The organism is Bacteroides caccae (assembly GCF_002222615.2).
GTDB lineage: Bacteria > Bacteroidota > Bacteroidia > Bacteroidales > Bacteroidaceae > Bacteroides > Bacteroides caccae.
In genome coordinates this window covers 230687-288357 of record NZ_CP022412.2, presented here as the reverse complement: position 1 = coordinate 288357, position 57671 = coordinate 230687, and the positions used below count along the sequence as shown (strand labels likewise).

The window sequence follows — 57671 nt, the reverse complement described above, 5'->3', positions numbered from 1 at the left end:
AACAATCAATGTCAGTCTCAATAACCGTAATGTTCCCGAGCTTCGTATGAGCCGTGACTTCACAGAAATGGTGGAAGAACATACTAAAAATAAGTTCAACCAGACAAAGGAATCAAAAGAAGCCATGATGTTCCTCAAGCAGAAAATGGATGCGGCACAAGGGTTCATTGATGCTATCAAACAGCGTCAGAATACGTTGATGACTACCATGCAGGCAATAATCGACCTGCAACGTCCCTTCTTCCTCGAAGGAGACGAATCTTTGTTGAAACCGATGATTCTGAAAGATGTGGCTGAACGTACCGGACTGGATATATCTACCATTTCCCGTGTGAGCAACAGTAAATATGTGCAGACGAATTTTGGTATCTATCAGCTTAAATTCTTTTTCGTTGACGGATATACAACGGAAGACGGCGAAGAAATGTCTGTCCGTGAGATTCGCAAGATCCTGAAAGAGTGCATCGACAGCGAAGACAAGAAGAAACCGCTGACAGATGACGAACTGGCGGAGATCTTAAAAGAAAAAGGATACCCTATCGCCCGCCGGACGGTAGCCAAGTATCGTCAGCAACTGAACATTCCCGTAGCGAGACTTCGGAAGTGATAGGAAGAAGTAACATGAAAATGAGAGTTGAGATTTTGTAATAAATAACTAGTAATAAAAAGAAGAGTGGATAAAGAAAGAGAGCATATCATAGCGGATAAGACCATGTTGCGGGTAGCGAGAGTTACCTCAATGGTGTTTACTCCATTTTCGATTCCGTTTTTGTCGTTTTTGGTGTTATTCCTTTTTTCTTATCTTCGTATCATGCCGATACAATATAAGTTGATTGTGTTGGGAATTGTTTATTGCTTTACCATACTGACGCCTACCATTACTATCTTCCTGTTTCGTAAGATTAATGGCTTCGCCCGTCAGGAATTGAGCGAACGTAAGAAACGCTATGTACCTATCCTGCTGACTATCATCTCGTATGTATTCTGCCTGCTGATGATGCGCAAGCTGAATATCCCCTGGTATATGACAGGCATTATTCTGGCATCTCTGGTAGTTTCTGTCATTTGTATTGCCGTCAACCTGAAATGGAAACTGAGCGAGCATATGGCAGGAATAGGTGGAGTGATCGGAGGACTGGTCTCTTTCAGTGCGTTGTTCGGTTATAATCCCGTAGCATGGTTGTGCCTGTTTATCCTGATTGCAGGTATACTGGGTTCCGCACGGATTATTCTGGGACATCATACATTGGGTGAGGTACTTTCCGGCTTTACGGTCGGTCTGGTAGCTGCTCTGCTGGTGCTTCATCCGGTGAGTAACCTTTTATTTCGAGTATTTTTATTTTAACAACAGTATAAATCCTAAAAACTAATTATTATGAACTTTCCACAGAATTTGAAGTACACGAACGAACACGAATGGATTCGCGTAGAAGGAGACATTGCTTATGTTGGTATCACAGACTATGCACAAGAACAGTTGGGCGATATTGTATTTGTAGACATCCCTACTGTCGGTGAAACGTTGGAAGCCGGTGAGGTATTCGGTACTATCGAAGTAGTGAAAACAATTTCCGATCTTTTCTTGCCGGTGGCCGGTGAAGTGATCGAACTGAATGAAGCGTTGGAAGAAAATCCGGAACTGGTTAATAAAGACCCGTACGGTGAAGGCTGGCTGATTAAGGTGAAGCCTGAAGATATTAAAGCAGTGGAAGACTTGCTGGATGCGGAAGCATATAAAGCAGTAGTAAACGGATAAAAGTCCCGTCACTGTAAAACTGTAATTTGTAACTGGTAAATAGTAATTAACATGACTCCAATTGTAAGTATCATCATGGGCAGTACGTCCGACCTTCCTGTTATGGAAAAGGCGGCACAACTGCTGAATGATATGCATGTACCGTTCGAAATGAACGCTCTGTCTGCTCACCGCACGCCGGAGGCTGTGGAAGAGTTTGCGAAGAATGCCCGCAACCGTGGCATTAAAGTAATTATCGCTGCTGCCGGAATGGCTGCCGCCCTTCCCGGTGTGATTGCGGCCAACACTACACTTCCGGTGATCGGAGTGCCCGTTAAAGGTTCCGTGCTTGACGGTGTAGATGCCCTCTATTCGATTATTCAGATGCCTCCGGGAATCCCAGTGGCTACTGTGGCTATTAACGGAGCAATGAATGCTGCTATCCTGGCTATCCAGATGCTTGCATTGAGTGATGAAAAGTTGGCGGAAGCTTTTGCTGCTTACAAGGAAGGTTTGAAAAAGAAAATCGTAAAAGCGAACGAAGAACTGAAAGAAGTGAAGTTTGAATATAAAACGAACTAATGGATCTATTCAATTATTTTCGAAGAGAAACCACAGAAGTAAATATTGGGGCTGTACCGTTGGGCGGCCCCAATTCTATTCGTATCCAGTCGATGACCAACACGTCTACGCAGGATACACAGGCTTGTGTGGACCAGGCCAAGCGAATTGTGGATGCGGGTGGCGAGTATGTCCGCCTGACAACGCAAGGCATCAAGGAGGCCGAAAATCTGATGAACATCAATATCGGCCTGCGCAGTCAGGGGTACATGGTGCCGTTGGTTGCCGATGTGCATTTCAATCCCAAGGTAGCTGATGTGGCGGCTCAATATGCCGAGAAGGTGCGGATTAATCCGGGCAACTACGTAGATGCTGCGCGTACTTTTAAGAAACTGGAATATACAGACGAAGAGTATGCGCAGGAAATACAGAAAATCCGTGACCGTTTTGTCCCGTTCCTGAATATCTGCAAAGAGAATCATACTGCTATCCGTATCGGGGTGAACCATGGATCGTTGTCCGACCGTATCATGTCGCGCTACGGCGATACTCCGGAAGGAATGGTAGAATCCTGCATGGAATTTCTTCGTATCTGTGTTGAAGAACATTTCACGGATGTTGTCATTTCGATAAAGGCCTCCAATACGGTCGTAATGGTAAAGACCGTCCGGTTGTTGGTCGCTGTCATGGAAAAGGAAGGCATGGCTTTCCCTCTGCATCTCGGAGTGACGGAAGCCGGAGACGGTGAAGACGGACGTATCAAATCCGCCTTGGGTATCGGCGCACTGCTGTCCGACGGTTTGGGAGATACCATTCGTGTATCTTTGAGCGAGGCTCCCGAAGCCGAAATCCCGGTTGCCCGTAAACTGGTGGATTACATCCTGTTGAGGCAGGAGCATCCGTATATCCCAGGACTGGAGGCACCGGAGTTTGATTATCTGTCTCCCTTGCGTCGTCAGACAAAGGCTGTCCGCAATATAGGAGGCGAACACGTGCCGGTAGTCATTGCCGACCGCATGGATGGAAAAACGGAAGTAAATCCGCAGTTCACACCGGACTATATTTATGCCGGAAGAGCACTGCCCGAACAACGTGAAACGGGTGTGGAATATATCCTCGATGCCGATGTGTGGGTGGGAGAATCCGGAACATGGCCTGCTTACAATCACGCACAACTGCCGTTAATGGGCGGCTGCAATGCAGAACTTAAATTCCTGTTTATGCCCTATATGGCACAGACGGATGAAGTGATTGCCTGCTTGAAACAGCATCCGGAAGTTGTAGTTGTTTCCCAAAGCAATCACCCGAACCGTTTGGGTGAACATCGTGCCCTGGTACATCAACTTATGACGGAAGGATTGCAGAATCCGGTTGTTTTCTTCCAGCATTATGCGGAGGATAATGCCGAAGATTTACAGATAAAGTCTGCTGCCGATATGGGGGCGCTGATTTTCGACGGTCTATGTGACGGAATTTTCTTGTTCAATCAAGGGGGCCTGAGCCATGCTGTCGTTGATGCAACCGCTTTCGGAATCTTGCAGGCCGGCCGTACCCGTACTTCCAAAACGGAATATATTTCTTGTCCCGGCTGTGGACGTACGCTCTACGATTTGGAGAAAACAATCGCTCGCATCAAAGCTGCCACTTCACACTTGAAAGGGTTGAAGATCGGTATAATGGGATGCATTGTGAATGGCCCCGGCGAAATGGCGGATGCCGATTACGGCTATGTCGGTGCGGGACGAGGCAAAATCAGCCTGTATAAAGGTAAGGTTTGCGTGGAAAAGAATATTCCTGAAGAAGAGGCGGTAGACAAACTATTATCTTTGATTCAGACTGATCGGAAAGAATAGGAGCTTTAATTTGACTCATTAATATTCTAAGGACAGAAGTTGCTTTAAATTCGTTTGGAGTAATTTCTGTCTTCTGTTACTAGAAAAGTTTTTTGGTTCTTCTTCAAATTTGGTGGTAATTTAACCAGTCGGTGGTATCTCCATTCCCCTCCTTCGGGGAAGGAGGGGTGGCTGAAAGCCGGGGTGGTAGGCAGATACACAATGCTGATAATAACCGACTTACGCATTCACCTACCACCTCCCCCTACGGGGACTCCTCCTTCCTGAAGGAGGAGAATGTTGAATACTATCGATTATCAAATTATTATTTTCTTAATTAATTTTACCACCAAATTTGAAGAAGAATCAGTTTTTTGTTTTCATTTCTCATATTCTCATAACCTAGTGGCTAAATGTAAGATTATTAGTAAGATACCGCTATGAGAAATGTTTTTTGAATTGGTATTTCTCATGCATTTCTCATAGTTTTCTCTTCAAGTTCCTTCATTTCTCATACTATTTTCTCTTATTTCTCATAGGGTAATAAATCCTTTCGGTAGTATTTAACCAAGCTTATTCTATCTGGAGGATACCTATTGTTTTCATATAAAACATTAAGTAATAACTAATTATTCACTAACTAATGTTATGTTTTTTAAGTGATATCTTATTCGTTCTACTTTAGTGAACAGGCTTGTTTACTGGAGTGGCAGGATTTATCTACTGGAGTGCATAGATCTGTCTACTTGAGTGGAACGATAGAAGATGAGATAAGAACATAAATGGATGAAGACGAGATATGATAAGGATGTAGGTAACGTAATATATAAATATCTATTGCTTTACGCGATGTATGTGTAGTCGCTGTCTTTACTATAAATATGTTTTTCTTTTACTTGGATTTTAATACTTTTATATAGAATGTGGAGCTATATTAATGTTATCTTAAAGATACGTATTTTATGTAGCGAATTTATTCGTCCTACCGGATATATTGAACCTTGTTTTTCTTATATTTGCAGCACATGATTTCTAAACAATAATTAAATTATTCATTCTTATGAAAAAGATTCTGGTATTATTCGTTTTAACAGCGATAGCTATGGTGAGTGTAAATGCGCAGGACAACTTGAAATGGGGTGTTATGGCAGGTATGAATGTGAGTAAATATACTTTTACCGGTTTTGACAACAGGGTAGGTTTTCATGCAGGTGTCAAAGCTGAGCTGGGGTTATCGCAGGAAGCAAGTGGGGCATACATGGATTTTGCTGCGTTACTGACGTTGAAAGGTGCTAAAATTGATGGAGGATCAATTGCAACCGTTAAATTTAATCCGTATTATTTGGAGATACCGGTGCATGTTGGTTATAAATATGCTGTAAATGAAAACTTTGCGCTGTTTGGTAGCGTAGGTCCTTATTTGGCTGTCGGTCTGTTTGGAAAAGCAAAATTGAGCATAGGCAATGCGATTGGTGATTGGGCTGATATAGAAGGTATGGAAAGTGTAGGAGGCCTGGAAGGTAAATCTGTATCTGAAGATATATTTGGCGATGACGGGTTCAAACGATTCGACTTCGGCCTCGGATTGAAAGCCGGTGTTGAGTTCAACAAAAAATATCAGGTTGCTTTGAGTTATGATTTCGGGTTGATTGACGTGCAGAAAGATTTGGGTATGAAAAACAGGAACCTGATGATATCATTGGGTTATATGTTCTAAAACGGACTTTGCAACTTTGTTGCACGAATCATTCGTTACCTTTGCAACAGATAAAAAACGAATGAATATGGGACATTGTTGTTGCGGTGCACATTCATGCACGACAGAAAATAAAAAGAATGCCAGTACTTCGATAGTTCACGAATACTGGAAAGTAGGGCTTTCATTTATACTTCTGATAGGAGGTATTATAATGAATGCCCTGAATTTTGCCTTTTTCCTTGGAGAGTATGTTGCTTTAATATGGTATATCCTGGCTTATCTTCCGGTAGGAATACCAGTGATGAAAGAGGCTTGGGAGGGTATCAGGGAAAAAGACTACTTCAGCGAGTTTACACTGATGATTGTTGCTACGCTGGGAGCCTTTTATATTGGTGAGTATCCGGAAGGAGTCGCTGTAATGCTGTTTTATACGATAGGAGAGTTGTTTCAGAATAAAGCGGTAGACAGGGTGAAACGTAATATCGGTGCTTTGCTGGATGTGAGACCTGAGAAAGCCTTGGTGCTTAGGGAGGATAATCTTGTGGTAGAAAGTCCTCAAAATGTAAAAGTAGGAGAGGTCATTGAAATAAAGGCGGGTGGGAGAGTTCCTTTGGACGGAGTGATGTTGAATGAAATCGCTGCTTTTAATACGGCCGCGTTGACGGGAGAAAGTGTTCCCCGTGACATCAGAAAAGGAGAGGAAGTCCTTGCGGGGATGATTGTGACGGATAAAGTAATCAGGATTAAAGTAGAAAGACCTTTCGATAAAAGTGCGCTTGCACGGATATTGGAACTCGTTCAGAATGCTTCGGAACGGAAAGCACCGGCAGAATTGTTTATCCGTAAGTTTGCCCGTATCTATACTCCTATTGTCATAGCACTGGCGGTATTGATTGTGCTACTCCCGTTCGGCTATTCATTGATAGACCCTCAATTCGTGTTTACATTTAATGATTGGTTATACAGAGCTTTGGTTTTTCTGGTAATTTCGTGTCCATGTGCGCTGGTAGTAAGTATTCCATTAGGTTATTTCGGTGGTATCGGAGCAGCTTCCCGATTGGGGATTCTGTTTAAAGGCGGCAATTATCTGGATGCAGTCACTAAAATCAATACAGTCGTATTCGATAAAACGGGAACGCTGACCAAAGGAACATTTGAGGTGCAGGATTGTAAGTGTGTATCCGGGATTTCGGAGAAGGAACTGGTGAGGATGATTGCTTCAGTAGAAAGTGACAGTACACATCCGATCGCTAAAGCGATTGTGAACTATGCAAAGCTGCAGGATATAGGGCTTGCGGTTGTCACCAATACTAAAGAATTTGCAGGTCTCGGTTTGGAGGCAATAATAGACGGGACTTCGGTGCTCGTTGGAAATAGTCGGTTACTGTCTAAGTTTAGCATAAAATATCCGGCAGAATTGCAGAGTGTTACCGATACGATTGTAGTTTGTGCTATTGGAGGCAGTTATGCGGGTTATCTCTTGTTGGCGGACGCATTGAAGGATGACGCGAAGACGGCGATTGATAACTTAAAAGCATTAAACATTGAAAACATTCAGATATTATCCGGTGATAAACAGAGTATTGTTACTAACTTTGCAGAGAAGCTCGGTATATCAAAGGCTTATGGCGATCTGCTTCCTGACGGTAAAGTGAAACATCTGGAGGAATTGCGGAAGAATGAAGCAAATCAGATTGCCTTTGTCGGTGACGGGATGAACGACGCTCCTGTGCTTGCGTTGAGCCATGTCGGTATTGCTATGGGTGGATTGGGCAGTGATGCGGCGATTGAAACAGCTGATGTCGTGATACAAACAGATCAACCGTCGAAAGTGGCCGAAGCCATTAAAGTAGGAAAGCTGACTCGCCGGATTATCTGGCAGAACGTGTCGCTGGCATTTGGAGTGAAACTGCTGGTACTTATCTTGGGAGCCGGCGGACTGGCTACACTTTGGGAAGCTGTCTTTGCGGATGTCGGCGTTGCATTGCTTGCCATTATGAATGCAGTAAGAATACAGAAGATGATAAAATAAAAAGAATATGGAAGAGAATGTTTATTTGGATAAGCTGGAAAGACGGGATATCAAACCGACAGCAATAAGGCTTCTCATATTGAAAAATATGTTGGAAGTTGGACGGGCCGTATCGTTACTGGATCTGGAAACTCTCCTGGATACGGTAGACAAATCGACCATATCCAGGACAATAGCTCTCTTTCTGTCTCATCACCTGATACATAGCATAGATGATGGAAGCGGTTCGTTGAAGTATGCCGTTTGCGACAACTCCTGTAACTGCGTGGTGCAGGATTTACACTCGCATTTCTATTGTGAGAAATGTCATCGGACTTTTTGTCTGGAAGGTACACATATTCCGGTTATTGATTTGCCTAAAGGATTCACGTTACATAGCATTAATTATGTTCTCAAGGGGATTTGTCCGGAATGTACTTCTCATTCAAAGAATGAATAAATAGAAAAAGCCGGAACTCAGACCAATAGAAATATCGGTAGAGTTCCGGCTTTTTATCAATATGCTTGTTTAATCGATGTTTGGATTCAATGAATGCCAGTCTTTGATGGCAGGTATGATTCCCATTTCAATAACTTCATCACGGAGCTTGCACAAGTGTTCGTAGCTCTTTTCCAGTTCAGCCTGTTCGGCAGGAGTTCCGGCTACTTCCTTATAAGTGACACCGTTTTTGGTGATTGAAGTTTCCATTGCCATCATGATATGATCGAATTTTCCATTGGAGACATACGTTCCGGCAGGCCAGCGGAAAGGTTGTCCGCCCATAGCGGCAGCGATCATCTCGATAGAAAGATAGGCGGGGCTTTGGAAAGAAGAACGGCCGCGCAGATCGATGATGTGCTTTCCACCTTGGATAACACGTACTTTCAGTTCTTCCCATTCGGTTAATGGGAGACGGGTCGTACCAATGAAATCAGTCAACGGTTCTCCTTTCACTTTAGTGGTAGAAGCAAATACGGCCATTTGTTCGCCATGACCGCCGTATGTGCGGCAGTTCTGAATTTCAGAAGCCGGGATATGGAAGTATTTCACCAGTTCGTTTTGCAGACGGGTGCTGTCCAATGCTGCCAGCGTAGAAACCTGAGACGGTTTCAGTCCGGAATACAGTAAGGTAATCAAACCGGTAATGTCGGCCGGATTGAAAATGACAACAATATGTTTTACGTTCGGGCAATATTGGCGGACGTCTTTACCGAATTGAGCGGCGATTTCTGCATTTCCTTTCAGCAAGTCCTCACGGGTCATACCTGCTTTGCGGGCTGCACCACCGGAAGAAACGATGTAAGATGCTCCGGTCAACGCTTCTTTGATATCAGAAGTATAAGTAAGGTTGACACCTTCGAAGCCGCAGTGGTACAATTCTTCTGCCACCCCTTCCAAAGCGGGAGCAAACGGATCATACAGACAAATATTCGGAGTGAGTTTCATCATCATGGCAGTTTGAGCCATATTGGAGCCAATCATTCCGGCTGCTCCTACAATTGTAAGTTTCTCGTTGGTTAAAAATTCCATAAAGCTATCTATTTAAAGGTGAATAATCTGTTATTTCTTTTTGTCGCTACAAAGTTAACACTTTATTGACCTGATTGTTCATTGAAAATAGTTTTATCAGATAACGAAAAGTTATAGCTGGCTGATTGAAGGATCTGTCTAAAATAGATTATCTTTGTATCCTATATTATATAAATGGATAAATATGAGCATCGAATTAGGAAAATTCAATCAGCTTGAAGTTGTAAAGGAAGTCGATTTCGGGGTGTATCTCGACGGAGGAGAGGAGGGGGAGATTTTGTTGCCCACCCGTTATGTGCCCGAAGACTGTAAAATAGGAGACTTTTTGAATGTCTTTCTTTATCTGGATATGGATGAGAGATTGATTGCCACTACGCTGACTCCGTTGGTGCAGGTAGGGCAGTTTGCCTGTCTGGAAGTGGCATGGGTGAATCAGTTTGGAGCTTTCTTGAACTGGGGGTTGATGAAGGACCTGTTTGTGCCGTTCAGTGAGCAGAAGATGAAGATGCAGGTTGGACGGAAGTACGTGATTCATGCACATTTGGATGATGAAAGTTATCGCATTGTGGCTTCGGCAAAGGTGGAACGCTATCTGTCGAAAGACAGGCCGGAGTATGCTTCGGGGGATGAAGTGAATATTCTCATTTGGCAGAAAACGGATTTGGGCTTCAAGGCAATCATAGACAATAAGTATAGCGGTTTGCTTTACGAAAACGAGATATTTTCTACATTGCAGACAGGTATGGAGATGAAGGCTTTTGTGAAACAGGTGCGCGAAGACGGCAAGGTGGATTTGATCCTTCAGAAACCAGGCTTTGAGAAGATAGATGATTTCTCGAAAACCTTGCTGAATTATATCAGGGAGAATGACGGAAGGATCAGACTGAATGATAAAAGTCCTGCGGAAGATATTTATGCTACATTTGGTGTCAGCAAGAAGACCTTTAAGAAAGGAGTGGGTGACTTATATAAGAAACACCTGATAACCTTGCACGAAGATGGCATCACTTTGGCAGACTCCTAATCAGAATAGGGAAATCCCTATGTATGAATAGAGAGAATCACTGGGGTGGGGAGTTTCCTCGCCCTATTTTTGTAGTATCAGATTAAATAAAGAAGTAATAATAAAAACTAGATAAGTTATGCGTAAGATAATAATAAGTTTCTGCATCCTGTTATCCGCTCTCTCTTTACAAGCGCAGTCCGTCAGCGGAATCCGTATTGACGGTGGTAATACCCCTATTCTTGTTTACTTTGGTGGAAACCAGATGTGCTTGCCGACTACCACTTGCTTTGTAGCTAACCTGGATCGGGGATATTACACGGTTGAGGTTTATGCTACCCGTTTCACCCGTCCGGGAGAGCGTGTTTGGAAAGGGGAGAGGTTGTACAACGAACGTATTTACTTCGACGGAAGAGGTGTGAAAGATATTTTTGTAGATGACCGTCATGCCAATGTCCGTCCGGGCAGACCGGGACAAGGAGAACACCGTCCGAATTATGACCGTCACGACAGGGTGATGAACGATCAGCTTTTTAAAACGTTCTATAATAATCTGAAAAAAGAACCGTTTGAGGATGATCGCATGGCATTGCTTAATACTGCATTGGCAAATTCAGATTTTACGTCTGCCCAATGTCTCCAAGTGACAAAGCTCTATACTTTTGATGATGACCGAATGGCAATCATGAAAAAGATGTATCCCCGGATTGTTGACAAGGAGGCTTTCTTTACGGTGATTGCTACACTGACGTTTTCTTCCAATAAGGATGAAATGAATAAGTTTGTGCAGAACTATGGCAGACGCTGATACTAACTATTAAAACTATATGGCTATGAAAAAGATACATATCATCCTACTGTTGGCATTGGGACTGGGAGTCAGCAGCTGTTTTACCAGCTATATTTCTAACAAGCAGGTTATGGGTGTACAGCAAGGGATGACTCAAAGAGATGTTGAAAGTATTTTGGGAAAACCGGATTACCGACGTTTCGACGGTGATATGGAAGAATGGGAATTTCATCGTGATAACGGGACGCCTGTTTTGACTTCGGAGCCCATGACAATCATTGTTCAGTTTGCCAATAAAAAGGTGATCAGTATGGATACATTCAAAGGCTATGGCAGACCTTCGCCGCATCCGGTCGTAGTACCTCCTCCTACTGTCACTACTGTTGAAGTTGTTCCCGGTCACCAGCCGGAAGAAATTCGTCTGATGACGGATACTGAGTTTAATAACTTCATCGAGAAGTTGAAATTCACAATTATGAGTGATGACCAGAAGAGGTTGATCGGACAGATGTTGGACAAGCATGATGTTACTTCAAGCCAATGTGTGAGAATTGTAAAAGAGATTTCTTATACGCCCGATCAGGTTGAGATGATGAAGAAACTTTATCCTTATGTAAGGGATAAGCAGAATTTTAATAAGGTGATTGATAGCTTGTTTTCCACTGTGTATAAAGATGAAATGTACAAGTTTATCAAAGAATATCATCAAACAAATAAATGATAGGAGATTAAATTATGAAGCGAATATTATTTTTACTCTTTGCTATCGGGCTGACTGTCGGTACGACAGCGATGGCTGGAATGAGCACTAGCAAAGTGCGTAAGGAAACACGCTTTCTTACTGATAAAATGGCATACGAATTGAGTTTGAGCACTCAGCAATATAATGATGCGTATGAGATTAATTACGACTTTATTTATTCTGTTCGTAATATCATGGATTATGTGGCCCGTGGCTATGAATGGGCATTAGATGATTATTATGAAGCTTTGGATATTCGTAATGATGACCTCCGGTGGGTATTGAGTGACGCACAGTATCGTCGGTTTCTGGGAACTGATTATTTCTACCGCCCGATTTATATTACCGGCGGAAGATGGAGTTTCCGGGTTTATGTGAATTATCCGAATCGTAGTTTGTTCTACTTCGGTCTGCCTTATCATTATCGGACTTACTGTGGAGCACATTATCGCCCGCACCTTCATCACGTAAGTTTCTATCGGGACAGATATAATTTCAGACATTATCCTACTCCGTATCGGGTAAGAGAGCAGAGATCTTTCCATTCTTATCGTCGTTCGGATTTTGGTTCGGTTCATTTCCGCCCGAATTCTTCCGTCCGTCCGCACAATGCACCGACTCGTCCGGGGGTAACGGGACGTCCAAGTCCATCACAGCGTCCGAGTCATAATTCACGACCGGGAACATCAACTCGTCCCGGAACGGCAACGCGACCCGGAACGACAACGCGGCCTGGCAGTTCTTCACGGCCCTCAACATCAGTTCGTCCTGAATCAGATCGTAGACCGACGGGAGGTAGCAGTACGACAGCAAGCCGTCCTAATCGTGAGAGTAGTAGCTCGAGTACAAGTAGAAGAAATAATAGTCGTCCGTCCGGTAGCGGTAGTAGCTCTTCGTCCGGTAGAAATAATCGTTCCGATAGAAGTAACACTTCCACTAGCCGGGGCAGCAGTTCCGGTCGCAGTAGCAGTACTTCCGGTCCGAGCCGTAGCAGTAGTTCTAACCGGAGCAATGTTTCCGGTGGAAAAACGGAAAGACGTTCCTCTTCCGAAAGTACGAGAAGCAGCAGTCGAAGTTCTTCTTCCCGTTCTTCAGAGCGAGACACCAATTCAAGAAGATAACCTATTCCTTTAATTATTTATATCATTGCTCCTCAGCGGTAGGAGAGCTAGACTCCGGTGTTTTGCCGGCTAGACTATTCAGGGCATCGCCCGTAACTTGGATTTCGGGGCGGATAGTATCCGCCTCGATTTCACTTATCAAACCTTTTTGGGCAAGACGTCCGGCAATGAGTTTATAATATCCTTCCATGCTCTCTTTCAGTTTTCCGTTTTCTGCGAAAGAACTGCGGAAATGTTTGGGCTTCGGGATGATAGAAGCCAGGAAGATACTTTCTTCCGTAGTCAGTTGGGAAGGACGTTTGTTGAAGTAGTAGGCGGAAGCCTCCTGGATGCCGTAGATTAGCGGGCCCCATTCCGCAATATTCAGATATACCTCATACATCCGTTCTTTCGAAGTCAGTCTCTTTGTTTCTATGATCCATACAATCAATGCTTCTTCCAGTTTGCGGGCAAAGTTTTTATTTTTGTTCAGAAATACATTCTTCACTAATTGCATTGTGATAGTGCTTCCGCCACGTGCAAAACGTTTGACTTGCAAATCGTAAATCAACGCTTCGCGGAGTGCATCGGGCAGGAAACCATGATGATAATAAAACGCCCCGTCTTCACTTTGCATCACAGACATTTGCAGGATCGGTGAAATGCTGTCAAGTGGGGTGAAATGTTCCCAGGAAGGGCCGACGGGGAAAGTGCGTACTGGCATTCCATTTTCATATGCTGTGTAGACAAACTCGCCTGACATCTTGGACAGTTGGGTATCGCCATATTCTACAATTTCGAAATTCCTCTCTTTCAACTCTGATTCTAATTTGAGACTATCCAATTGTGCAAAATCAATATCCAACAGGAAATGATAAGCTAACTCACCACTTGTTTTGATACCTTCCAGGTTGTTGAACAGGCCTTTGGGCAGAGAACTGAACAGCTCGTCTGCCGGAAACCATGATTTGTCAACGGCTGCAGTGAAATGCCATAAATCTTTTTTCTTTTCGGCTCGTAGATAAGGATGAACCTGAATTTTATTGAATATAACCGTAGTGGTGCTATCCAATTCAAAAGAATGGTCGCTAATGTTCATTTGATATCCTAAATGTCCGCGGTCGAGATGAATCACTTCGGGAGACAGTACTTTGTGGAATATATCAAGTCCGTTTACTTTCGCTTTTCCGTTGAGATATAGCTGGTTTTTTCCATTACTTTCTTTGGTCATGCTATAAGATAAGGTGTCAAAAGTGACTTTCGCACCAAAACGGCGGGTAATATAAGGTATAGAAACTTTTGTGGAATCGGCAGAGTATAGCTTTGCCATTAATGTATTGGCAGATTGTTTCAGTTCGCCATCAGCTATCCAATGCCGGGTTAGTGTATCTTCGTGTATCTCAATGGTTGACCGGAACTTGTTCTCTTTGATGATAAAAGAAGGGAATACCATAGAAACGAAGTTGCTGTCTTTTCGTTCAGTGATATAAATCTGTTTTAATTGTCCGTTTTCAGGTAGAAAACCGTAGCATAAATTGAGTAGTTTGTTTATTCTTTCCGCATAATTGATTTCCGTTACGGTTTGACCGGATGTTTGTGATGGAACTTTCCGGTCTTTTTTAAAGAGAAAATCATAATTGGCGATGGAGTCTTGCTTTGTAAATGTGAGTCTGATATCTTCTGCTGCTATGTAGCTTACTTCTATTTTCTTGGTGAGTAATTTCCAAAAATTCAGCTTGATGCGGGTTGATGCTAATGTGAATAGTGTATCCCGTTGTTCGGGGATAACCGAAAGGCCTTGGAGATATATTTCATTTAAACCATTCATCTCCAGTTTGTCGTAATGAATGCATAACCCGTGTGTCTGCTCGATACGGGATGTGTGTCGGTTGACTATGCTCCGTAGAAGAACGCTGCGACCTGAGTAGATACAAATGAGGCAGATGAGTATTCCTCCACTGAGAGCTAGCGGAAGAATACGCTTTTGGCTATTTGTTTTCATCATTTACCTTTTAATTATCGGATGCAAAGGTAGGTAAAAAAATGCATTAAACGCGATGGACAGCCTTTGAAGGACAGTCCGCCGTTCTTTTTTTATTTGATAAGCGGTAAGTATTCTCCGTAGCCTTCCTCTTTCATTTTTTCTTTCGGAATAAAACGAAGAGAAGCACTATTGATACAGTAACGTAATCCTCCTTTTTCTTTCGGACCATCCGTAAATACATGTCCTAGGTGGGCGTCTCCGGTTTTACTGCGTACTTCGGTACGTGTCATTCCATAAGAAGTATCTTTCTTCTCTGTAATCAAGTCCTTTTGAATCGGTTGGGAGAAACTAGGCCAGCCACAACCGGAATCGAACTTGTCGGTCGAAACAAATAGGGGTTCTCCGGTGGTGATATCTGCGTAGATACCGGGACGGTACTCGTCCCAGTATTCATTCCGGAAAGCAGGTTCCGTAGCATTTTTCTGGGTGACGGCATATTGCTCTGCCGATAATTGTTGGCGAAGGACTGTGTCATCCGGTTTTTGATAAACTTTGGACTTGGGAGCATTGGCTTTGCGTGCCATTTCAAATAAAGCCGGGTTGATATGGCAATAGCCGTTCGGATTTTTATCCAGATAATCCTGATGATAGTTTTCTGCCGGATAGAAATTTGTCAATGGTTTTACTTCTATGGCAATGGGATTTTTATATTGATCCGCTAATGCCCGGACAGCCTGATTAATAACAGCGATATCCGCTTTATTAGTATAATAAATCCCCGTTCTATATTGCGTACCGCGATCATTTCCTTGCCGGTTGAGGCTGGTAGGATCAATCGTTTTAAAATACAGATCAAGAAGCAGACTTAAATTAACTGTTTCGGGGTCATAGACTACTTTCACCGTTTCAGCTGCATTGGTTTCTCCCGAACATACCTGTTGATAGGTCGGCTGGTTGATAATACTGTTGGCATAGCCTACCTCGGTACTTTCTACTCCTCTGATTTGTTTTAGGAAATGTTCTGTTCCCCAGAAACATCCTCCTGCAAGATAAATTTCTGCTGCGATGATAAAGTGTTTCATATCCGTTGGTTCTTTCTATAGTAACGAATGAACCGGCGGATATGTTTGAAGTATTTCTTGTAAAAAACTCAATGGCGTTTTCTATTCTATGATTTCTCCTTTATAGAAATCCAGAATTTTAGTACGGAACAGATAATCATATTTAGCCTGTAACTTGTCAGAGAGTGCTTTAGTCAGATTCAACTTTGACTCATTATATTCCACGAAAGTTGCTTTACCGTTATTGAATTTCTCGCTCATTAACCGGAAAGATTCTTCATTGGCTTTCACTGCCACTTCACTGGAGTTATATTTACTTTCTGCTGCCAGAGCATTGTACCAGGCTTGTTGGATTTCTTTGTAAAGAATCTTTTTGGTATTATCTAGTTGTAAACTGAGATTTGCTTGTTGTAACCGGGCGGTTCGTACACGGTTTCGTGTAGCGAAACGGTTAAAGATAGGGACACTAAGATTAAATCCGATATATTTGTTGAGGTTATTTTTCATCTGGCTGCTGAAACTTCCCTCTGATTTACCACTCACTGTATAATAGTTGCTTCCGAGTCCGGCACTGAAAGATAATTGCGGATAAAAATTACTTTGAGCGATACGGATGTTCTTCTGACTACCTTGCAAGCGATATTCCGCTGCTTTAATGCTAGGTTTGTAGGCAAGCGCTTGTGTATATATATCATCCGGCGGAGTTAGCGCTTCGAATTCCAGTTCTTCTTTCGGATTTTCGAGAATGAAACCTTCGGGAGTCGGTAACTCAAGCAGTTGGCTGAGGTCTAGCAATGATAATTTATATGTATTGTCCGCTTGTACGGAAGTCATTTCATCTTGTGCCACACGTGCTTGTGCTTCAGCCACTTCCGATGGTGAGGCTTTACCTACTTCGAAGAGTCCTTTGATGCGTTTCAACTGATCTTTGCTCAAGTTCGTCTGATTAAAGGCGACTTTGCTTAACTCCAGGTTAAATAGAACTTGCAGATAAGCAGAGGTAACGTTGATGGCTATATCTTCTTTAGCTTTGTTCAGGTCCTCGATAGCGGCCCTAAGATTCAACTTGGCTAATGAATATTGATTTGATAACTGTAAACCTGTAAAAATCGGTACATTGGTCCCTAAGCTGAGGCTCGTATTCGCGCTATTGATATCACTGTAGGAGTTATCTACCGGCGAGGCACTACGTCCCCAACTCCAATTCTGACTCGCACTTCCGCTTAGATTCGGGAGGCGTGCCCATTTGGCTGTATTTACGTCCACTTTATTTTGTTCTGCTTCATTAGCTGTCTGGCGAATATTGATGTTATGCTCGATAGCATAATCAATACATTGCCGCAACGTCCAGGTTTGCGAAGAACCGTTCTGTGCCTGTGCGGAATCTACTCCTGTTCCGGCGAGTAGAAAGATAGCTATGGTTTTATAGATTGTTTTCATAGAAAATGAATTATTTGTCTTTTTTCTCGGCGCCGCGAATTTTGTCATTGGCAGTCACCCCTTTCTTAATCTCAATTTTGATACCATCACTCATTCCTGTGGTCACTTGTGTACGTTGGAATTTCTGTTCGGGTACGGAATCAGTCATGATATATACAAATGTAGAATCACCTTTAAATTCAACGGTGCTTTCGGGTACTGCCAGTACCTTATTGGCACGCTGCAATACAATTTCCGCATTCGCCGAATAACCGGAACGAACCTGTACGGAGTCCGGAACTGAAATAGCAGCTTTAATTTCAAACTGGTTAGCTCCGTTAGTCTCTACTCCTTTAGGAGATATATATTCCAATATCGCGTTGAATGTCAGATTTTGTAAAGCTCCGATAGTCAACTTAAGCGGCATACCTTCATGGATGCGGCCTACTTCTGTTTCATCAATATTACCACGGAAAATCAAATCATTCATGTTGGCTACCGTAGCAATAGTTGTTCCGTCATTGAAGGTGTTACTCATGATCACCGAGTTTCCGGCTTTTACCGGTACGTCCAGAATCAGTCCGTCGATAGTAGAACGAATCATGGTACTGCTGAATGAAGCACTGTTTTTGGTAATACCTTCTTTTACGATTTCCAGGTTATCTTTGGCAGTCTGCTTTTCTTCGCGTGCCTGTTTGACGGCTACTTCACTTTTCTCATATTCTTCCCGGCTGATTAGTTGGTCCTCATACAGTTTCTTCACGCGGGAAAAATCCGTTTCCGCCTGTGTTGCATTAATCTCCGCCAGACGGACACGGCTTTCTGCCGAGTTTAACTGTCCGAGTTCGGGGATAACCTTTACCTTGGCTATCACCTCACCTTTCCTCACTGCTTGTCCTGCCTCCTTGTATACTTCGTCAATAATACCCGAGATCTGGGGCTTGATTAGAATTTCATCTCTTGGTTCTACTTTTCCGGTAGCTACGGTGGTCTTTTGCAGATCAGTCACTTCCGGCTTGAGGGTTTCGTAGACAACAACCTTCGGGCGCGACTTCTGATAAAGGAATACGAACGTTCCGACGAGGATTATGGCAACAATTACCAATAATACGATTTTCAGATACTTTTTCATCTTGATTATATATGTTTAATTTTTAATTCTTTATTCAACTTTCAACTCTTCCTTCTCAATACTCAACTTCTACTCATCTCTGATTGCTTCAATCGGCTTGATAGCCATTGCCCGATAAGCAGGTGCCAGGCCGGCTAACATCCCCAATGCAGCCAGAAGTGCGCAAGTGCCGACCGCTAATCCGAAGCTGACTTGAAAATGGCTGTCTCCTCCGTTTGAACTGGCTAGCATATCTGCTACTTGCAATATCATTACGGCAAAAGAAATCCCGAACATTCCGGCAATCGTGGTGAGCACCATACTTTCCGATAGAATCTGTTGCAGGATATCTTTCGGACGTGCTCCGATAGCCCGGCGGATACCAATTTCGGTCGTGCGTTCCTTTACGGTCACCATCATGATATTGGATACACCGATAGCACCTGCCAGTAACGTTCCTAATCCTACCATCCAGACCAATATATTAATGCCGTTGAATAAGTTGTCTACCATAGAAAACATCGCTTCGGCATTCAGATACATAACTGCTTGTTTGTCGTTAGGGGCGATATAATGGGCAGCTTTGATAATCTGTTCCATTTTCGGTTGCAGTTCAGACACCTTGACACCTTGTTTGGCTGTGAAGCATACTACATCAATCTGCCCTCCCAGATTATAAGCCTGTTGCATGGTGGTGAAAGGTAGAGTGACGGCTTCCGAAGCTCTTCCTTGTATATTCATATCTCCTTCGGAAGAAGACATCCCGATCACCTGATAATAAATCCCGTCTACTCTCACGTATTTGCCGCACGGGTTCTCTCCCGGTTTGAAAAGGCTTTCATAAATTCGTTTGCCGATCACACAAACTTTTCGCGCTTCGCGTATATCAACTTCATTGATAAACCGTCCATACGCCATTTCCTGTGATTCGATGTGGAGATAATCGGGGTATAGTCCTTTTACACTGCAATCATATTTCTTATCTTCGTATACAGCTTTAGATCCCCAACGTGCAACGGAGGGGGTAATGACTTCCACTTCTTTGACCTGCGAACGAAGGCGTTCGATATCTGTAGATTCCAGATTCCACCACCTTCCTTTGCGAAAACCTTTATACGCTTCTCCTGTCCTTTGTGAAGCTAGGAAACCGGAGTTAGTCGCAAATCCTTCAAAGTTCTTTTTTAGCATATATTCCAGTCCCTGTCCGCCGCCAATAAGGGCTACAAGCATAAAAATTCCCCAGAACACACCGAATGCAGTCAGCAGACTTCTTGTCTTATTTCTTGTGATAGTGATGAGGATTTCCTCACAAGTATCTATGTCTATTCTCATAATCTTAATCTGCTCTAAGTGCTTCGATCGGCCGGATACTGACTGCTTTCCGGGCAGGGAACAATCCGGCTAATGTTCCAGCTATTATTAATGTGAGTGTAGCTTGTATGGCGATTCTGATGTCGACAGTAGGATTCAGAAAAACCGTTTCTGTCCACATTCCGGTATCCATTGTCTGATTGCCGAAAGCGTTGTTCATCCATTCGGTTGCTCCGATACCGGCCACCATGCCTATATATCCGAATATTGTGGTAATAGTGACACTCTCAACGATAATCAGCCAAAGAATAGAAAGCGGTTTGGCGCCGAGTGCTTTGCGGATACCAAATTCGCGGGTACGTTCTTTTACCGTAATCAACATGATATTGGAAACTCCGACAATTCCGCTTAGTAATGTAAAAATACCGATAACCCAAATCGCTATACGGAGCATGGCCGACCCCTGCTGTTGTTGTAGATAATTGGTAAATCGGTTCCATATCCAAATTGCACTATGGTCGGTCGGGTCAAAACGATGATTGGCTCCCAAAACTTTGCGGTAGTAGGTTTCAAACTTCTCATTGGCTTCTATTGTTTCCAAATTTTTGGTAGTCATGATGAGGTTATTCAGTTTGTCACCCTTATTATAAATGGTTTGCAGAGTACTGAAAGGAATGTAGGCGTCGCTGTCTCCGCTGTCTCCCTTGTCGTTATAAAGTCCAACCACTTGATAAACCACATTGCCGGCATTGACAAACTGTCCGATAGGATCGGTATGGGTCTTGTCGAATAAGATTTCAGCAGTCTTCTTATGGAGCACGATCACTTTGCGTCGTTCCCTGATATCAATCTCGTTGATGAAACGTCCTTTGAAGAGTTTTACAACTTCTACTTCCGTATGATTGGGATATACACCGGAAAGACTCAGGCTTACATACTCTTGCCCGAAACTAAGATTTACGCCTCCTTGCCATACCGTTCCACCGGTATTGATGACATGATCCGGGAAATACCGGTTGGTAGCGTCTACGTCTTTATTGTCCAGTTGCACCCGTCTTCCTTCTTTCAATCCATCGTAGGATTTACTTGTCCAACCCGGGAAAATCTTGATAGAGTTCATCGCCCGTTCCGAAGCCGATTGCTCGAATGCATGAATCAGTCCGTTGCCTGCACCCAATAGGACGATAAGCATGAATATTCCCCATGCTACGGCAAATCCCGTAAGGAAGGTCCTCAGCTTATTGCGTTTGATAGTACTATAAATTTCTTGCCAGATGTCAATCATGATATCGTTTGTATAGTAGTATATTTTGATTTATTTCATGATACCGTTTTTGCCGAAAGGAGAAGCGTCGTGATCGATGTTGTCTTCAATTCGTTCAATGATACCGTCTTTGATGTGGATGATTTTATCGGTCTGGTTGGCCACTCCGCTTTCATGGGTGACCACTACAATCGTCATTCCCATTTTATGCAGGTCTTTCAGGATTTGCATCACTTCTACTGAAGTTTTGCTGTCCAATGCTCCCGTCGGTTCGTCAGCCAGGATAATTTGCGGTTGGGTGATGAGTGCTCGGGCGATAGCTACACGTTGTTTCTGACCGCCGCTCATTTCGTTGGGCATATGGTGTGCCCAGTCTTTCAGTCCCAATCGGTCGAGATATTCCAGTGCAAGTGCATTTCGTTTCTTTCGGCTGATCCCTTGATAGAATAAAGGAAGTGCAACGTTTTCTACGGCGTCTTTGAAGGAAATTAAGTTGAATGACTGGAAAATAAAGCCGATCATACGGTTCCGGTATTCGGCGGCTTTGGTTTCGCTCAAGTCTTTGATAAGTACGTTGTTCAGATAATAATCTCCGGTATCGTAGTTATCAAGTATTCCTAATATATTAAGTAAGGTTGATTTCCCGGACCCGGATGCTCCCATGATAGAAACAAATTCACCTCGTCCGATAGTGAGATTAATGCCTTTAAGTACATGGAGGGGTGCTCCGTTGTTGTAGGTCTTGTTGATGTCCGTTAGTTGTATCACAATTTTCTTTATTTAGTTCCTGTTTTCTAATAAATTTCTACTATTAGACGGCTTCAAGATACGAAAAGTTGCAAGGTGGCCGAACTTTTTTCTAAAAACATTTTGTAGACTCAATCTTCTTTACGTAATTTGTGTGCAGTAAACTTAATGATTAACTAACCCTTTTAAATAAAAGTATCATGAATTCAAACATGGAAAAGCCCTACGTAGTAGGTATTGACATAGGCGGAACGAACACCGTCTTTGGAATTGTTGACGCACGCGGAACTATTATTGCCAGCAGCTCAATCAAAACTGCCGGTTATCCTACTGCCGAAGAATATGCTGACGAAGTTTGCAAGAATCTGCTTCCGTTGATTATCGCTAATGGCGGTGTCGATAAGATCAGAGGTATCGGTGTGGGTGCTCCGAATGGTAACTACTATACGGGAACTATTGAATTCGCTCCAAACTTGCCTTGGAGAGGGATCCTTCCGTTAGCTGCTATGTTTGAAGAAAGATTGGGTATTCCTACGGCTTTGACCAATGACGCTAATGCAGCTGCTATCGGTGAAATGACTTATGGTGCTGCCCGTGGTATGAAAGACTTTATCATGATTACCCTGGGTACCGGTGTAGGTAGCGGTATTGTTATCAACGGTCAAATGGTGTATGGCCATGACGGTTTTGCCGGTGAATTGGGGCACGTGATTGCCCGTCGTGACGGTCGTATCTGTGGTTGTGGCCGTAAAGGTTGTTTGGAAACTTACTGCTCGGCTACTGGTGTAGCCCGTACAGCCCGTGAATTTCTAGCTGCTCGTACTGATGCCAGCTTGCTTCGTAACATTCCGGCAGAAAGTATCACTTCAAAAGATGTATATGACGCTGCCGTACAAGGAGATAAACTGGCACAGGAAATATTCGAGTTTACAGGAAATATTCTGGGTGAAGCTTTGGCAGATGCTATTGCATTCTCCAGTCCTGAAGCAATCGTATTGTTCGGAGGTTTGGCTAAATCAGGCGATTATATCATGAAACCGATTATGAAGTCAATCGATGATAATGTACTGAATATTTATAAAGGTAAGACAAAATTGCTCGTTTCTGAACTGAAAGATTCTGATGCTGCTGTATTGGGTGCCAGTGCTTTGGCTTGGGAGCTAAAAGATATCAAGGAATAATATCGATTTTATAATAAAGGTAATGAAAATCCCCGAGAGCTATTGTTTTCGGGGATTTTCTTTTTATATACCGGGAAAATTACAGTTTCTCACTGGGGAACAATTCCTTGACCGTGAGGAAAAAGAGGTGAGGCTAAGAAATAAAAAAGGGAATTTCATGTTGAATGAAGTTCCCTTTTTTATCTCGAATCTTAAAGTTAATCTTAGTTGTTAACTCTTTTTTCTTTGATTCTAGCTTTCTTACCGGTAAGAGCACGCAGGTAATACAATTTAGCGCGACGAACTTTACCTACCTTGTTCACCTCGATGCTGTCGATAGCCGGTGATTCGATGGGGAAAATTCTTTCTACGCCTACAGTTCCTGACATTTTACGTACAGTGAAACGTTTTTTGTCTCCGTGACCAGCGATTTTGATAACAACACCACGGTACAACTGTACACGTTCTTTGTTACCTTCAATAATACGATATGCTACTGTTACAGTGTCTCCTGCTTTGAAGCTCGGGTGCTGTTTTCCGGTAGCGAATGCTTCTTCTGCAATTTTAATTAAATCCATTGTTGTTATTATTAAATTGTTTCATCGTTACAACGCAACATACCAAGTATCTCGTCTCTTGACAGCGATTGCGCGAAAGCGGTGCAAAGTAACAAATTATTTGGCAGATAGCCAAATGTTTTTTGTATATTTGTCGCATATCTAAAAAACAACGAGCATGAAACGAACTTATGTAAAGTTACTGACTGTGGCAGGCTTGACGGGATGCTTCCTGTTTACTTCCTGTCGTTCAGCACAAGAAACTACCGCCCGCTATGAAATATCCAAGGTGGAGGGCAACATGATTACGATTGACTCTACTTGGGATGCTAATCCTGACAAAAAAGCGACCACCGTATTAAAACCCTACAAGGATAAAGTAGACGCGATGATGTACGAAGTCATCGGTACCAGTGAAATGAAAATGGATAAGGGGACCCCTGAAAGCTTGCTCTCTAATTTGGTGGCAAGCGTGCTGCAAGAAGCTGCCGCGCAAGTGTTGGGCAAACCGGCGGATATGGGACTGGTCAATATGGGCGGATTACGTAATATCCTGCCTAAGGGAGACATCACGGTAGGTGCTGTTTTTGAAATTCTTCCTTTTGAAAATTCATTGTGCGTCTTGACGATGAAAGGTACGGACATGAAACGTCTGTTTAAAGCAATTGCTTCTTTACATGGAGAAGGTGTAAGCGGTATCCGTTTGGAAATCAATAAAAAAGGAGAATTGCTGAATGCTACGATCGGTGGAAAACCGGTAGTGGATGACCAGCTTTATACCGTGGCTACTATCGACTATCTGGCAGACGGAAACGGACGCATGGATGCTTTCCTGCAAGCTGAAAAAAGGGAATGCCCGGAAGATGCTACTTTACGCGGATTGTTTTTGGACTATGTACGGAAGCAAACGGCGGAAGGCAAAATCATTACGTCGAAGTTGGACGGACGTATAACCGTAAAATAAGTAAAAAGGAGAATCTAAAAATATAGGATATGAAGAGATTTCAGCTATCATTATGGGTATGCCTTGTAGTGTGTTTCGGCTTTTCAACTTATGCACAGGATACCAAAGAAATTATAATTTTGCAGACAAGCGATGTGCATAGTCGCATCGAACCTATAAATCAAAAAGGCGACCGTAACTATGACGAGGGCGGTTTTGTCCGTCGTGCCACTTTCCTCGACCAGTTCCGCAAGGAGCATAAAAATGTGTTGCTGTTCGACTGCGGGGATATTTCACAAGGTACGCCTTATTATAATATGTTCCGTGGCGAAGTGGAAGTCAAGTTAATGAACGAAATGGGATATGATGCCATGACTATCGGTAATCATGAATTCGATTTTGATCTGGACAATATGGCTTTACTCTTCAAAATGGCTAAATTTCCGGTGGTTTGTTCCAATTACAATCTGGACGCTACGGTGCTGAAAGATTTGGTAAAGCCATACGTTATTCTGAAACGGTTTGGGCTGAAAATCGGTGTCTTTGGACTCGGAGCGAAACCGGAAGGTTTGATTCAGGCAAATAAATGCGTCGGAGTTGTTTATGAAGATCCTATTGAAGTGTCGAACAAGGTAGCTGCCTTGTTGAAAGAGAAGGGATGCGACCTCGTTGTATGCCTGTCTCACCTAGGCATTCAAATGGATAGGGAGTTGGTTGCAAAAACACGGAATATCGATGTAATTTGGGGCGGACACTCGCACACTTTTATGAAAGGACCGGAGAATTATCAGAATGTGGATGGAAAAGAGGTACCCGTTATGCACACAGGAAAAAGTGGAGTTCGGGTAGGTCGTCTCAACTTGACTTTGAAACGTAAATGAGAATATTTCCCTTTATCTTAGTTGTTTTATTTTTTATTTTAGCCGGATCCGTTTCGAGTCCGGCCCAGAATGCTGCTTCTGTTGAACCTTTGCTCTTATATAAAGCACAGCAGGATAAGAATTGCCGGCATTGGGTCGATTCGGTGATGGATAAGTTATCCTTTAAAGAAAAGGTCGGCCAGTTGTTTATCTATACCATTGCTCCGGTAAACACCAAGCGAAATTTGGAGTTATTGCGTGAGGCTATTGATACTTATAAAGTCGGCGGGCTTCTCTTTTCCGGTGGGAAGATGCAGAATCAGGTTGAGTTAACCAACCGGGCACAACGGCAGGCGAAAGTTCCTGTGATGATCACTTTCGACGGGGAATGGGGGTTGGCGATGCGTTTGCGCGGCACACCTGTGTTTCCACGGAATATGGTGTTGGGATGCATTCGTGACAATCGCTTGATTTATGAATACGGGCGTGAAGTAGCCCGACAATGCCGTCAGATAGGTGTGCAGGTGAATTTTGCTCCGGTGGCGGATGTGAATATCAACCCGAAGAACCCGGTAATCAACACCCGTTCTTTCGGAGAAGATCCGATACAAGTTGCCGATAAGGTAATCGCTTATGCTTCCGGTCTGGAAGGAGGAGGAGTATTGTCTGTGTGCAAACACTTCCCCGGACATGGAGATACTGATGTTGATTCGCATAAAGCTCTACCCGTACTTCCCTTCACGCGCGAACGTTTGGACAGTGTCGAACTCTATCCTTTTAAGGAAGCGATTCGTGCCGGAGTAGGTGGTATGATGGTGGGACATCTGCAAGTCCCGGTCATTGAGCCGATCGGCGGGCTCCCGTCTTCTTTGTCTCGCAATGTCGTATACGACTTATTGACGGATGAACTGGCTTTTAAAGGATTGATTTTTACTGATGCGCTTGCCATGAGGGGCGTATCGGGCAATGGGAATGTCAGCTTGCAGGCATTGCAGGCGGGTAATGACATGGTACTGGCTCCACGTAATCTGAAGGCGGAAGTGCCGGCTGTGCTTGCAGCTGTTGAAAAAGGCGAACTGAGCCGGGAAGATATAGAAAGTAAATGCCGCAAGGTACTGACCTACAAATATGCGCTGGGACTTAGCAAAAAGAAGTACGTGCAATTGTCCGGCCTGGAGCAGCGGGTGAACAGCCCGCAGGCGCGCGACTTGGTGCGCCGGCTGAACCTGGCGGCAATTACCGTTCTGAATAATAAAGATCATGTACTGCCGCTACATACGGACAAAGACCAGAAGATAGCTTTGCTCGAAGTAGGCGACCCGGGTGAGACGGAAGCATTAGCAAAGCAAATGACACGTTATGCATCTCTGGTTCGTTTCCGCCTTCGTCCGAAACAGACAGAAGAAGAAAACCGTCGATTATATGATTCATTAGCTATTTATAAACGAGTTGTAGTAGCTGTCAGCGAACAACGCCTAGCTTCTTATCAGCCATTCTTTACGAAGTTTGCTCCCGATGCTCCGGTTGTCTATCTTTTCTTCACCCCCGGCAAGATGATGTTACAGATTCAGCGCGCGGTGAGCCATGCTTCGGCAGTAGTGTTAGCGCATAGCCACAATACGGATATTCAGCGTCAGGTGGCGGACGTCTTATTTGCCAAAGCCACTGCGGATGGAAGATTGTCGGCGAGTTTGGGCGGATTATTCCATACAGGTGCGGGGGTGACAATCACTCCGAAAACTCCTTTGCATTTTGTACCTGAAGAATACGGCCTTTCATCTGTGTCGTTGAAGCGGATTGATTCTGTTGCTTTGGACGGTATCCGGCAAGGAGCCTATCCCGGTTGTCAGGTAGTAGTTATGAAAAATGGTCATGTAATGGTCGATAAAGCTTTCGGCACACATACAGGAAAAGGAAGTGCCCGCGTCGAATCATCGGATATCTATGACCTGGCCTCCCTTACGAAAACGACGGCTACCTTGCTTGCTGTTATGAAACTCTATGATAAGGGGCGCTTTAACCTGACAGATAAGATTTCGGATTATCTGCCGTTTTTGCAGCGCACCAATAAAAAGGACATAACGATTCAGGAGATCCTGTATCATCAGTCCGGTCTGCCGTCTTGGCTACCTTTCTATCAGGAAGTGATTGATAAGGATAGCTATAAAGGCCGTTTGTTCAGTGCGCGTAGAGATGCACAGCATCCGGTGAATATAGGAATAAATACGTGGGCAAATCCGAATTTCAAGTTTAAGGAGGAATATGTATCTCCAACGAAAACCGGGGATTATACCATTCAAATCTGTGATAATCTGTGGTTGAACCGATCGTTCCGCAAGGTGATAGAAGAGAAAATTGTGGAAGCGCCGTTGGGGCAGAAACGTTATGTATATAGTGATATTGGATTTATCCTGTTGGGAATGCTGGTTGAACAGCTTGCGGGAATGCCAATGGAAGTATACTTGCAAAGCGAGTTTTACGAACCGTTGGGACTGGAGCGTACAGGTTACCTGCCTTTGCGTCGTCTGGCAAAGTCGGAAGTCATTCCTTCCAATAACGACCGCTTCTTGCGGAAAGATACCCTGCAAGGATTCGTGCATGATGAGGCTTCCGCTTTCTTCGGCGGATTGGCTGGCAATGCCGGATTATTCTCTACTGCCCGCGAAGTAGCCCGTGTATATCAGATGTTATTGAACGGGGGAGAAATAGACGGCCGGCGTTATTTGAGCAAAGAGACTTGCCAGTTGTTCACTACTTCGGTCTCAAAGATAAGTCGGCGGGGACTGGGATTTGATAAACCGGATAGGGAAGACTCGAAGAAAGGGAACTGCGCTCCCGATGCTCCGGCAGAAGTCTATGGCCATACCGGATTTACAGGTACGTGCGCATGGGTGGACCCGGTTAACGAACTGGTTTATGTCTTTCTTAGCAACCGGATTTATCCGGATGTTACCAATCGCAAGTTAATTAGGCTGCACATACGCGAGCGGATACAGGAAGCGATTTATGATGCGATGAAGAAAAAGTAATCCTTCCGCACTGAACACAGGTATAAAATAAAGTGCCCTTCCGCTTATGATAGCAGAAGGGCACTCCTTATTTATTATTAATGTAATTCTGATTGTTGCCGGGCTTAGAATGACAGACCCAGACGGAAGCCGAAATTGCTCAAACCGTCTACACTGTAATGCAGTACATCAGCCTTATTGGTACCATAGCTGTAATATAAAGCAAAGTGAAGACCCGGTCCGTATACCCAAGGGAATACGTTGATACCGATTTCAGGAGAAGCGTAGAATCCCCAGCTATTGTCTCTTGCTTCGAGCATATTGAAGTTAGAGCGTACTTTAGCATATTCAGCGCCTAATTTAGCACTGACGTAGGGTTGAACGGCTCCGCCACGATTCCATTGGTAGCGTGCGGCAGCACCGAAAGGCAACTGGAATATAGTATGTTGCTGATCGGTAGTGACATCACCACCGGCCATTTTGAATGTTTCGCGACCTACATATTCGTGGTTGCTGTGATAGTTCAGGAAAAGTCCCAAACCGATGTTGGGAGTCACGAAGTAACCACCTTCGAAGTTCATTCCCCAACCACTTGCTTTGTCGGCAAAATGATTGCTTAACGGAGCATTGAACTGCCAGTCTATATTAGCATATCCGTTGTCTGATAGCTGTGCCTTGGCCGGCATGGCGAAGGCGATAGCAATGACCGCCAAGGCCACTACCTTGAAATATATATTTTTTCTTGTTTTCATAACAGTTGTAGTTGTTTATTTGTTAGTAAGATAAGGTGACTGAGCGAATGACTGGTTGACAGCTTCTACTGCAAGAGTACGGTTGATAGCTTTGGATCCAGTGTCAAATCCGGTCAGATAGCTAGTCCATACAATGGGCAGCTTTTTGCTTTCGCCTTGTTCGGCTTTCAAGTTCACCATTTCTGTCAGGAATGAGTTGGTACTATAACTGTAAGTCACAGCGTACGGGTAGTACCAGCCGCCACCCCAGTTTCCGCCCCAGTAGTTCGGCCCCCAGTAACCGGGATAACCCCACCACCATTCAGGCTGTGAATAACTGGTGAAATAATAAGTACTTGCGATGTAGCTCACCTGAATACCCAAGTCAGCGCTTTCTTTGTTGGTTGCTGCTGCATAACCTCTGGCAATCATGTTATCCGTATAAGCTGCCAGAATTTGTTCAGCGCCTTCTCCTTCGAGATATTCCGGTTCTTTACTATCGGAGATCACCAGAATCTTGTCTGCCAGATAGAATGTAGGAACTTTGAAGTCAGCTTTCTCGTCGTGGTTAGTGTATACCAGATAGTTGTCATCCAGCTTACCCATGTCCGGGTCTTTTTCGCAGGAAGCGAGTGCAAAGACCGCCAATAAAATAGGAATTAATTTCTTCATATCTTTTATAATGTTTAGGTTATATAAAATCATCGCCCTGGTACCTTGGGGCTTTTGCTAGAAACAACAAGAAAAAAATAAAAAGGTTCGCGTGAAAAATTATTTTGCCGGAAAATTAACATCTTTCTTTTTCGGGATTCAATAAAAAAGGTAAGCTCTTTGCCGCATCAACAGCTAGTTTGCTTACCATTCATTCTTTACAGATTCTTGCTTGAAATTCCGTTTATTTAAACAGAGGTTTCAGCAGTTCCGGCATTTCCACCTTGTCAACTTCCAGTTCGCTAACCCGTTGTTTGCCTGTTGAAGACAGGTGAAAGTACATTTGCCGGCGGTCCTCGTTGCCGAGTTCCCTGACAATCAATCCTTTTTCTTCCAGTATCCGGAGCATTTTCGATGTATGTGAGGGACTTAAATCTGTACTTTTCGACAGGTTAGTTGCCGTCATTCTCTCGGTGGCGTCTTTGAGGATGCATAATATCATCGCTTCATTCAACGTTATCCGGTATACTTTTTCAAATGCAGTTTCAAAGCTCGACATGGCTCTGAACACTTCGCGCATTGCACATATTGTTTTCATATTTTGTTTGAATATATTTTATTAGTCATATCTTTTAAATAAATAGATTCACGTTCGCGTTATCCGCCCGTTCCATATACGTTGCTACGCCGCCTACCGTTACTTCGTCGAGGAGTTCTTCTTGTTTCACTCCCATGACGTCCATTGACATTTGACAAGCAATAAATTCCACTCCGTTTTCTAAGGCTTGCTGACGCAGGGATTCCAATGAATCTATTCCTTTCTTATTCATGATATACCGCATCATTTTTCCCCCTATTCCGCCCATGCTCATCTTCGAGAGTTTCAGCTTTCCGGAACTGGAAGGCAGCATCATACCGAACATCTTTCCGAAGATATCTTTTTCGGTTTTCGGCTTGTGCAACTTCTTGATAACGTTCAGTCCCCAGAATGTGAAGAAGATTGTCACCTTCTGTCCGGTAGCTGCTGCACCATTTGCGAGTACAAAAGTTGCTAAAGCTTTGTCCAAATCATCACTAAACATGATGAAAGTTTTTCCTTTGCTGTCACAAGAAGTAACAATGTTGCACGATTTTGGTTCTCCCTTTTCAATAACTATCACAGATTTTCCTCCGGAAGACTCTTTCGAAACGAGTTGGTTACCGGTTGAATTGCACCATGCGGCGGCGTCACGAGGGAACCCCGGATCAGTTGCAGTGATTTCAACGCGTTCTCCCGAAGCGAGCATGTCCATTGTCTTCTTCATCTTTAAAATCGGGCCGGGACATTGTAGGCCGCAGGCGTCTACCCGGATAGTCTTGGCTGTTTCGACAGGAGCAACTGGTTTGCTAGCCTGAACCGTTGCTTCTTGCCGTACTGTTGTCTCGTCCGTCTCATTATCATTTTCTTCGTGTATAATGATAGGAGCGGTAGCAGCGCGATATGTTTTTAGTCCGCCCGACAGATTACGGACTTTTTCAAATCCGTGCTGTGTCAGTATCCGGTAAGCAAGATACCCTCTCAATCCTACGGCGCAGAATGTATAAATCATCTTGTCTTTCGGCAGTTCGGCTATCCTGTCCCTCAGTTCGTCCAAAGGAATATTCACAGCTCCCGGCAGCGTGCCCAATGAAAATTCATCCTGTGTGCGGACATCCAGCAGGAATTTGTTTTCCATTTCGATGTCTCTCAATTCCCGCCAGTAGGCAGGTCGTGTTCTTCCGGAAATAATATCCTCCGCCACGTATCCTGCAAGAGCTACCGGATCTTTGGCAGACGAGAACGGAGGAGCATACGCCTGTTCCACTTTCATCAGGTCGTAGATTGTACCTTTATATTTTATCACAAGCGCTATTTCGTCAATCCGCTTGTCTACTCCGTCATAACCGACAATCTGTCCTCCGTACAACCTTCCCGTTTTTTTATCGAATGTGATTTTGATACTCATCGGCATGGCATTCGGATAATAACCGGCGTGCGAAGCAGGATGAATAGTAGAAGACATATAGTCGATCTCTGCCTGTCGCAACCGTTTGCCGGGTAAACCGGTAGAAGCGACCGTCAGATCGAATACTTTTGCGATTGAAGTACCGATCGATCCCTCATAAGGAATTTTGGCGCCTAGGATATTGTCGGCTACGATACGTCCCTGTCGATTGGCAGGTCCGGCCAGATAGTTGAGCCACGGTTTGCCCGTAATCGGGTGGCGGAATTCGATAGCGTCGCCGATCGCATAAATCGATTCATCGGAAGTTTGTAGATAGTCATTCACAGCGATGCCTCCGGTTTCACCGATTGTCAGTTCGGCAGCCCGTGCCAGATTCGTTTCCGGACGCACGCCGATAGATAGGATGACAATATCGGCAGGAACGGACTGTCCGTTCTTGAAAATAACTTTCAGTCCTTTCCCTTCTCTTTCGAAAGAGGCTACGGCTTGTTCCAGATACAGATTTACTCCTTTTTCCATTAAATGTTGGTGAACAAGCGAAGCCATGGAGAAATCAATGGGGGCCATTACCTGATTTCCCATTTCTACAATTGAAACTTTTGCTCCTTGTGCGTGCAGGTTTTCTGCCATTTCGAGTCCGATAAATCCGGCTCCGATGACAACGGCTCTTCGGGGAGCATGGGTATTGATATATTCTTTAATCCGGTCCGTGTCCGCTACATTTCTTAATGTGAAGATTCCGTTCAGGTCGATTCCCGGCAGGGGAGGACGTACGGGGGAGGCACCGGTGGAAATAAGTAGTTTGTCGTAACTTTCCTGATAAGTGTCCTCGCTGCTGCGGCGGACAGTAACGGTTTTTCTTTTCCGGTCGATGAAGATCACTTCATTTTCCGTACGCACGTCAACACGAAATCGTGTGGAGAATGCTTCGGGAGTCTGCACGAATAATTTCTCTCGTTCCTCAATCACTCCTCCTATATAATAAGGCAGCCCGCAATTAGCATAAGATATATACTTTCCTTTTTCCAGAAGGATAATTTCTGCGGCTTCGTCTACTCGTCTGATTCGGGCGGCAGTGGTAGCTCCTCCTGCAACACCTCCGATGATAATAACTTTCATATATTCTGTTTTTGGTGTAAATAGTTTCCTGTGGAAATAACAACAGTATGAAAGAAATGTTCATGGATTCACGGAAAAAACTTATATTTGCGCACCCTGTTTTCATTCTTCTATTTTTAATATAGGTAAATTATGAGTAAAATTCTTGTTATTGACGATGAAGTTCAGATTCGTAGCCTGTTGGCGCGTATGCTGGGACTGGAGGGCTATGAAGTATGTCAGGCCGGCGACTGCAAGGCTGCTCTCAAACAGTTGGAGACACAATCGCCTGATGTGGCGCTATGCGATGTCTTTCTTCCTGATGGAAATGGGGTAGACTTGGTGCTGAACATTAAAAAGTTAGCTCCTAACGTCGAAGTGATTCTTCTTACTGCCCACGGCAATATTCCTGATGGGGTACAGGCTATCAAGAACGGTGCATTCGATTATATAACCAAAGGCGATGATAACAACAAGATTATCCCGCTGATTAGTCGTGCCGTAGAGAAAGCAAAAATGAATGTCCGGCTCGAAAAACTCGAAAAGAAGGTGGGGCAGATGTATTCGTTTGATTCTATCTTGGGCGAATCGAAAGCTTTGAAAGAGGCCGTACTGCTGGCTCAGAAAGTTTCGGTGACTGATGTCCCGGTACTATTGACCGGAGAAACCGGAACCGGAAAAGAAGTCTTTGCGCAAGCCATACATTACAGCAGCAAACGGAGTAAACAGAATTTCGTAGCGGTCAACTGTTCTTCTTTCAGCAAAGAACTGTTGGAGAGTGAAATGTTCGGTCACAGAGCCGGTTCATTTACCGGAGCATTGAAAGATAAGAAAGGGCTTTTTGAAGAAGCTAACAATGGGACTATCTTTCTGGACGAAATAGGCGAAATGGCTTTTGAACTGCAAGCCAAACTATTGCGTATCCTCGAAACGGGCGAATATATAAAGATCGGTGACACGAAACCTACAAGAGTAAACGTGCGTATCATCGCTGCCACCAACCGCAATTTGCAGGAAGAAATCAGGGTGGGACATTTCCGTGAAGACTTGTTTTATCGTCTTTCCGTGTTTCAGGTGCATCTTCCTTCACTTCGCGAACGTGCCGGCGATATTAAGATCTTGGCTACTGCCTTTGCCAAAAGTTTCTCCGAGTGCCTTTCGTATGCCGTCAACGAAATGACTCCCGCTTTTCTGGAAGCCTTGGAACAACAACCTTGGAAGGGCAATATCCGTGAATTGAGGAATGTGATTGAGCGCAGCCTGATTGTCTGTGAAGGCGGACGGTTGGATGTATGTGACCTTCCTTTGGAGATTCAGAACAATCATTACGAATGCTCGGATGATAATGCCGGGAATTTTGAATTGGCAGCTATGGAAAAAAGACATATTGCACGAGTGTTGGAGTATACGAAAGGCAATAAGACGGAAGCTGCCCGTCTGCTGAAAATTGGGCTTACTACGTTGTATCGGAAGATAGAAGAATATAAAATCTGAAAAAAGAGGAAGTTAAGAGAGAATTTCCACGTACCTTCGGCAGTGCTGAAAGAAGCTATACCCAGGCTTTGTAAGAAGATGTTTTAAACATTCTAAAGGGTATTGCCGGAGTATCAGTCTTAGCAAATGTGAAGCTAAGTCTTCAGTATCTGTCACTAACTGTAAGTTTAGCTGTGGCACGGGGCTTGGCAGTCCCTTCGTTACTTTTTTGTACAAGGCTTGTCTTGTCAAAACGGCGTGGGCTGATGAGTCTTAAGTGGGACTCGCTGGAAATGAGTTGTTTCACTTTTATTTGCTGCTGAATTCAATTTATAAAATTAGGAGGTGTCGCATTTATAACTTGAACTTAGTTTTCTACCAGAAAAGATTTTTCAATTTCATATCTCATATTCTCATATTTTTTATATAACTAATTTATTCTCAATTAATTAATTTATGAGAAATAAAAAGGAACGGAGTTATTTCTCATAGTTTTTCTGTTTTTTCCCTCATAATTGAGTTATTTCTCATAGCCCCCTTTCCTGTTCTTTCTTCTCTCTACTCCATATTTTTCTCTTGCTATATGCTTTCTCTTCTTCTGCAGTCTTCCCTTTAATACCATATGCTATGCTCATGTTTTTTACGTCTTTCTCCTTGTGCTTTTCCCCTATCGTCTCTTTTGTTCCACTCCGGTACCCGGGCTTTTTCACTCCGGTGGCCGGTTCTTTCCACTGAAGTGTCCTGTCCTGTTCACTGTAGTGGAACGAACAGCATGTCTTTTCGATTATCCGTTATTCTCCTCCTTCCGGAAGGATGATTCCCCTCAGGGGTAGGTGGTATGTAAATGTCGGAATGGGTAATTCCCCGCTTTTTATATCCGGCCTGTTTTTTTTAGTACCGAATAAATCTGCCTGCATTACTTGTTTCTTTGTTTAGTGCTTTCCTCCCTCGTTTAAATATAATAATGTGTATAGTTTTGTATTCTTCCCTTCGTAGCTTCTTGTATAGAAACGGCGGTGTTCTTGAAGCAGCCTATCAATCAGCAAGTTAGTCAGATTATAAAAAAATAATCAGAAAAAAGAGTGATATATATTTGTTTTGTATCCTGAAAGGGAGTACTTTTGCACCCGCTTTCCGAGAGAAGAAAGCCTTGATGAAAATGACTTAGTGACAAAGCGCAGGACTGCTTGACTCAAGAACAAAAAAACTTCCGAAAAGTTTTGGAATATAAATAAAAAAGTTCTTATCTTTGCAGTCCGATTCGCAAAGAAAAGGTGTTTTGCTTGTTCTTCTTTCTATTTATTCTTTCCCTTTCGCATAGAGAGTCTGAGAAACGGATAAAAAGAAAAACTGAAAAAAAAACTTCCGAAAAAGTTTGGTAGTTAAAAATAAACCTCTTACCTTTGCACCCGCTTTTGAAACGGAAGCGACAAGTTCTTTGAAATATTGATAAACAATACAAGTAGTACAAGAAAAGATAGAACCGTCAATACAATCTGTTATTTATGTTTATCTATATGTAATAGATACAGGTATTTAGAATGAAGTCAATAAATTGTACGGCATCCTGAACAGAGCTATAACCGGCACATGCCGATTAAAAAATACTTTTACAATGAAGAGTTTGATCCTGGCTCAGGATGAACGCTAGCTACAGGCTTAACACATGCAAGTCGAGGGGCATCAGTTTGGTTTGCTTGCAAACCAAAGCTGGCGACCGGCGCACGGGTGAGTAACACGTATCCAACCTACCTCATACTCGGGGATAGCCTTTCGAAAGAAAGATTAATATCCGATAGCATATATTTCCCGCATGGGTTTTATATTAAAGAAATTCGGTATGAGATGGGGATGCGTTCCATTAGTTTGTTGGGGGGGTAACGGCCCACCAAGACTACGATGGATAGGGGTTCTGAGAGGAAGGTCCCCCACATTGGAACTGAGACACGGTCCAAACTCCTACGGGAGGCAGCAGTGAGGAATATTGGTCAATGGACGCGAGTCTGAACCAGCCAAGTAGCGTGAAGGATGACTGCCCTATGGGTTGTAAACTTCTTTTATATGGGAATAAAGTGGTCCACGTGTGGACTTTTGTATGTACCATATGAATAAGGATCGGCTAACTCCGTGCCAGCAGCCGCGGTAATACGGAGGATCCGAGCGTTATCCGGATTTATTGGGTTTAAAGGGAGCGTAGGCGGATTGTTAAGTCAGTTGTGAAAGTTTGCGGCTCAACCGTAAAATTGCAGTTGATACTGGCAGTCTTGAGTGCAGTAGAGGTGGGCGGAATTCGTGGTGTAGCGGTGAAATGCTTAGATATCACGAAGAACTCCGATTGCGAAGGCAGCTCACTGGAGTGTAACTGACGCTGATGCTCGAAAGTGTGGGTATCAAACAGGATTAGATACCCTGGTAGTCCACACAGTAAACGATGAATACTCGCTGTTTGCGATATACAGTAAGCGGCCAAGCGAAAGCATTAAGTATTCCACCTGGGGAGTACGCCGGCAACGGTGAAACTCAAAGGAATTGACGGGGGCCCGCACAAGCGGAGGAACATGTGGTTTAATTCGATGATACGCGAGGAACCTTACCCGGGCTTAAATTGCAAATGAATTATGGGGAAACCCATACGCCGCAAGGCATTTGTGAAGGTGCTGCATGGTTGTCGTCAGCTCGTGCCGTGAGGTGTCGGCTTAAGTGCCATAACGAGCGCAACCCTTATCTTCAGTTACTAACAGGTCATGCTGAGGACTCTGGAGAGACTGCCGTCGTAAGATGTGAGGAAGGTGGGGATGACGTCAAATCAGCACGGCCCTTACGTCCGGGGCTACACACGTGTTACAATGGGGGGTACAGAAGGCCGCTACCTGGTGACAGGATGCCAATCCCAAAAACCTCTCTCAGTTCGGATCGAAGTCTGCAACCCGACTTCGTGAAGCTGGATTCGCTAGTAATCGCGCATCAGCCATGGCGCGGTGAATACGTTCCCGGGCCTTGTACACACCGCCCGTCAAGCCATGAAAGCCGGGGGTACCTGAAGTACGTAACCGCAAGGAGCGTCCTAGGGTAAAACTGGTAATTGGGGCTAAGTCGTAACAAGGTAGCCGTACCGGAAGGTGCGGCTGGAACACCTCCTTTCTGGAGCGATGTCGTTACAATGACTTCATGGTTCATTTCCTTTAGGGGAATATTGAACCGGGTTCTGTTTCGATTGTACTACTGGTACTTGTTTATTTATAATATATAGATCAACCATCTATAGTAATATAGATAGAGATAAACAAGAGAAAACAGAAGCCGAGTCTAAAGACAGACACGGTTGAACTAGTCCTATAGCTCAGTTGGTTAGAGCGCTACACTGATAATGTAGAGGTCGGCAGTTCAACTCTGCCTGGGACTACTCCGAAACGACTCTTACGGGGGATTAGCTCAGCTGGCTAGAGCATCTGCCTTGCACGCAGAGGGTCAACGGTTCGAATCCGTTATTCTCCACATCCCCAGCAATGGGAAACGATCTTTGACATGATGTACAAAAAGTAAAATAAAAGTAAAGAGCTAAAAGTATATATCAAACCGTACTCTCTCCGATATTTTCCCATTTCAGTAATGGATAGTTTTCGGAGCAGTCAGTTTGAAAGAAAGTAAGCAAGGGCGCATGGCGGATGCCTTGGCTCTCGGAGGCGATGAAGGACGTGATAAGCTGCGATAAGCTTCGGGTAGGTGCAAATAACCTTTGATCCGAAGATTTCCGAATGGGACAACCCGACATTCTGAAGGAATGTCATCCTGCTTGGCAGGAGGCTAACGCAGGGAACTGAAACATCTTAGTACCTGCAGGAAAAGAAAATAATAATGATTCCCCAAGTAGTGGCGAGCGAACGGGGATTAGCCCAAACCAATGTTGTTACGGCAATATTGGGGTTGTAGGACCACGTTGTCGCAAGACATTCAGTGAGAAGAATTCTTTGGAAAATGAAACCATAGACGGTGATAGTCCGGTATTCGAAGCTGAACGAAGCGTAGTGGTATCCTGAGTAGCGCGGGACACGAGGAATCTTGCGTGAACCAGCCGGGACCATCCGGTAAGGCTAAATACTCCCGAGAGACCGATAGCGAACCAGTACTGTGAAGGAAAGGTGAAAAGCACTTCGAATAGAAGAGTGAAATAGTCCCTGAAACCATGCGCCTACAAGCGGTCGGAGCAGCTTATGCTGTGACGGCGTGCCTTTTGCATAATGAACCTACGAGTTACTTTTTCCGGCAAGGTTAAGGATCTAGAGATCCGTAGCCGAAGCGAAAGCGAGTCTGAACAGGGCGATAAGTCGGAAGGAGTAGACGCGAAACCAAGTGATCTACCCTTGGCCAGGTTGAAGGTTAGGTAACACTAACTGGAGGACCGAACCGATAAGCGTTGAAAAGCTTCCGGATGAGCTGAGGGTGGGGGTGAAAGGCTAATCAAACTTGGAGATAGCTCGTACTCCCCGAAATGCATTTAGGTGCAGCCTTGTGAGTTACTAATGTGAGGTAGAGCGACTGATAAGATGCGAGGGCTTCACCGCCTATCAAGTCTTGATAAACTCCGAATGCGCATTAGTTCTATCACAGGAGTGAGGGCATGGGTGCTAAGGTCCATGTCCTAAAGGAGAAGAATCCGGACCATCAGCTAAGGTCCCGAAATAGATACTAAGTTGAACTAACGAAGTCAGATTGCTAAGACAGCTAGGATGTTGGCTTGGAAGCAGCCATTCATTTAAAGAGTGCGTAACAGCTCACTAGTCGAGGAGTTTGGCGTGGATAATAATCGGGCATTAAGTATCTTACCGAAGCTATGGGATCATTAATGATCGGTAGGGGAGCATTCCACTCCGCGTCGAAGGTGAAGCGTGAGCTTTGCTGGAGCGTGTGGAAAAGCAAATGTAGGTATAAGTAACGATAAAGGGGGTGAGAAACCCCCTCGCCGAAAGACTAAGGTTTCCTGATCAACGCTAATCGGATCAGGGTTAGTCGGGTCCTAAGGCTCAGCCGAACGGTGAGGCCGATGGCAGAACAGGTTAATATTCCTGTACTACCTTAAGGAGTGACGTGGAGACGGAGTCGTGACAACGCCGCGGACTGACGGAATAGTCCGTTGAAGGGTGTAGATGTTGATTGTGGCAGGCAAATCCACCACGAGAGTCGAACCTGATAGTATACCAATTCCTTCGGGAAACGGTAATAGTGCGTGTAAACATACTCCCGAGAAAATCCGCTAAACTTAATCCTTGAGGTACCCGTACCGCAAACGGACACACGTAGTCGGGTTGAATATACTAAGGCGCTTGAGTGATTCACGGTTAAGGAACTAGGCAAATTGACCCTGTAACTTCGGGATAAAGGGTCCCAACGAGAGTTGGGCGCAGAGAATAGGTCCAGGCAACTGTTTAACAAAAACACAGGGCTGTGCCAAATTGAAAGATCACGTATACAGCCTGACACCTGCCCGGTGCTGGAAGGTTAAGAGGAGATGTCATCGCAAGAGAAGCATTGAATTGAAGCCCCAGTAAACGGCGGCCGTAACTATAACGGTCCTAAGGTAGCGAAATTCCTTGTCGGGTAAGTTCCGACCTGCACGAATGGTGTAATGATCTGGACACTGTCTCAACCGTGAGCTCAGTGAAATTGTAGTATCGGTGAAGATGCCGATTACCCGCGATGGGACGAAAAGACCCCGTGAACCTTTACTATAGCTTAACATTGAATTTGGGTAATTGATGTGTAGGATAGGCCGGAGACTTTGAAGCGCAGACGCCAGTTTGTGTGGAGTCGCTGTTGAAATACGGCCCTTTGATTATTTGAGTTCTAACCCGTTGTAACGGGGACACTGTTTGGTGGGTAGTTTGACTGGGGTGGTCGCCTCCAAAAGTGTAACGGAGGCTTCTAAAGGTGCCCTCAGGACGATTGGTAACCGTCCGTAGAGTGTAATGGCATAAGGGCGCTTGACTGGGAGACATACAAGTCGATCAGGTAGGAAACTAGAGCATAGTGATCCGGTGTTTCCGCATGGAAGGGACATCGCTCAAAGGATAAAAGGTACTCCGGGGATAACAGGCTGATCCCTCCCAAGAGCTCATATCGACGGAGGGGTTTGGCACCTCGATGTCGGCTCGTCACATCCTGGGGCTGGAGAAGGTCCCAAGGGTTGGGCTGTTCGCCCATTAAAGTGGCACGCGAGCTGGGTTCAGAACGTCGTGAGACAGTTCGGTCTCTATCTATCGTGGGCGTATGAAATTTGCGTGGCTCTGACACTAGTACGAGAGGACCGTGTTGGACTGACCTCTGGTTTACCAGTTGTGCCGCCAGGTGCATTGCTGGGTATCTAAGTCGGGATTGGATAAGTGCTGAAAGCATCTAAGTACGAAGCCAGCCACAAGATTAGATTTCTTAGGGTCGTCAAAGACGATGACGTTGATAGGATGCAGGTGTACAGGTGGTAACATCATAGCCGAGCATTACTAATTGCCCGTCCACTTTCTTTCTGCGGGACGGTTGTTATATACGTTTAGCTTGTCAAATGTCTTTCATTTTACTTTTCGTCATGTCATAACCTTTTTCAGGTGGTTATAGCACGAGGGTTCCACCTCTTCCCATTCCGAACAGAGAAGTTAAGCCTCGTCACGCCGATGGTACTGCGTAACAGTGGGAGAGTAGGTAGCCGCCGTTTTTTATGAAGCCCCTTCAGTAGAAATACCGGAGGGGCTTCATCTGTTTATAAACTTTGCAGGATGATTACTATGAAAAAAATAAAAGAGAGGGCTTCTGTTTGTGAAACGAGGGTGGACGTGCGGCAATTACCTATCACTCCATAATTCTGATTGTTCATAACGCTTGTTTTTATTTAGTTTTCAATAAGTCTCTGAAAAAGCTGAAAGCGGAAGTCAGGCGGTTTCTGACATAGCTTTTCGTTGTGTCGGTGTTTTTTTGCTTTCTCAGCATGGATTGCAGGAAAGGAAGTACATCAGATTGTGCGGGCAGATTGTAGTTGGCTGCTTTTGATACGTTGCCTATCTTAATGGTGACCGCTTTGGCCGGAAGAGCTTGGAACATATCTTCGTCCGTTGTGTCATCTCCCATTGCCATAACGAAATCATAACGTCTGTTAGCCAGCAAACGCTCTACTTCCGAGCCTTTGTTGCAATCCGGTGATTTGACTTCAACCACTTTGTTCCCTTGTAGAATTTGCAGTTTTTGCCGAGTACAGATCGAAACCAGTGCATTGACGAGTTGCTGTGCTCTCAGTGTGCCGAGCCATGCGTCGCTTTCTCGGTAATGCCATGCTAATGCTGTCTCCTTTATTTCCAGATGTGAACGGGGAGTTCTGTCTACAAACATTTGCAGGATAGAAAGAAGTCCTGTCCCCCATTCTGTCTTCTTAATCTTTTTGTGCCAAACCCCGTTTTCTTTATAGAATGCTCCGTGTTCGGCAGCCATAGATACGGGAAGGAGGCCAAACCACTTTTCCAGAATAAAGTGATCCCGCCCGCTATTGATGACTATATGATTGGCGGGATCACTGGCTAATTGTTGTAGGATAGAAATAAGTTCAGGTGTAGGTTTGGCATCTTCGGGACGTGGCTTGAGTGCTGTCAGTGTACCGTCGTAATCCAGCAATATCAGGCGTTGTTTTGCCTGATTGTACTTGAGCTTGATTTGGGCGATAGTGGTGGGCACGATACGTTTTTTCCGTAGCGTATCATTTTGGATACACGTCGTATTCAGTCCGTTGATGAAGTCGGCAGCCCATTTATTGACAGTTTGTACGGATAAAATGGCTTGCATTCGTTGTAAACGTGCCCTTTGATCTTCTTCGGGCATTTCAAGTGCCTGGCAGATGGCGTGCTCTATCTGTTCCGTATCGTTCGGGTTGATTTGGATAGCATCTGTTAATTCTACGGCGGCACCTGCCATTTCGCTGAGGATAAGCACACCCGGGTGATCGCATTTGGCGGCTACATATTCTTTGGCTACCAGGTTCATGCCGTCACGTAGCGGGCTGATCAAAGCAACGTCGGCAACATAATACATGGCGGTCAGTTCTTCCAGCGAGAAGCCATGGTAGAAGTAGCAGACAGGGGTCCAGTCCATTGTGGAGTAGTGTCCGTTAATGGAACCTATCTCTTCATCGATTTTTGTTTTTAATTCTGCATAACTGCCTACATGGTCGCGTGAGGGGACAATGACCATTGCCAGAGTCACTTTGCCATGATATTCGGGATGACGTTCGAGAAAAGTGGAGAAGCCATGTAGGCGGTGCAATATTCCTTTACTATAATCCAGCCTGTCTACCGACAGGATTAACTTGTGTTTGCCGAAAAGTTTTCGGGTGCGGTCAATAGCTTGGTGTACCTTTTCGTTTTCCGAGGCTTTATGGTAAAGCTCATAGTTAATCCCCATTGGTAGTGCGTCTACTCTCACTACACGATTACCGGTTTGTAGTTCATCCAGATTGAAGTCAAGATGAAGGACACGTTCTACGGTGCTAACGAAGTGGCGCATATAGTCATGAGTATGAAAGGCGATAAAGTCTGCACCCAGTAAGCCTTTCAGTATTTCGGCACGTTCCGGCAGGATACGGAAAAGCTCGTAGGACGGGAACGGGATATGGTGGAAATAGCCAATGCAGAGTTCCGGATATATTTTTCGCAACATACCGGGAAGTAACATCAGTTGATAGTCTTGTATCCACACCTTGTCTCCGGGACGTATCAGCCGGCAAATTTCATCGCAGAAAAGTTGGTTGACCTGCTGATAGGAGTGCCAAAAACATTTTTTATATAAGGTATAGGCGTAAAAATAGTGGCATAAAGGCCAGAGGGTACTATTGCTATATCCTTCGTAATAGTTCTGAATCTGTTTTTCCGATAAGAAGACCGGGTGAAAATTCATTTCCTGTAACTTCTCATTCATTTCTTGACGGTCTTTTTCGTTGTCTGTACATACGCCGGGCCACCCTATCCAATGTTTCTCATAAGAAGTTTGGAGAGAATCCAAACCTGTTGCCAGCCCGCCTTCACTGCGTGAAAAGACGAATGTTCCATTTGAACCGGCTGCTTTGACAGGTAATCTGTTTGATATAATATAAAGTTTCATATCTGTTTATAGGCAAAGCGTATACCAATTATTGTATAAGAGTGGTTAGCCGCTTGTTTTCAGTAGGTTATAAAAAGCTTCTTATATATTCTACCTTCCCAAAATGGAAATAACCTTCCAATTTGAAAAATCCTTTGTTTTTTCTCTTTCAGAAATTGCCGAAAAGTACTAACCTTTTCAAAATAGAATGCCTTTTTCAAAATGGAAGGGTTTCTTGTAAGGATAGATATTCTGTGAGATGTTTATAACTTTCTGTATATTAGCATGTTATGTGTTTTCTTGCTTTTGTGGCACGCATTTGGCATAAAGACTGGCAAGTAAAACTAATAATAATCACTTAAAAGAAAAAACATGGAAATTACATTATCATTTATTTTCTGCCTGTTAAGCGGCTTCGCCTGTTTCTGGTTATTCTGGAAATGTGTAGACTGGTTTGAGAATATTTAAAAAAAGGAGGAGAATTGATTATGTACACAGTATTATTTGTATTAGGTATTGCGATCTTCGGTTATTTGATGTATGTACTCGTCAAACCCGAGAAGTTTTAAAGTAACACACACAGTTTAAGGTAAAAAGTATATGAATACAGAAATTTTAGGCGTGGTTGTTCAGATTGCTTTGATGGTGATTCTGGCTTATCCATTGGGAAAATACATTGCCAAGGTCTATAAAGGAGAAAAGACCTGGTCAGATTTTATGGCTCCTGTCGAAAGAGTTATCTATAAAGTTTGTGGAATCAATCCTGACGAAGAGATGAACTGGAAACAATTCCTGAAAGCATTATTGATATTGAATGCTTTTTGGTTTTTCTGGGGAATGGTGCTTTTGGTTTCACAAGGTTGGCTGCCTTTAAATCCGGACGGTAACGGTCCGCAGACTCCTGATCAGGCGTTCAATACGTGTATTAGTTTCATGGTTAACTGTAACTTACAGCATTATAGCGGCGAGAGCGGATTGACTTATTTTACACAATTGTTCGTCATCATGCTTTTCCAGTTTATTACTGCTGCAACGGGTATGGCTGCTATGGCAGGTATCATGAAAAGTATTGCTGCAAAAACAACAAAAACAATTGGTAACTTTTGGCAATTCCTTGTAGTTAGCTGCACACGTATTTTATTGCCTCTTTCTCTGGTTGTAGGTTTTATCCTGATTCTCCAAGGGACTCCGATGGGATTTGACGGCAAGATGAAAGTCACGACTCTTGAAGGTCAGGAGCAGATGGTTTCCCAAGGTCCTACGGCTGCGATTGTTCCTATTAAACAATTGGGTACAAATGGTGGTGGTTATTTTGGTGTAAACTCCTCTCATCCGTTGGAAAACCCGACTTATCTTACCAATATGGCGGAATGCTGGTCCATCCTGATTATCCCGATGGCAATGGTGTTTGCACTGGGATTTTATACCCGCAGGAAGAAATTGGGATATAGCATATTCGGAGTCATGCTTTTTGCTTATCTGGTAGGCGTCTGCATTAATGTCAGCCAGGAAATGGGGGGGAATCCGCGTATCGATGAATTGGGCATTGCGCAGGATAATGGTGCAATGGAAGGCAAAGAAGTCCGTTTGGGAGCTGGTGCAACAGCTCTTTGGAGTATTACGACTACGGTGACTTCCAATGGTTCTGTCAATGGTATGCATGACTCCACTATGCCTTTGTCCGGTATGATGGAAATGCTGAATATGCAGATTAATACTTGGTTTGGTGGTGTCGGTGTGGGATGGATGAACTACTATACATTCATTATTATAGCAGTATTTATCAGTGGTCTGATGGTAGGACGTACACCGGAGTTCTTAGGTAAAAAAGTGGAAGCCCGTGAAATGAAAATCGCTACGATTGTAGCCTTGCTTCATCCGTTTGTAATTTTGGTATTTACAGCCATCTCCAGTTATATTTATGCGCATTATCCTGAATTTGTGGAAAGTGAAGGCGGTTGGTTGAATAATCCCGGATTCCACGGTCTGAGTGAGCAGCTTTATGAATACACTTCTTCGGCTGCCAATAACGGTTCTGGTTTCGAGGGTTTGGGTGATAATACTTATTTCTGGAACTGGACATGTGGTATTGTATTGATTCTTAGTCGTTTCATTCCTATTGTGGGACAAGTTGCCATTGCCGGTTTGCTTGCGCAGAAGAAGTTTATTCCGGAAAGTGCCGGAACATTAAAAACCGATACGTTGACGTTTGGGGTAATGACATTTGCCGTTATCTTCATTGTTGCCGCCTTGTCGTTCTTCCCGGTACATGCATTGAGTACGATTGCTGAACATTTAAGTTTGTAATAGATATGAAAGATAATAAATCAGCTTCTTTGTTTCAAAAGGAGCAAGTGATAGAAAGTTTGAAACAGTCATTCGTGAAACTGAATCCGCGGATGATGATAAAGAATCCGATTATGTTTACAGTAGAAGTGGCTACGGCGGTGATGTTCTTCGTGACGCTCTACTCTATTGTAAACGCTTCACAGGGGTCGTTTGGCTACAATATCGCTGTGTTTGTCATTCTGTTTGTAACATTGCTGTTTGCCAATTTTGCCGAAGCTATCGCCGAAGCGCGTGGTAAGGCACAAGCCGACAGTTTGCGTAAGACTCGTGAAGAAACACCGGCAAAAAAAGTAGAAGGTAATAAAATTATTACCGTAAGTTCTTCGCAATTGAAGAAAGGGGATGTATTTGTTTGTGAGGCCGGAGATGTGATTCCGTCGGATGGTGAGATTATTGAAGGACTGGCTTCTATCGATGAGAGTGCGATCACCGGTGAGTCTGCTCCGGTAATCCGTGAGGCTGGCGGAGATAAGAGTTCGGTTACGGGAGGAACGAAAGTATTATCCGATCGTATAAAAGTAATGGTGACTACTCAGCCGGGAGAAAGTTTTCTCGACAAGATGATTGCGCTTGTAGAAGGTGCATCACGTCAGAAAACCCCGAATGAGATAGCGTTGACTATTTTGTTGGCAGGTTTTACGCTCGTTTTCGTCATTGTGTGTGTTACCTTGAAACCATTTGCCGATTATAGTAATACGGTCATCACCATTGCTTCACTTATCTCTTTGTTTGTCTGCCTGATTCCGACAACGATCGGCGGGCTTCTCTCGGCAATCGGTATTGCCGGTATGGACCGTGCACTTCGTGCGAATGTGATTACAAAATCCGGAAAAGCAGTAGAGACTGCCGGTGATATTGATACGTTGCTGTTGGACAAGACTGGTACAATTACGATCGGTAATCGTAAGGCCACTCACTTCCACACGGCACCGGGCGTTGATTTGCACCGTTTTGTAGAAAACTGTCTGTTGTCTTCCCTGTCCGATGAAACTCCGGAAGGAAAGTCAATAGTGGAGTTGGGACGTGAATCGGGTATCCGTATGCGTAACCTGAATACGGCTGGGGCACGCATGATTAAGTTTACTGCTGAGACAAAATGTTCCGGTGTCGATTTGGCTGACGGAACACAGATCCGTAAGGGGGCATTTGATGCTATCCGTAAGATGGTCGAGAGTGCCGGAAATAAATTCCCGAAAGAGGTGGAAAAGATAATTTCTACTATATCAAGTAATGGCGGTACACCGTTGGTGGTATGTGTCAATCGGGAAGTAGTAGGCGTTATTGAATTGCAGGATATTATCAAACCGGGTATTCAGGAGCGTTTCGAACGTTTGCGCAAAATGGGTGTGAAGACGGTTATGGTGACCGGTGACAACCCGTTGACAGCAAAATATATTGCTGAAAAAGCTGGAGTAGATGATTTTATTGCTGAAGCTAGGCCGGAAGATAAAATGGAATATATCAAGAAGGAGCAGCAGGCCGGGAAATTGGTTGCAATGATGGGAGACGGAACGAATGATGCTCCTGCGTTGGCACAGGCAAATGTAGGGGTAGCGATGAATAGCGGTACACAAGCGGCGAAGGAAGCCGGTAATATGGTGGATTTGGACAACGACCCGACAAAGCTAATTGAAATTGTGGAAATAGGCAAGCAACTGCTGATGACTCGTGGCACATTGACTACCTTCTCTATTGCTAATGACGTGGCCAAGTATTTCGCTATCGTTCCGGCTTTGTTTATGGTAGCTATTCCCGAATTGGCCGCGCTGAACATTATGAATCTGCATAGTCCTGAAAGCGCTATCCTTTCGGCAGTAATCTTCAACGCGATTATTATTCCGATTTTGATTCCGCTGGCTTTGCGTGGCGTACAATACAAGCCGATTGGCGCAAGTGCCTTACTCCGCCGCAATTTGTTGATTTATGGTGTGGGCGGTGTGATTGTTCCTTTTGTCGGTATTAAATTGATTGATTTATTAGTAGGTTTATTCTTTTAATTAAAAAACAATAGCAATGAAAACTTTATTGAAGTCTTTAAAAATAACACTTGCTTTTTGTGTCTTTTTCTCCGTGTTCTATATCCTTTTCTTGTGGCTGTTTGCACAGGTTGCAGGTCCTAACAAGGGAAATGCCGAAGTAGTCACACTAAACGGAAAAGTAGTGGGAGCGGCGAATGTCGGTCAGATGTTTACAAAGGATATTTACTTCTGGGGACGCCCTTCCTGTGCGGGCGACGGGTATGATGCGACAAGTTCAGCCGGTAGCAACAAAGGACCTACGAATCAGGAATACTTGGACGAAGTAAAAGCGCGTATCGATACGTTCCTCGTTCATCATCCTTACTTGAGTCGTAAAGAGGTACCGGCGGAAATGGTGACGGCAAGTGGTTCAGGACTCGACCCGAATATCACTCCCCAATGTGCGTATGTACAGGTAAAAAGAGTTGCACAGGCTCGTGGATTGAGGGAGGAACAGGTGAAGTCAATAGTTGACGAGAGTATAGAAAAACCGTTATTGGGATTTTTGGGGACAGAAAAAGTGAATGTGTTGAAATTAAACATAGCGTTGGAAGAAAAAAGTGGTAAGTAAGTGAGAATCTGGATTAGATAATAAAAGTATGAAAAGTTTTTTAAGCAAAAAGAGTATTTTGAGAACAATGGCTGTGGCAGCCGTATGTATGTTGGGAGCAACTAGTGTGAAGGCGCAGGAGTTTACCATACAAGGTGATTTTGTAAGTTCGTATGTATGGCGTGGTATCTATCAGGGTGGCGCAGCCTCCTTCCAGCCGACTTTAGGATTCAGCGCGGGCAATTTTTCTCTTACTGCATGGGGATCAACTAGTTTGAGTGAAAGTAATAAAGAAATAGACCTGACTGCGGCTTATAAGTTTGGTGAAACAGGACCGGTGCTTTCTGTTGCGACTCTTTGGTGGGATGGACAGGGGGCCGGTAACTATTTCCATTTCAAGAGTGGAGATACAGGACATCATTTTGAAGCGGGATTATCTTATACGCTTCCTGTTGAAAAATTCCCCTTGTCCATTACGTGGTATACAATGTTTGCGGGTGCCGACAGAAAGATAAATGATAAAGGCGAAGATAAACAGGCGTATTCTTCGTATGTGGAGTTGAATTATCCGTTTAGTGTGAAAGGAGTTGATTTGAATGCTACTTGTGGCATGGTTCCTTATGAAACTCCGCAGTATAATGTGAATGGTTTTGCAGTAACGAACTTTGCTTTGAAAGCAACGAAAGCGCTGAATTTTAATGAGAGATTTTCATTACCTATATTTGTACAGGCTATATGGAATCCACGTATGGAGGACGCCCATTTAGTATTTGGCGTAACTTTAAAACCATAAATTAAATTAACTCATGAATTATTAGTGTGTGAACCCGTGATGATCGTGATGATTGTCACGGGTTAGAATGTTTTAAAAAACAGATAAAGATGGATGATAGAGAACAAAGTGTACAGCATTTCTTGGATCTGATTAAGAGATCCCACCGGGGTAAGTTTAAAATCTATATCGGTATGATAGCCGGTGTGGGAAAGTCTTATCGTATGCTTCAGGAAGCACATGAACTGCTGGAGAATGGAGTGGACGTGCAAATCGGCTATGTTGAAACTCACGGACGTGTCGGAACCGAGGCGATGCTGCAAGGGCTCCCTGTCATTTCGCGGCGTAAGATTTTCTATAAGGGAAAAGAACTGGAAGAGATGGACCTAGATACAATTATCCGTATTCATCCGGAAATTGTCATTGTGGACGAGTTGGCACACACGAATGTGGAGGGCAGTCTGAACGAAAAGCGTTGGCAGGATGTAATGGCTTTGCTGGACGAGGGAATCAATGTGATTTCGGCAATTAATATTCAACACATTGAGAGTGTGAACGAAGAAGTACAGGAGATTACAGGTATCGAAGTGAAAGAACGGGTACCCGACAGTGTTCTTCAGGAAGCGGATGAAGTGGTGAATATTGACTTGACGGCAGAGGAGTTGATTGCCCGTTTGAAAGCCGGAAAGATATATCGTCCGGAAAAGATTCAGACAGCATTGGACAATTTCTTTCGAACTGAGAATATTCTGCAATTGCGCGAGTTGGCTTTGAAGGAAGTTGCATTGAGGGTGGAGAAGAAGGTGGAGAATGAGGTTGTAATGGGAGTGGCTGTCGGGTTAAGACATGAAAAGTTTATGGCTTGTATCAGCAGTCACGAGAAAACACCGCGGAGAATTATCAGGAAGGCGGCAAAGTTGGCAACCCGGTACAATACTACTTTTATCGCCCTGTATGTTCAGACACCGAAAGAGAGCATGGATAGAATTGGTCTGGCGAGACAGCGTTATCTGCTGAATCATTTTAAACTGGTGACAGAGTTGGGAGGGGAGGTTGTTCAGGTACAGTCTAGAGATATTCTGGGGAGCATTGTGGAGGTTTGTAAAGAGAAGCAGATATCCACTGTATGTATGGGTAGCCCTGACCTGAAATTGCCGTATGCTATCTGTTCCATACTGGGATATCGAAAGTTTTTGAATAATTTGTCACGAGCTAATGTAGATTTGATTATACTTGCATAATATTAATCGTATGAACGTTATGAATATTAAAACGAAACTGATTCTTGGTATTGGAATGTTGGCCGGAATGATTATTCTGCTGGTAACTCTTTCGGTTGTAAATCTTCAAATTCTAACGGCAACGGAACCGGATAGCCCTGCTGCTATGCCCGGACTGGAACGTGCATTACTATGGATTTCCATTACCGGCAGCATCTGTATCCTGACCGGACTTGTGTTGCTTTATTGGCTTCCCCGGAGCATTAGTAAACCGATAAAAGAACTGAAAGAGGGGATTCTTGAAATAGCCGATCATAATTACGAAAAGCGCTTGAATATGGATAAGAATGAGGAATTTCGCGAAGTTGCCGATAGCTTTAATCGAATGGCGGAACGGTTGACCGAATATCGTGCCAGCACTCTTTCGGATATTCTCTCCGCCAAGAAATTTATCGAAGCGATTGTGAACAGCATAGATGATCCGGTGATCGGTTTAAATATGGACCGGCAGATTCTGTTTATTAATGAGGAGGCATTGAATGTGCTGAATTTGAAGCGTGAAAATGTGATTCGTAAGTCAGCGGAAGAACTTGCTTTGAAGAATGATCTGCTCCGTCGGTTGGTTCGTGAACTGGTGACACCAGGCGAACAAAAGGAACCTTTGAAAATATATGCTGATAATAAAGAAAGCTATTTCAAAGCGTCCTACGTTCCTATCATTAATACAGAAGCGGAAAAAGATGAACCTCGTAAACTGGGAGATGTCATTTTGCTGAAAAATATTACGGAATTTAAGGAACTGGACTCTGCCAAGACTACATTTATCTCTACTATTTCTCATGAGTTGAAAACTCCGATTGCTGCTATTATGATGAGTCTTCAACTGTTGGAGGATAAGCGTGTCGGTGCATTGAATGATGAACAGGAGCAACTTTCAAAGAGCATCAAGGAAAATAGTGAACGCTTGCTTGGTATCACCGGAGAATTGCTCAATATGACTCAGGTGGAAGCCGGAAAACTGCAATTAATGCCCAAGATCACCAAACCGATTGAACTGATAGAGTATGCTATCAAGGCCAATCAAGTACAAGCCGATAAGTTTAATATTCAGATAGAAGTGGAATATCCGGAGGAAAAGATCGGTAAACTCTTTGTCGATAGTGAAAAGATTGCTTGGGTGTTGACTAACTTATTGAGTAATGCTATTCGTTATTCCAAAGAAAACGGTCGTGTAGTGATTGGTGCCAAGCAAGAAGATAATATCATTGAGTTGTATGTTCAGGATTTTGGTAAAGGGATTGACCCTCGTTATCACAAAAGTATCTTTGACCGTTATTTCCGTGTACCCGGAACGAAAGTGCAAGGTAGCGGGCTGGGGCTGTCTATTTCGAGAGATTTTGTGGAAGCTCATGGCGGTACGCTGACGGTGGAAAGTGAATTAGGCAAAGGAAGCCGGTTTGTGATACGGCTGAAGGCATAAAGCAAAGTGTCTTGTTTTTGTCTTTTAAAATATTTATATTTGCGGATAAGTTGAAACTAAAGAAACTATTGACAATAACATAATAAAAAAAAACAGAATCAGATGAAACAGGACATGATTGTTATCCTTGACTTGGGTAGTCATGAGAATACGGTATTGGCTCGTGCCATCCGTGCATTAGGAGTTTACAGTGAGATTTATCCTCACGACATCACAGTGGAAGAATTGAAAGCATTACCTAACGTGAAGGGTATTATTATCAATGGCGGCCCGAACAATGTCATTGATGGTGTGGCTATTGATGTAAATCCGGCTATCTATGCAATGGGGATTCCCGTTATGGCTGCCGGCCATGACAAAGCGGCTTGCGAAGTGAAGCTAGCTGAATTCACAGATGATATTGAAGCTATTAAGAATGCTGTGAAGGCTTTCGTATTCGATACTTGCAAAGCTGAAGCTAACTGGAATATGACGAATTTCGTCAATGATCAGATAGAATTAATCAAACGTCAAGTAGGCGATAAGAAGGTATTATTGGCTCTGTCCGGCGGAGTTGATAGTTCTGTTGTTGCTGCTTTGCTTCTGAAAGCAATCGGTGATAATCTGGTGTGTGTACATGTGAATCATGGTTTGATGCGTAAAGGGGAGTCTGAGGATGTCGTTGAAGTATTCAGCAACCAGTTGAAGGCAAACCTTATTTATCTTGATGTGACCGACCGTTTTCTGGATAAACTGGCAGGTGTGGAAGATCCGGAACAAAAACGTAAGATTATCGGTAGCGAGTTTATCCGTGTATTTGAAGAAGAAGCACGCAAGTTGGACGGTATCGACTTCTTAGGCCAGGGTACTATTTATCCGGATATTGTGGAAAGTGGAACGAAGACGGCTAAAATGGTGAAATCTCATCATAACGTAGGTGGGTTGCCCGAAGATCTCAAATTCCAACTTGTAGAGCCTTTGCGTCAACTGTTCAAGGATGAAGTTCGTGCCTGTGGTCTGGAGCTGGGATTACCTTATGAAATGGTTTACCGTCAGCCTTTCCCCGGTCCCGGTTTGGGTGTACGCTGCCTGGGTGCTATTACACGTGACCGTCTGGAAGCCGTGCGTGAATCTGACGCTATCCTGCGTGAGGAATTCCAGATTGCCGGATTGGATAAAAAAGTATGGCAATATTTCACGGTAGTGCCCGATTTCAAATCTGTTGGTGTACGTGATAATGCCCGTTCTTTCGATTGGCCGGTTATCATTCGCGCTGTCAATACAGTAGACGCCATGACTGCTACTATTGAACCGATTGACTGGCCTGTTCTGATGAAAATCACGGACCGTATTCTGAAAGAAGTGAAGAATGTGAATCGTGTTTGCTATGATATGTCGCCTAAACCCAATGCGACCATAGAATGGGAATAAAAGAATGAAATAAAATCCTCCTCGAAGGTTGGTATTGAAAACTTTCGGGGAGGATTTGTTGTATGAGGTTTGATATTAGTAAACCGCTTTTTTATTATTGCTTTTCATAAGCGCCTTTATCAATACAAGCTCCAACTTTCCTAGGGTTATGATTAAAGTCCAGTTCATTCTCTGCGGGTGTATAGGCGGGATCACCTGTATCTATACACGGAGATGTGGATTGTAACTGAAAATCGAATACTTCTGTATCAATGAATAAAGGATTACTGAAAGCCGAAGCTAAATCACAGCCTGTGTTCTGTTTATATTGTTCGAAAGTTGAAAATATGCTACCCTTCCAGTAAAACTTAACATCGGGAGAACTGGAATAATAATGATTAAAATTCATATCGAGATTGAGGTGACTATCATCTACATATAATAGATTTGAGTTTGCGTGAGTTGAATAAAATATATTGTTTTTAATCGTAGTATTTTCCGTGCTGTATATGGCTATTTCTCCCAATCTGTCTTTCGCATTTTCAAAGGCTGTGTTATTAACAACTTGGCAGTTTTTTATGATTCTGCCTTCAGGGGACCAGCCCATTAGTCCGATTCCAAACCCTTCATTGTGATAACAGATGTTATTTCTGATTATATTATTAGTTACAAAATTGTTTGCCCTTTCACACCCTACGGTAATACCATAAACATTGTTGTGCGAAATGTTTTTCTCAACAAGGATATTTGAACTTCCATCCAAATAAATACCTGCGCCTCCCTCAACAGGACTTTTGCAGTATGAAACATGATTCTCAGAGATGACTCCGTTTCTGGCGAAATCTGTGGCAGGATTTTTCGAAATACCCCAATGCCCTGACGCATCTATACCGATGTTTCCTGTATTAGTCACTACGTTCTTAGTAATCAGAAAACCATCTACGTTTCCTGTTACTGAAATGGCTTCTGTCCAACCTGTCCGACAGTCTTTTACTGTGTTTTCTCTTATTATAATGTCGTGAATGGCTTTTGAGTCCAGATAGCCGGCTACTGTTATTCCTCCGGCATATACATTTGGCGGATAAACTGTTGCGGTGGCATTTGCATATAAGTTTCTGATTGTATTCGATTCTATCTCAATATGATGAGAAGCCTCGTCGGATGTAGTGGATATTTTTATTCCCACAGAATATGATCCCAAGCAATCGGCGAAGGTTAACCCTTTTACCTTTATATAACTCACGCCATTGAGATTCATTAGTTCTCTGGGTTTATTGTTGCCGCTTATAATAACTTCCTCGTCATTATAATTTTTGATTACGATGTATTTGTCAGCAGTTCCGGATACAGTTACTTTTATTTCTTCATAGTATGTTCCCCCCATAATATTTACTACACATCCCGGGGTAACTGTGGTGACAGCTTTTTGAATGGTACGCCAGGGTGATGTAAGTGTTCCGGGATTCTCATCATTACCGGTTGTGGAAACATAATACTCACTCTTTTCTACGGATGAAGCAGGAGGAACAGGAGGGTTTATCGGTTCTTCTCCGATAGATGACGAACTGCAAGAAAATAAAATAATCATCATACCCAAATTGGTCAATGATCTGAAAAGTCTTGTTTTTATATTTAATAATTTTGTTGTCATGATGTTCAAATAAGAATGATTTATAATAGGTTGATATCCACAGAGGCACTTTTCAAATTCTCGGATTCCACAATTAGACGTAGTTTTCCTTTTGCTCCTTGATGAGCCTTTATAACAACTAACATGAATCCGTTAAAAGTTTCGCGCTCTGTCGCTGAAAAAGAGATGAGTGAAGTTGGATCACCATTATCCGTTGCTACAATCTTACCTTCACCTTCTAATTTGCATTTAATCTTATGATTGGCCGTTGGTACAACACTTCCTGTTTTGTCACGGATGGAGACTGTGATAAAAGCCAGTTCATTGTCAGCTACTTTTATCTTGTCTTTATAGGCGGAGACTTGTAACAAAGCCGGTTCTCCTGTGGTTCTTACGCTTTCTGTTGCCCAGAGTTTGCCATTTTTGTAGGCAATGGCCTTTAATTCTCCGGGAGTGTATATAACATTCTCCCATTTGAATCTATATTGATACTGTTCTTTCTTTTTCCTGCCCAAAGATTCACCATTCAGAAAGAGTTCAACTTCATCGCCCGAAGAATACACAAACACAGGAGTTATTTTACCTATCCTATCCGGAAAATTCCAATGGGGGAGAATATGTGCCATAGGCTCGTCGGGCATCCAATGTGCTTTATACAAGTAATAACGATCTTTTGGAAAACCTGCTAGATCGACAATGCCAAAATAGCTGCTACGAGAGGAAGGACGCTCTTTTTCTATTCTCTTTAGTTCCTCTTTTGCTTTAGCCAGTTCTTCTTCACTGAGCGCGGCATGGTTGAGTAAGACGCTCATATCGCTATTGAAAGGAGTCGGTTCGCCTAGATAGTCAAATCCCGTCCAGACAAATTCACCACAAATAGCCGGATATTTGTCTAATGCAGCAAATTCGGCATCGGCAAGAGATGCCCAACCGGGGGCTTTCAAGTCATATGAAGTAACTTGATAACCTTTTGGAAAATAAACTCCGCGTGAACTTATTGTTGAACTGGATTCACTGGCAAAGCCTGATAAGTGTTCATGCCCCGGATAGTTGAGAAATGTTTCATAAAAATCAGGACCGCCATACCCCCCCGAAGGATAGTTCATGCCATGGACATCTACTTGGAGTTCTGTACCATTGATAGCACTTTTACTGGGATATGAGGCACCGAAAGTGACGGGGCGGGTTGAGTCGTAAAGCCGCACAATATCCCTGAGATATGCTGCTACTCCTTTTTCGGGATGATACTGTTCTTCTACTTCATTTCCCAAACTCCACATAATGACGGAAGGATGATTTCTGTCTCTGCAAACAAGTGCTTCAATGTCCTTTTTATGCCATTCGGAATAATGAACAGCGTAGTCATTTTCGTTTTTGCCACTAGCCCAACAGTCAAATACTTCATCGAGAATAAGTATTCCCATTTTGTCAGCAAGTTCTAACAACTCGGGTGCGGGTGGGTTGTGAGAGGTACGTATAGCATTAGCGCCAAAACTCTTCAATATGTTGATTTGGCGTTCTATGGCACTCTTGTTGATTGCTGTACCTAATGCACCTAAATCATGATGCATACATACTCCCTTCAATTGAACTCTTTTCCCATTTAACAGGAATCCATTGTTATGTGTGAATTTCAAAGTCCGGAAACCGAACGGCACATCGTATACATCTGTCAACGTCTTTCTATCGTATACTGATACCTTGGCTAGATAGAGGTTCGTATTTTCCAAATCCCATAATTGTGGTTTCTCCACTTTCAGAGATACTAAGCTACTGTCGATGGCGTTTGCTGCAATTTTGATATTCTCTTTAGCTCCCACTGCAACTCTTTCTCGGGGAATGTTTGCTTTATCTAATTTGAATATTTCAATTGTGTAACTGCTTCTAGCCGTTTTTTTCTTTCCATTAGCCAACTGAACCATCACGGATGCGGTGGCATATTGGCTATTGATTTCGGGCGTAGAAATAAATACACCCCATTGGGGAATATGAAGCTTGTTGGTTTTGACCAATCTGACATGCCGGTAAATACCTGCTCCGGGATACCAACGAGAACCCAGTTTCTCCGTATCCACTCTGACTGCAATGATATTTTCCGAATCAAAGCGAATATAGGGCGTAAGATTTACCCTGAAGGAAATGTAGCCATAGGGACGTTCTCCTATCTTCTTTCCGTTAAGATATACCTCCGCATTGGCCATCACGCCATCAAAATCAAGAAAAAACATTTTATCTTTATCTATATTTTTGATGTTGAAGCGTTTACGATACCAGCCGATTCCCCGCCAAGGTAGCTTACCTGTATAGCCATCCAGATTTTCCCTGAAAGGTCCTTCAATGCCCCAGTCGTGAGGGACATCCAATTTCCTCCAGTCTTTGTCATTAAAGGCTAACTCTTTAGGAGATGGAGAATCCGGACTGCCATTCCCAAAAGGCTCATCTATTCGTTTACCATCAGGCTGTAGACCGTATCTGTTGAATAGCCAGCCGTGATCGAAGTTGATGACTTCTCTCGTCGATTGGGAGTATAGCAGGTTGGAAAACATAAAGGAGCATAGTAAGACTAGCCCTATGTTCTTCAACTGGAGATGCTGAAAAAGAACAATATATTTCATGGTAGATGATTAGCTGAGGAGTGTACATCAAAATATCCACTTTGAAGTAGTGTTGATGTACTACCTCCTCTTTTAATTTAAAAATATGTGATGACTAATATCCCGGATTCTGTTTAATAATCCCTTGTCCCGCAATAATAGCTGATTCCGGTATTGGGAAACGATGATAGTTT

Annotated in this window: 43 protein-coding genes, 2 tRNA genes and 3 rRNA genes (2 of these 48 running past the window's edge); 30 read left to right on the top strand and 18 right to left on the bottom strand. The window is 43.7% G+C overall.

Going from position 1 to position 57671, the window contains the following annotated elements; genetic code table 11:
• The 8 genes from rpoN to CGC64_RS01200 all read left to right on the top strand — a co-directional run.
• Positions 1 to 607 carry the 3' portion of an RNA polymerase factor sigma-54 gene (gene rpoN, locus CGC64_RS01240; protein ID WP_005675552.1) on the top strand. The gene continues 878 nt to the left of window position 1, outside the view, so only the last 607 of its 1485 coding nucleotides appear in the window; the start codon falls outside the window, past its left edge; it ends in the stop codon at positions 605 to 607.
• 66 nt (positions 608 to 673) lie between these two features.
• On the top strand, positions 674 to 1345 hold the full coding sequence (locus tag CGC64_RS01235; RefSeq protein ID WP_005683014.1) for a hypothetical protein: 672 nt from the start codon (positions 674 to 676) through the stop codon (positions 1343 to 1345).
• Between the two features lie 30 nt (positions 1346 to 1375).
• A complete protein-coding gene (gene gcvH, locus CGC64_RS01230; protein ID WP_005675557.1) occupies positions 1376 to 1756 on the top strand; it encodes a glycine cleavage system protein GcvH in 381 nt (126 codons plus the stop codon).
• A gap of 51 nt (positions 1757 to 1807) precedes the next feature.
• Positions 1808 to 2317, top strand: coding sequence for a 5-(carboxyamino)imidazole ribonucleotide mutase (gene purE / locus CGC64_RS01225; protein ID WP_004296231.1), 510 nt, complete (start codon positions 1808 to 1810; stop codon positions 2315 to 2317).
• Positions 2317 to 4149, top strand: a complete 1833-nt coding sequence (locus CGC64_RS01220) for a 4-hydroxy-3-methylbut-2-en-1-yl diphosphate synthase (protein ID WP_005675558.1) — start codon at positions 2317 to 2319, stop codon at positions 4147 to 4149. Before purE ends, CGC64_RS01220 begins: the two co-directional genes overlap by 1 nt.
• Before the next feature lie 1039 nt (positions 4150 to 5188).
• Positions 5189 to 5845 carry a porin family protein gene (locus CGC64_RS01210; protein ID WP_005675559.1) on the top strand — a complete coding sequence of 219 codons (657 nt, stop codon included), beginning with the start codon at positions 5189 to 5191 and terminating at the stop codon, positions 5843 to 5845.
• 67 nt (positions 5846 to 5912) lie between these two features.
• On the top strand, positions 5913 to 7859 hold the full coding sequence (locus CGC64_RS01205) for a heavy metal translocating P-type ATPase (protein ID WP_081447281.1): 1947 nt from the start codon (positions 5913 to 5915) through the stop codon (positions 7857 to 7859).
• A 7-nt stretch (positions 7860 to 7866) separates the two neighbouring features.
• Positions 7867 to 8298 carry a Fur family transcriptional regulator gene (locus tag CGC64_RS01200; protein WP_005675561.1) on the top strand — a complete coding sequence of 144 codons (432 nt, stop codon included), beginning with the start codon at positions 7867 to 7869 and terminating at the stop codon, positions 8296 to 8298.
• 69 nt (positions 8299 to 8367) lie between these two features.
• Here the strand turns inward: CGC64_RS01200 and CGC64_RS01195 are convergent, their stop codons facing one another.
• Complete coding sequence (locus CGC64_RS01195; RefSeq protein ID WP_005675563.1) at positions 8368 to 9369, bottom strand: malate dehydrogenase; 1002 nt, start codon at positions 9367 to 9369, stop codon at positions 8368 to 8370.
• Positions 9370 to 9553: 184 nt separating this feature from the next.
• Between CGC64_RS01195 and CGC64_RS01190 the strand changes: the two genes are divergently transcribed.
• The 4 genes from CGC64_RS01190 to CGC64_RS01175 all read left to right on the top strand — a co-directional run bounded on the left by CGC64_RS01190 (position 9554) and on the right by CGC64_RS01175 (position 13025).
• Positions 9554 to 10393: a CvfB family protein gene (locus CGC64_RS01190; protein WP_005675564.1), complete on the top strand. Its 840-nt coding sequence runs from the start codon at positions 9554 to 9556 to the stop codon at positions 10391 to 10393.
• Between the two features lie 118 nt (positions 10394 to 10511).
• Positions 10512 to 11180: a DUF4476 domain-containing protein gene (locus CGC64_RS01185; protein WP_005675565.1), complete on the top strand. Its 669-nt coding sequence runs from the start codon at positions 10512 to 10514 to the stop codon at positions 11178 to 11180.
• A gap of 25 nt (positions 11181 to 11205) precedes the next feature.
• Positions 11206 to 11883 (top strand): DUF4476 domain-containing protein, encoded by a 678-nt coding sequence (locus tag CGC64_RS01180; protein ID WP_022041526.1) that lies wholly within the window; start codon positions 11206 to 11208, stop codon positions 11881 to 11883.
• Positions 11884 to 11897: 14 nt separating this feature from the next.
• Positions 11898 to 13025, top strand: coding sequence for a hypothetical protein (locus CGC64_RS01175; protein ID WP_005675567.1), 1128 nt, complete (start codon positions 11898 to 11900; stop codon positions 13023 to 13025).
• Positions 13026 to 13047: 22 nt separating this feature from the next.
• Here the strand turns inward: CGC64_RS01175 and CGC64_RS01170 are convergent, their stop codons facing one another.
• From CGC64_RS01170 to CGC64_RS01140, 7 genes are all read right to left on the bottom strand, one after another.
• Positions 13048 to 15006 (bottom strand): biosynthetic peptidoglycan transglycosylase, encoded by a 1959-nt coding sequence (locus tag CGC64_RS01170; RefSeq protein ID WP_032855014.1) that lies wholly within the window; start codon positions 15004 to 15006, stop codon positions 13048 to 13050.
• A 92-nt stretch (positions 15007 to 15098) separates the two neighbouring features.
• Complete coding sequence (msrB, locus tag CGC64_RS01165; RefSeq protein ID WP_005675569.1) at positions 15099 to 16070, bottom strand: peptide-methionine (R)-S-oxide reductase MsrB; 972 nt, start codon at positions 16068 to 16070, stop codon at positions 15099 to 15101.
• An 81-nt stretch (positions 16071 to 16151) separates the two neighbouring features.
• Entirely contained in the window at positions 16152 to 17489 is a 1338-nt protein-coding gene (locus CGC64_RS01160) for a TolC family protein (protein ID WP_005683029.1), read from the bottom strand.
• Positions 17490 to 17499: 10 nt separating this feature from the next.
• Positions 17500 to 18600, bottom strand: coding sequence for an efflux RND transporter periplasmic adaptor subunit (locus CGC64_RS01155; protein WP_005675571.1), 1101 nt, complete (start codon positions 18598 to 18600; stop codon positions 17500 to 17502).
• A gap of 69 nt (positions 18601 to 18669) precedes the next feature.
• Complete coding sequence (locus tag CGC64_RS01150; protein WP_005675573.1) at positions 18670 to 19911, bottom strand: ABC transporter permease; 1242 nt, start codon at positions 19909 to 19911, stop codon at positions 18670 to 18672.
• Positions 19912 to 19915: 4 nt separating this feature from the next.
• The gene (locus CGC64_RS01145; RefSeq protein WP_005675574.1) at positions 19916 to 21175 is read right to left on the bottom strand and encodes an ABC transporter permease; all 1260 of its coding nucleotides are present in this window, start codon (positions 21173 to 21175) and stop codon (positions 19916 to 19918) included.
• Between the two features lie 30 nt (positions 21176 to 21205).
• Positions 21206 to 21922, bottom strand: a complete 717-nt coding sequence (locus tag CGC64_RS01140; RefSeq protein ID WP_005683030.1) for an ABC transporter ATP-binding protein — start codon at positions 21920 to 21922, stop codon at positions 21206 to 21208.
• A gap of 179 nt (positions 21923 to 22101) precedes the next feature.
• Between CGC64_RS01140 and CGC64_RS01135 the strand changes: the two genes are divergently transcribed.
• Positions 22102 to 23082 (top strand): ROK family protein, encoded by a 981-nt coding sequence (locus CGC64_RS01135; protein WP_022041534.1) that lies wholly within the window; start codon positions 22102 to 22104, stop codon positions 23080 to 23082.
• Between the two features lie 203 nt (positions 23083 to 23285).
• Here CGC64_RS01135 and rplS read toward each other — a convergent pair whose 3' ends face one another.
• A complete protein-coding gene (rplS, locus tag CGC64_RS01125; RefSeq protein ID WP_005675578.1) occupies positions 23286 to 23639 on the bottom strand; it encodes a 50S ribosomal protein L19 in 354 nt (117 codons plus the stop codon).
• Between the two features lie 157 nt (positions 23640 to 23796).
• On the opposite strand from rplS, the gene CGC64_RS01120 reads away from it, so the two are divergent.
• Genes CGC64_RS01120 through CGC64_RS01110 form a run of 3 tightly spaced genes read left to right on the top strand, consistent with a single transcriptional unit; the run spans position 23797 to position 28450 of the window.
• The gene (locus CGC64_RS01120; protein ID WP_005675580.1) at positions 23797 to 24582 is read left to right on the top strand and encodes a 5'-nucleotidase C-terminal domain-containing protein; all 786 of its coding nucleotides are present in this window, start codon (positions 23797 to 23799) and stop codon (positions 24580 to 24582) included.
• 29 nt (positions 24583 to 24611) lie between these two features.
• Positions 24612 to 25442: a bifunctional metallophosphatase/5'-nucleotidase gene (locus tag CGC64_RS01115; protein WP_005675581.1), complete on the top strand. Its 831-nt coding sequence runs from the start codon at positions 24612 to 24614 to the stop codon at positions 25440 to 25442.
• Positions 25439 to 28450 carry a glycoside hydrolase family 3 N-terminal domain-containing protein gene (locus tag CGC64_RS01110; protein ID WP_005675582.1) on the top strand — a complete coding sequence of 1004 codons (3012 nt, stop codon included), beginning with the start codon at positions 25439 to 25441 and terminating at the stop codon, positions 28448 to 28450. Before CGC64_RS01115 ends, CGC64_RS01110 begins: the two co-directional genes overlap by 4 nt.
• 104 nt (positions 28451 to 28554) lie before the next feature.
• Here CGC64_RS01110 and CGC64_RS01105 read toward each other — a convergent pair whose 3' ends face one another.
• The 4 genes from CGC64_RS01105 to CGC64_RS01090 all read right to left on the bottom strand — a co-directional run bounded on the left by CGC64_RS01105 (position 28555) and on the right by CGC64_RS01090 (position 32915).
• Complete coding sequence (locus tag CGC64_RS01105; RefSeq protein WP_005675583.1) at positions 28555 to 29181, bottom strand: porin family protein; 627 nt, start codon at positions 29179 to 29181, stop codon at positions 28555 to 28557.
• A gap of 15 nt (positions 29182 to 29196) precedes the next feature.
• On the bottom strand, positions 29197 to 29832 hold the full coding sequence (locus CGC64_RS01100) for a DUF4136 domain-containing protein (RefSeq protein WP_005683033.1): 636 nt from the start codon (positions 29830 to 29832) through the stop codon (positions 29197 to 29199).
• Positions 29833 to 30055: 223 nt separating this feature from the next.
• A complete protein-coding gene (locus tag CGC64_RS01095) occupies positions 30056 to 30409 on the bottom strand; it encodes a winged helix DNA-binding protein (RefSeq protein WP_005675585.1) in 354 nt (117 codons plus the stop codon).
• 34 nt (positions 30410 to 30443) lie between these two features.
• On the bottom strand, positions 30444 to 32915 hold the full coding sequence (locus CGC64_RS01090) for an FAD-dependent oxidoreductase (RefSeq protein ID WP_005675586.1): 2472 nt from the start codon (positions 32913 to 32915) through the stop codon (positions 30444 to 30446).
• A gap of 132 nt (positions 32916 to 33047) precedes the next feature.
• Here CGC64_RS01090 and CGC64_RS01085 point away from each other — a divergent pair, with 132 nt between their 5' ends.
• Complete coding sequence (locus CGC64_RS01085) at positions 33048 to 34388, top strand: sigma-54-dependent transcriptional regulator (protein WP_005675587.1); 1341 nt, start codon at positions 33048 to 33050, stop codon at positions 34386 to 34388.
• A gap of 506 nt (positions 34389 to 34894) precedes the next feature.
• Here CGC64_RS01085 and CGC64_RS01080 read toward each other — a convergent pair.
• The gene (locus CGC64_RS01080; RefSeq protein ID WP_032838669.1) at positions 34895 to 35077 is read right to left on the bottom strand and encodes a hypothetical protein; all 183 of its coding nucleotides are present in this window, start codon (positions 35075 to 35077) and stop codon (positions 34895 to 34897) included.
• Between the two features lie 902 nt (positions 35078 to 35979).
• Here CGC64_RS01080 and CGC64_RS01070 point away from each other — a divergent pair.
• The 5 genes from CGC64_RS01070 to rrf all read left to right on the top strand — a co-directional run bounded on the left by CGC64_RS01070 (position 35980) and on the right by rrf (position 41070).
• Positions 35980 to 37508 (top strand): 16S ribosomal RNA (locus CGC64_RS01070).
• A gap of 188 nt (positions 37509 to 37696) precedes the next feature.
• Positions 37697 to 37770 (top strand) — tRNA-Ile (locus CGC64_RS01065).
• 18 nt (positions 37771 to 37788) lie between these two features.
• Positions 37789 to 37862 (top strand) — tRNA-Ala (locus tag CGC64_RS01060).
• 143 nt (positions 37863 to 38005) lie between these two features.
• Positions 38006 to 40885, top strand: a 23S ribosomal RNA gene (locus CGC64_RS01055).
• 74 nt (positions 40886 to 40959) lie between these two features.
• Positions 40960 to 41070, top strand: a 5S ribosomal RNA gene (gene rrf, locus CGC64_RS01050).
• Together the 16S, 23S and 5S rRNA genes with 2 tRNA genes alongside form the textbook arrangement of a ribosomal RNA operon.
• A 170-nt stretch (positions 41071 to 41240) precedes the next feature.
• Here rrf and CGC64_RS01045 read toward each other — a convergent pair.
• Positions 41241 to 43496, bottom strand: coding sequence for a bifunctional alpha,alpha-trehalose-phosphate synthase (UDP-forming)/trehalose-phosphatase (locus tag CGC64_RS01045; RefSeq protein WP_005678207.1), 2256 nt, complete (start codon positions 43494 to 43496; stop codon positions 41241 to 41243).
• Between the two features lie 467 nt (positions 43497 to 43963).
• Between CGC64_RS01045 and CGC64_RS19325 the strand changes: the two genes are divergently transcribed.
• From CGC64_RS19325 to guaA, 8 genes are all read left to right on the top strand, one after another.
• Positions 43964 to 44044, top strand: a complete 81-nt coding sequence (locus CGC64_RS19325) for a potassium-transporting ATPase subunit F (protein ID WP_081447310.1) — start codon at positions 43964 to 43966, stop codon at positions 44042 to 44044.
• 31 nt (positions 44045 to 44075) lie between these two features.
• Positions 44076 to 45782, top strand: a complete 1707-nt coding sequence (kdpA, locus tag CGC64_RS01035) for a potassium-transporting ATPase subunit KdpA (RefSeq protein WP_005678208.1) — start codon at positions 44076 to 44078, stop codon at positions 45780 to 45782.
• 5 nt (positions 45783 to 45787) lie between these two features.
• Positions 45788 to 47821 carry a potassium-transporting ATPase subunit KdpB gene (gene kdpB / locus CGC64_RS01030; RefSeq protein WP_005678209.1) on the top strand — a complete coding sequence of 678 codons (2034 nt, stop codon included), beginning with the start codon at positions 45788 to 45790 and terminating at the stop codon, positions 47819 to 47821.
• Positions 47822 to 47837: 16 nt separating this feature from the next.
• Complete coding sequence (locus CGC64_RS01025; RefSeq protein WP_005678211.1) at positions 47838 to 48413, top strand: K(+)-transporting ATPase subunit C; 576 nt, start codon at positions 47838 to 47840, stop codon at positions 48411 to 48413.
• A 28-nt stretch (positions 48414 to 48441) separates the two neighbouring features.
• Positions 48442 to 49185: a hypothetical protein gene (locus CGC64_RS01020; RefSeq protein WP_005678212.1), complete on the top strand. Its 744-nt coding sequence runs from the start codon at positions 48442 to 48444 to the stop codon at positions 49183 to 49185.
• A gap of 89 nt (positions 49186 to 49274) precedes the next feature.
• On the top strand, positions 49275 to 50405 hold the full coding sequence (locus CGC64_RS01015) for a sensor protein KdpD (RefSeq protein WP_005678213.1): 1131 nt from the start codon (positions 49275 to 49277) through the stop codon (positions 50403 to 50405).
• A gap of 19 nt (positions 50406 to 50424) precedes the next feature.
• Positions 50425 to 51864, top strand: coding sequence for a sensor histidine kinase (locus tag CGC64_RS01010; protein ID WP_005682561.1), 1440 nt, complete (start codon positions 50425 to 50427; stop codon positions 51862 to 51864).
• A 102-nt stretch (positions 51865 to 51966) separates the two neighbouring features.
• Entirely contained in the window at positions 51967 to 53274 is a 1308-nt protein-coding gene (gene guaA, locus CGC64_RS01005) for a glutamine-hydrolyzing GMP synthase (RefSeq protein ID WP_005678215.1), read from the top strand.
• A 94-nt stretch (positions 53275 to 53368) separates the two neighbouring features.
• Here guaA and CGC64_RS01000 read toward each other — a convergent pair whose 3' ends face one another.
• The 3 genes from CGC64_RS01000 to CGC64_RS00990 all read right to left on the bottom strand — a co-directional run.
• A complete protein-coding gene (locus CGC64_RS01000; protein WP_005678216.1) occupies positions 53369 to 54844 on the bottom strand; it encodes a right-handed parallel beta-helix repeat-containing protein in 1476 nt (491 codons plus the stop codon).
• 80 nt (positions 54845 to 54924) lie between these two features.
• Positions 54925 to 57498, bottom strand: coding sequence for a beta-galactosidase GalB (galB, locus tag CGC64_RS00995; protein WP_005678217.1), 2574 nt, complete (start codon positions 57496 to 57498; stop codon positions 54925 to 54927).
• Positions 57499 to 57592: 94 nt separating this feature from the next.
• Positions 57593 to 57671: the end of a RagB/SusD family nutrient uptake outer membrane protein gene (locus CGC64_RS00990; protein ID WP_032838578.1), read on the bottom strand. 1463 nt of this gene lie beyond the right edge of the window; the window shows 79 of its 1542 coding nt (coding positions 1464–1542); its start codon lies off the right edge, out of view — the gene reads right to left on this strand; the stop codon is at positions 57593 to 57595.

Coding starts and splice junctions, on each gene's coding strand:
- CGC64_RS01085 (WP_005675587.1), top strand. CDS start 33,048: ATGAGTAAAATTCTTGTTATTGACGATGAAGTTCAGATTCGTAGCCTG.
- CGC64_RS01170 (WP_032855014.1), bottom strand. CDS start 15,006: ATGAAAACAAATAGCCAAAAGCGTATTCTTCCGCTAGCTCTCAGTGGA.
- CGC64_RS01175 (WP_005675567.1), top strand. CDS start 11,898: ATGAAGCGAATATTATTTTTACTCTTTGCTATCGGGCTGACTGTCGGT.
- CGC64_RS01160 (WP_005683029.1), bottom strand. CDS start 17,489: ATGAAAACAATCTATAAAACCATAGCTATCTTTCTACTCGCCGGAACA.
- CGC64_RS19325 (WP_081447310.1), top strand. CDS start 43,964: ATGTACACAGTATTATTTGTATTAGGTATTGCGATCTTCGGTTATTTG.
- rplS (WP_005675578.1), bottom strand. CDS start 23,639: ATGGATTTAATTAAAATTGCAGAAGAAGCATTCGCTACCGGAAAACAG.
- CGC64_RS01115 (WP_005675581.1), top strand. CDS start 24,612: ATGAAGAGATTTCAGCTATCATTATGGGTATGCCTTGTAGTGTGTTTC.
- gcvH (WP_005675557.1), top strand. CDS start 1,376: ATGAACTTTCCACAGAATTTGAAGTACACGAACGAACACGAATGGATT.
- CGC64_RS01190 (WP_005675564.1), top strand. CDS start 9,554: ATGAGCATCGAATTAGGAAAATTCAATCAGCTTGAAGTTGTAAAGGAA.
- CGC64_RS01155 (WP_005675571.1), bottom strand. CDS start 18,600: ATGAAAAAGTATCTGAAAATCGTATTATTGGTAATTGTTGCCATAATC.
- CGC64_RS01090 (WP_005675586.1), bottom strand. CDS start 32,915: ATGAAAGTTATTATCATCGGAGGTGTTGCAGGAGGAGCTACCACTGCC.
- guaA (WP_005678215.1), top strand. CDS start 51,967: ATGAAACAGGACATGATTGTTATCCTTGACTTGGGTAGTCATGAGAAT.
- CGC64_RS01120 (WP_005675580.1), top strand. CDS start 23,797: ATGAAACGAACTTATGTAAAGTTACTGACTGTGGCAGGCTTGACGGGA.
- CGC64_RS01020 (WP_005678212.1), top strand. CDS start 48,442: ATGAAAAGTTTTTTAAGCAAAAAGAGTATTTTGAGAACAATGGCTGTG.
- CGC64_RS01095 (WP_005675585.1), bottom strand. CDS start 30,409: ATGAAAACAATATGTGCAATGCGCGAAGTGTTCAGAGCCATGTCGAGC.
- CGC64_RS01185 (WP_005675565.1), top strand. CDS start 10,512: ATGCGTAAGATAATAATAAGTTTCTGCATCCTGTTATCCGCTCTCTCT.
- CGC64_RS01015 (WP_005678213.1), top strand. CDS start 49,275: ATGGATGATAGAGAACAAAGTGTACAGCATTTCTTGGATCTGATTAAG.
- CGC64_RS01205 (WP_081447281.1), top strand. CDS start 5,913: ATGGGACATTGTTGTTGCGGTGCACATTCATGCACGACAGAAAATAAA.
- CGC64_RS01000 (WP_005678216.1), bottom strand. CDS start 54,844: ATGATGATTATTTTATTTTCTTGCAGTTCGTCATCTATCGGAGAAGAA.
- CGC64_RS01145 (WP_005675574.1), bottom strand. CDS start 21,175: ATGATTGACATCTGGCAAGAAATTTATAGTACTATCAAACGCAATAAG.
- CGC64_RS01195 (WP_005675563.1), bottom strand. CDS start 9,369: ATGGAATTTTTAACCAACGAGAAACTTACAATTGTAGGAGCAGCCGGA.
- CGC64_RS01180 (WP_022041526.1), top strand. CDS start 11,206: ATGAAAAAGATACATATCATCCTACTGTTGGCATTGGGACTGGGAGTC.
- CGC64_RS01105 (WP_005675583.1), bottom strand. CDS start 29,181: ATGAAAACAAGAAAAAATATATATTTCAAGGTAGTGGCCTTGGCGGTC.
- galB (WP_005678217.1), bottom strand. CDS start 57,498: ATGAAATATATTGTTCTTTTTCAGCATCTCCAGTTGAAGAACATAGGG.
- msrB (WP_005675569.1), bottom strand. CDS start 16,070: ATGAAACACTTTATCATCGCAGCAGAAATTTATCTTGCAGGAGGATGT.
- CGC64_RS01045 (WP_005678207.1), bottom strand. CDS start 43,496: ATGAAACTTTATATTATATCAAACAGATTACCTGTCAAAGCAGCCGGT.
- CGC64_RS01135 (WP_022041534.1), top strand. CDS start 22,102: ATGAATTCAAACATGGAAAAGCCCTACGTAGTAGGTATTGACATAGGC.
- purE (WP_004296231.1), top strand. CDS start 1,808: ATGACTCCAATTGTAAGTATCATCATGGGCAGTACGTCCGACCTTCCT.
- CGC64_RS01210 (WP_005675559.1), top strand. CDS start 5,189: ATGAAAAAGATTCTGGTATTATTCGTTTTAACAGCGATAGCTATGGTG.
- CGC64_RS01010 (WP_005682561.1), top strand. CDS start 50,425: ATGAATATTAAAACGAAACTGATTCTTGGTATTGGAATGTTGGCCGGA.
- CGC64_RS01220 (WP_005675558.1), top strand. CDS start 2,317: ATGGATCTATTCAATTATTTTCGAAGAGAAACCACAGAAGTAAATATT.
- kdpA (WP_005678208.1), top strand. CDS start 44,076: ATGAATACAGAAATTTTAGGCGTGGTTGTTCAGATTGCTTTGATGGTG.
- CGC64_RS01025 (WP_005678211.1), top strand. CDS start 47,838: ATGAAAACTTTATTGAAGTCTTTAAAAATAACACTTGCTTTTTGTGTC.
- CGC64_RS01110 (WP_005675582.1), top strand. CDS start 25,439: ATGAGAATATTTCCCTTTATCTTAGTTGTTTTATTTTTTATTTTAGCC.
- CGC64_RS01100 (WP_005683033.1), bottom strand. CDS start 29,832: ATGAAGAAATTAATTCCTATTTTATTGGCGGTCTTTGCACTCGCTTCC.
- kdpB (WP_005678209.1), top strand. CDS start 45,788: ATGAAAGATAATAAATCAGCTTCTTTGTTTCAAAAGGAGCAAGTGATA.
- CGC64_RS01150 (WP_005675573.1), bottom strand. CDS start 19,911: ATGAGAATAGACATAGATACTTGTGAGGAAATCCTCATCACTATCACA.
- CGC64_RS01200 (WP_005675561.1), top strand. CDS start 7,867: ATGGAAGAGAATGTTTATTTGGATAAGCTGGAAAGACGGGATATCAAA.